General features: G+C 44.9%; 49 protein-coding genes and 1 pseudogene (1 of these 50 running past the window's edge). 18 read left to right on the plus strand and 32 right to left on the minus strand.

Going from position 1 to position 57,671, the window contains the following annotated elements:
* Positions 1-193 precede the first annotated feature (193 nt).
* The 5 genes from FHQ30_RS06020 to FHQ30_RS06040 all read right to left on the minus strand — a co-directional run bounded on the left by FHQ30_RS06020 (position 194) and on the right by FHQ30_RS06040 (position 6,834).
* Positions 194-1,222: an ABC transporter permease gene (locus FHQ30_RS06020; protein ID WP_139610485.1), complete on the minus strand. Its 1,029-nt coding sequence runs from the start codon at positions 1,220-1,222 to the stop codon at positions 194-196.
* Positions 1,223-1,249: 27 nt separating this feature from the next.
* The gene (locus tag FHQ30_RS06025; RefSeq protein ID WP_139609759.1) at positions 1,250-2,788 is read right to left on the minus strand and encodes a sugar ABC transporter ATP-binding protein; all 1,539 of its coding nucleotides are present in this window, start codon (positions 2,786-2,788) and stop codon (positions 1,250-1,252) included.
* A gap of 54 nt (positions 2,789-2,842) precedes the next feature.
* Positions 2,843-3,772, minus strand: coding sequence for a substrate-binding domain-containing protein (locus tag FHQ30_RS06030; RefSeq protein WP_139610484.1), 930 nt, complete (start codon positions 3,770-3,772; stop codon positions 2,843-2,845).
* A gap of 324 nt (positions 3,773-4,096) precedes the next feature.
* A complete protein-coding gene (locus tag FHQ30_RS06035; RefSeq protein ID WP_139610483.1) occupies positions 4,097-5,230 on the minus strand; it encodes a Gfo/Idh/MocA family protein in 1,134 nt (377 codons plus the stop codon).
* An 89-nt stretch (positions 5,231-5,319) separates the two neighbouring features.
* Positions 5,320-6,834, minus strand: a complete 1,515-nt coding sequence (locus FHQ30_RS06040; RefSeq protein ID WP_139610482.1) for a CoA-acylating methylmalonate-semialdehyde dehydrogenase — start codon at positions 6,832-6,834, stop codon at positions 5,320-5,322.
* Between the two features lie 222 nt (positions 6,835-7,056).
* Between FHQ30_RS06040 and iolB the strand changes: the two genes are divergently transcribed.
* Positions 7,057-7,878 carry a 5-deoxy-glucuronate isomerase gene (gene iolB, locus FHQ30_RS06045; protein WP_139610481.1) on the plus strand — a complete coding sequence of 274 codons (822 nt, stop codon included), beginning with the start codon at positions 7,057-7,059 and terminating at the stop codon, positions 7,876-7,878.
* Between the two features lie 63 nt (positions 7,879-7,941).
* On the opposite strand, the gene melR is transcribed toward iolB, so the two are convergent.
* Complete coding sequence (melR, locus tag FHQ30_RS06050; RefSeq protein ID WP_139610480.1) at positions 7,942-8,943, minus strand: transcriptional regulator MelR; 1,002 nt, start codon at positions 8,941-8,943, stop codon at positions 7,942-7,944.
* A gap of 235 nt (positions 8,944-9,178) precedes the next feature.
* Here melR and FHQ30_RS06055 point away from each other — a divergent pair, with 235 nt between their 5' ends.
* On the plus strand, positions 9,179-10,531 hold the full coding sequence (locus FHQ30_RS06055) for an alpha-glucosidase/alpha-galactosidase (protein WP_139610479.1): 1,353 nt from the start codon (positions 9,179-9,181) through the stop codon (positions 10,529-10,531).
* 63 nt (positions 10,532-10,594) lie between these two features.
* Positions 10,595-11,968 (plus strand): melibiose:sodium transporter MelB, encoded by a 1,374-nt coding sequence (gene melB, locus FHQ30_RS06060; RefSeq protein WP_139610478.1) that lies wholly within the window; start codon positions 10,595-10,597, stop codon positions 11,966-11,968.
* A gap of 100 nt (positions 11,969-12,068) precedes the next feature.
* Here the strand turns inward: melB and FHQ30_RS06065 are convergent, their stop codons facing one another.
* From FHQ30_RS06065 to lptM, 3 genes are all read right to left on the minus strand, one after another.
* Positions 12,069-12,896 (minus strand): MurR/RpiR family transcriptional regulator, encoded by an 828-nt coding sequence (locus FHQ30_RS06065; protein WP_139610477.1) that lies wholly within the window; start codon positions 12,894-12,896, stop codon positions 12,069-12,071.
* Positions 12,897-13,076: 180 nt separating this feature from the next.
* Entirely contained in the window at positions 13,077-14,339 is a 1,263-nt protein-coding gene (lysA, locus tag FHQ30_RS06070) for a diaminopimelate decarboxylase (protein WP_139610476.1), read from the minus strand.
* Positions 14,340-14,363: 24 nt separating this feature from the next.
* Complete coding sequence (lptM, locus tag FHQ30_RS06075; protein ID WP_139610475.1) at positions 14,364-14,489, minus strand: LPS translocon maturation chaperone LptM; 126 nt, start codon at positions 14,487-14,489, stop codon at positions 14,364-14,366.
* Positions 14,490-14,621: 132 nt separating this feature from the next.
* Between lptM and cyaY the strand changes: the two genes are divergently transcribed.
* The 3 genes from cyaY to FHQ30_RS06090 all read left to right on the plus strand — a co-directional run bounded on the left by cyaY (position 14,622) and on the right by FHQ30_RS06090 (position 17,820).
* A complete protein-coding gene (gene cyaY / locus FHQ30_RS06080) occupies positions 14,622-14,933 on the plus strand; it encodes an iron donor protein CyaY (protein ID WP_132967858.1) in 312 nt (103 codons plus the stop codon).
* The gene (gene recQ, locus FHQ30_RS06085) at positions 14,933-16,789 is read left to right on the plus strand and encodes a DNA helicase RecQ (RefSeq protein WP_139610474.1); all 1,857 of its coding nucleotides are present in this window, start codon (positions 14,933-14,935) and stop codon (positions 16,787-16,789) included. Before cyaY ends, recQ begins: the two co-directional genes overlap by 1 nt.
* A 137-nt stretch (positions 16,790-16,926) precedes the next feature.
* Complete coding sequence (locus FHQ30_RS06090) at positions 16,927-17,820, plus strand: aldo/keto reductase (RefSeq protein ID WP_139610473.1); 894 nt, start codon at positions 16,927-16,929, stop codon at positions 17,818-17,820.
* 84 nt (positions 17,821-17,904) lie between these two features.
* Here FHQ30_RS06090 and FHQ30_RS06095 read toward each other — a convergent pair whose 3' ends face one another.
* The 3 genes from FHQ30_RS06095 to yqfB form a co-directional block, all read right to left on the minus strand.
* Positions 17,905-19,197 carry a PTS sugar transporter subunit IIC gene (locus FHQ30_RS06095; protein ID WP_442805638.1) on the minus strand — a complete coding sequence of 431 codons (1,293 nt, stop codon included), beginning with the start codon at positions 19,195-19,197 and terminating at the stop codon, positions 17,905-17,907.
* A gap of 31 nt (positions 19,198-19,228) precedes the next feature.
* Complete coding sequence (locus FHQ30_RS06100; RefSeq protein ID WP_139610471.1) at positions 19,229-20,551, minus strand: alpha-L-fucosidase; 1,323 nt, start codon at positions 20,549-20,551, stop codon at positions 19,229-19,231.
* A gap of 290 nt (positions 20,552-20,841) precedes the next feature.
* On the minus strand, positions 20,842-21,159 hold the full coding sequence (yqfB, locus tag FHQ30_RS06105; protein WP_139610470.1) for a N(4)-acetylcytidine aminohydrolase: 318 nt from the start codon (positions 21,157-21,159) through the stop codon (positions 20,842-20,844).
* A 107-nt stretch (positions 21,160-21,266) separates the two neighbouring features.
* Between yqfB and FHQ30_RS06110 the strand changes: the two genes are divergently transcribed.
* From FHQ30_RS06110 to pdxA, 4 genes are all read left to right on the plus strand, one after another.
* Positions 21,267-21,977 carry a GntR family transcriptional regulator gene (locus tag FHQ30_RS06110; RefSeq protein ID WP_139610469.1) on the plus strand — a complete coding sequence of 237 codons (711 nt, stop codon included), beginning with the start codon at positions 21,267-21,269 and terminating at the stop codon, positions 21,975-21,977.
* Positions 21,978-22,119: 142 nt separating this feature from the next.
* The gene (locus FHQ30_RS06115) at positions 22,120-23,067 is read left to right on the plus strand and encodes a 2-keto-3-deoxygluconate permease (protein WP_139610486.1); all 948 of its coding nucleotides are present in this window, start codon (positions 22,120-22,122) and stop codon (positions 23,065-23,067) included.
* A gap of 1 nt (position 23,068) precedes the next feature.
* The gene (locus tag FHQ30_RS06120; RefSeq protein WP_139610468.1) at positions 23,069-24,307 is read left to right on the plus strand and encodes a four-carbon acid sugar kinase family protein; all 1,239 of its coding nucleotides are present in this window, start codon (positions 23,069-23,071) and stop codon (positions 24,305-24,307) included.
* A 12-nt stretch (positions 24,308-24,319) separates the two neighbouring features.
* Positions 24,320-25,342 (plus strand): 4-hydroxythreonine-4-phosphate dehydrogenase PdxA, encoded by a 1,023-nt coding sequence (gene pdxA / locus FHQ30_RS06125; protein ID WP_139610467.1) that lies wholly within the window; start codon positions 24,320-24,322, stop codon positions 25,340-25,342.
* A 131-nt stretch (positions 25,343-25,473) separates the two neighbouring features.
* Here the strand turns inward: pdxA and FHQ30_RS06130 are convergent, their stop codons facing one another.
* The 19 genes from FHQ30_RS06130 to FHQ30_RS06220 all read right to left on the minus strand — a co-directional run bounded on the left by FHQ30_RS06130 (position 25,474) and on the right by FHQ30_RS06220 (position 47,362).
* Entirely contained in the window at positions 25,474-26,427 is a 954-nt protein-coding gene (locus FHQ30_RS06130; protein WP_139610466.1) for an ABC transporter substrate-binding protein, read from the minus strand.
* Between the two features lie 70 nt (positions 26,428-26,497).
* A complete protein-coding gene (locus tag FHQ30_RS06135; RefSeq protein ID WP_139610465.1) occupies positions 26,498-27,487 on the minus strand; it encodes an ABC transporter permease in 990 nt (329 codons plus the stop codon).
* Between the two features lie 16 nt (positions 27,488-27,503).
* Positions 27,504-29,054, minus strand: a complete 1,551-nt coding sequence (locus FHQ30_RS06140; protein WP_139610464.1) for a sugar ABC transporter ATP-binding protein — start codon at positions 29,052-29,054, stop codon at positions 27,504-27,506.
* 23 nt (positions 29,055-29,077) lie between these two features.
* Positions 29,078-29,725 carry an L-fuculose-phosphate aldolase gene (locus FHQ30_RS06145; protein ID WP_139610463.1) on the minus strand — a complete coding sequence of 216 codons (648 nt, stop codon included), beginning with the start codon at positions 29,723-29,725 and terminating at the stop codon, positions 29,078-29,080.
* 22 nt (positions 29,726-29,747) lie between these two features.
* The gene (gene fucU / locus FHQ30_RS06150) at positions 29,748-30,185 is read right to left on the minus strand and encodes an L-fucose mutarotase (RefSeq protein WP_139610462.1); all 438 of its coding nucleotides are present in this window, start codon (positions 30,183-30,185) and stop codon (positions 29,748-29,750) included.
* Positions 30,179-31,666, minus strand: coding sequence for an L-fuculokinase (gene fucK / locus FHQ30_RS06155; protein WP_139610461.1), 1,488 nt, complete (start codon positions 31,664-31,666; stop codon positions 30,179-30,181). The genes fucU and fucK overlap by 7 nt, the downstream gene beginning before the upstream one ends.
* A 98-nt stretch (positions 31,667-31,764) precedes the next feature.
* Complete coding sequence (fucI, locus tag FHQ30_RS06160) at positions 31,765-33,531, minus strand: L-fucose isomerase (RefSeq protein WP_139610460.1); 1,767 nt, start codon at positions 33,529-33,531, stop codon at positions 31,765-31,767.
* Between the two features lie 227 nt (positions 33,532-33,758).
* The gene (locus tag FHQ30_RS06165) at positions 33,759-34,511 is read right to left on the minus strand and encodes a DeoR/GlpR family DNA-binding transcription regulator (RefSeq protein ID WP_139610459.1); all 753 of its coding nucleotides are present in this window, start codon (positions 34,509-34,511) and stop codon (positions 33,759-33,761) included.
* Between the two features lie 149 nt (positions 34,512-34,660).
* Complete coding sequence (locus FHQ30_RS06170) at positions 34,661-36,343, minus strand: ribulokinase (protein ID WP_139610458.1); 1,683 nt, start codon at positions 36,341-36,343, stop codon at positions 34,661-34,663.
* A gap of 18 nt (positions 36,344-36,361) precedes the next feature.
* The gene (locus FHQ30_RS06175) at positions 36,362-37,312 is read right to left on the minus strand and encodes an ABC transporter permease (RefSeq protein WP_139610457.1); all 951 of its coding nucleotides are present in this window, start codon (positions 37,310-37,312) and stop codon (positions 36,362-36,364) included.
* 5 nt (positions 37,313-37,317) lie between these two features.
* The gene (locus FHQ30_RS06180) at positions 37,318-38,286 is read right to left on the minus strand and encodes an ABC transporter permease (RefSeq protein ID WP_139610456.1); all 969 of its coding nucleotides are present in this window, start codon (positions 38,284-38,286) and stop codon (positions 37,318-37,320) included.
* Entirely contained in the window at positions 38,276-39,754 is a 1,479-nt protein-coding gene (locus tag FHQ30_RS06185; protein WP_139610455.1) for a sugar ABC transporter ATP-binding protein, read from the minus strand. The genes FHQ30_RS06180 and FHQ30_RS06185 overlap by 11 nt, the downstream gene beginning before the upstream one ends.
* 87 nt (positions 39,755-39,841) lie before the next feature.
* Entirely contained in the window at positions 39,842-40,825 is a 984-nt protein-coding gene (locus FHQ30_RS06190; RefSeq protein WP_139608650.1) for an autoinducer 2 ABC transporter substrate-binding protein, read from the minus strand.
* Positions 40,826-41,073: 248 nt separating this feature from the next.
* The gene (araC, locus tag FHQ30_RS06195; protein ID WP_139610454.1) at positions 41,074-41,937 is read right to left on the minus strand and encodes an arabinose operon transcriptional regulator AraC; all 864 of its coding nucleotides are present in this window, start codon (positions 41,935-41,937) and stop codon (positions 41,074-41,076) included.
* Between the two features lie 46 nt (positions 41,938-41,983).
* Entirely contained in the window at positions 41,984-43,012 is a 1,029-nt protein-coding gene (locus FHQ30_RS06200) for a LacI family DNA-binding transcriptional regulator (protein WP_139610453.1), read from the minus strand.
* A gap of 15 nt (positions 43,013-43,027) precedes the next feature.
* Positions 43,028-43,957, minus strand: a complete 930-nt coding sequence (locus FHQ30_RS06205; RefSeq protein WP_139610452.1) for a tagatose kinase — start codon at positions 43,955-43,957, stop codon at positions 43,028-43,030.
* Positions 43,957-44,913: an ABC transporter permease gene (locus FHQ30_RS06210; RefSeq protein ID WP_139610451.1), complete on the minus strand. Its 957-nt coding sequence runs from the start codon at positions 44,911-44,913 to the stop codon at positions 43,957-43,959. The genes FHQ30_RS06205 and FHQ30_RS06210 overlap by 1 nt, the downstream gene beginning before the upstream one ends.
* The gene (locus FHQ30_RS06215) at positions 44,910-46,421 is read right to left on the minus strand and encodes a sugar ABC transporter ATP-binding protein (RefSeq protein ID WP_139610450.1); all 1,512 of its coding nucleotides are present in this window, start codon (positions 46,419-46,421) and stop codon (positions 44,910-44,912) included. Before FHQ30_RS06215 ends, FHQ30_RS06210 begins: the two co-directional genes overlap by 4 nt.
* 56 nt (positions 46,422-46,477) lie before the next feature.
* A complete protein-coding gene (locus FHQ30_RS06220) occupies positions 46,478-47,362 on the minus strand; it encodes a substrate-binding domain-containing protein (protein WP_139610449.1) in 885 nt (294 codons plus the stop codon).
* Positions 47,363-47,624: 262 nt separating this feature from the next.
* Between FHQ30_RS06220 and rpe the strand changes: the two genes are divergently transcribed.
* From rpe to clpB, 7 genes are all read left to right on the plus strand, one after another.
* Positions 47,625-48,308 (plus strand): ribulose-phosphate 3-epimerase, encoded by a 684-nt coding sequence (gene rpe, locus FHQ30_RS06225; protein WP_139610448.1) that lies wholly within the window; start codon positions 47,625-47,627, stop codon positions 48,306-48,308.
* A gap of 9 nt (positions 48,309-48,317) precedes the next feature.
* Positions 48,318-48,980 (plus strand): phosphoglycolate phosphatase, encoded by a 663-nt coding sequence (locus FHQ30_RS06230; protein ID WP_139610447.1) that lies wholly within the window; start codon positions 48,318-48,320, stop codon positions 48,978-48,980.
* Between the two features lie 48 nt (positions 48,981-49,028).
* Complete coding sequence (gene trpS, locus FHQ30_RS06235) at positions 49,029-50,036, plus strand: tryptophan--tRNA ligase (protein ID WP_139610446.1); 1,008 nt, start codon at positions 49,029-49,031, stop codon at positions 50,034-50,036.
* Between the two features lie 20 nt (positions 50,037-50,056).
* Entirely contained in the window at positions 50,057-50,797 is a 741-nt protein-coding gene (locus tag FHQ30_RS06240; protein ID WP_139610445.1) for a phosphatase, read from the plus strand.
* A gap of 105 nt (positions 50,798-50,902) precedes the next feature.
* Positions 50,903-51,595: an ATP-dependent Clp protease proteolytic subunit gene (locus tag FHQ30_RS06245; RefSeq protein ID WP_139610444.1), complete on the plus strand. Its 693-nt coding sequence runs from the start codon at positions 50,903-50,905 to the stop codon at positions 51,593-51,595.
* Between the two features lie 153 nt (positions 51,596-51,748).
* Positions 51,749-52,591, plus strand: a complete 843-nt coding sequence (gene rpoH / locus FHQ30_RS06250) for an RNA polymerase sigma factor RpoH (RefSeq protein WP_139610443.1) — start codon at positions 51,749-51,751, stop codon at positions 52,589-52,591.
* Between the two features lie 197 nt (positions 52,592-52,788).
* A complete protein-coding gene (gene clpB, locus FHQ30_RS06255; RefSeq protein ID WP_139610442.1) occupies positions 52,789-55,362 on the plus strand; it encodes an ATP-dependent chaperone ClpB in 2,574 nt (857 codons plus the stop codon).
* A 59-nt stretch (positions 55,363-55,421) separates the two neighbouring features.
* Here the strand turns inward: clpB and FHQ30_RS06260 are convergent, their stop codons facing one another.
* The gene (locus FHQ30_RS06260) at positions 55,422-56,348 is read right to left on the minus strand and encodes a LysR family transcriptional regulator (protein ID WP_139610441.1); all 927 of its coding nucleotides are present in this window, start codon (positions 56,346-56,348) and stop codon (positions 55,422-55,424) included.
* 143 nt (positions 56,349-56,491) lie between these two features.
* Between FHQ30_RS06260 and FHQ30_RS06265 the strand changes: the two are divergent.
* A pseudogene (locus FHQ30_RS06265) lies at positions 56,492-57,671 on the plus strand (anion permease) (it continues 221 nt past the right edge of the window).

A 57,671-nucleotide genomic window follows, 5' to 3' on the forward strand; every position in this document is an offset into this window, starting at 1 on the left:
ATCAACTTTAATTGATTTTGTGAGCATGATCGAAGAATAGGTGTGTGAAGATACAAGGGGTAAGTGTAAAACTACGGTGAGATTGTTAAACGGCTATAAGATGAAATAAAAATAAGAAAAAGCCGAATAGAAATATTGATTCCGATTCGGCTTTTCTAACGCTTTAGATCAACAGACCCTAAACTCAGGCTAACTAAACCGCCCCTCTCCGGCTTTTTGCATAAGTATCAAACGATACTGCGAGGATAATAATAGCCCCCATGATGATTTGTTGGTAGTAGGCGGAGACGTCCATTAGCACTAATCCGTTGATCAGGACACCCATGATAATTGAGCCGAAGATGGTGCCGGTGATGCGGCCATAACCGCCCATCAGGGAGGTGCCGCCGATGACCACGGAAGCGATAACCCGTAGTTCAAATGCCACTCCGGCAACAGATTCGGCGCTGCCTAAGCGGGCGCTTAAGATAAAACCAGCCAGACCTGCCAGTGCGCCGATGACCACATAGACGCTGATCAAAGTACGGTTGATGTTGACACCAGCCAAGCGAGCGGCTTCTGGGTTGCCGCCGACGGAATAGACATAGCGTCCCCAGCGGGTTTTGTGTAGTGCGATATAGCCGAGAATGGCGACAATGGCAAAGATCACCACCGGAACCGGCACTCCTAGCAGATCACCACGCCCCCACCAGCGGTAGCCTTGGTCAAAACCGGCGATCGGCGCACCGTCGTTAATCACCAAGGTCAGACCACGCCAAATAGTCATGCCGCCTAAGGTGACGATAAACGGTGGAATTTTCAATTTGGTTACGCCCAAACCATGCAGCCAGCCGATGAAAGTTCCCATCGCCAAACAGATTCCCAAGCCGACTAACCAACTCATGCCGCCCCAAGCACCGGGTTCGACAGTGACGGTGTTGTCACCTTTAATCACGTGGGCGGCAAAAATTGCACACACCGCCAGCACGGAGCCGACGGAAAGGTCAATTCCTGCAGTTAAAATCACGAAAGTCATGCCGACCGCCATGATGCCGAAAATAGAGACTTCGGTCAGGATGTTAAAGATATTGCGTTCAGATAAAAACGCACTGTTTTGGAATTGGAAAAAGATAATCAAAAATACCAGAAAAACCAGCACCCCAAATCGCTCGAAAAAGGCAATCGGGTCTTTTTTACCATTTTCGTCCACAATTCCTAAATTTTTTAGCATGTTCTCAAACATAATACTTTCCTTATCTTACAAGGCTGCTTAATGCCGGTTTACACCGATCGCCATCATTGACATCAATTTTTCTTCGGTGGCATCATCACCGTGGATCTCACCGGTCACTTTTCCTTCCGAAAGGGTGATAATCCGGTCGGAAATCGCCATGATTTCCGGCAAGTCGGAGGAGATCACCAGCACGGCAACCCCTTTTTTCGCCATATCGAACAGCACTTGATGCACTTCGGATTTTGCGCCGACATCAATGCCGCGCGTCGGTTCGTCAACAATTAATACTTTTGGGTTTAATGACATACAGCGGGCAAGAATAATTTTCTGTTGATTTCCGCCGGATAGTTTGCGCGCTTCCAAGGAGGCGCTTGCCATTTTGATACTGAGTGCTTGACGGTAGGATTCGATCAAATCCGTTTCACGGTTCTCATTCACAAACCATTTCATGGTGAGCAGATTTTTTAAATTGGAAAGCGTCATATTGGTGCGAATCGGTAAGCCGAGTACCAGTCCCTCTTTTTTACGGTCTTCCGGCACCAGCGCAACGCCCAGATCCAATGCTTCCAATGGGGAGTTGGCATGATAAGATTTGCCGTTGAGGGTGATTTCGCCTGATTGGTAGTGATCGGCGCCAAACAGGCAACGCGCAATTTCGGTTCGTCCTGCACCGACCAAGCCGGCGATCCCCAACACTTCGCCTTGATGAATATCGAAACTGACATCGTGCAGTGCAATACCGTGTGGATCCATTTGTGGTTTTTCTTTTTTTAGATGACGGACGGATAGCACCACCGGTTTATCTTTATGTTGGGTTTCACTTGATGGGCGGCGGTTGAAGATGACATTACGTCCGACCATCATACGGATAATTTCATCTACATTGGTTTCGGCAACGTTGCCTTCACCGGTATATTTGCCGTCTTGGAAAACGGTGAAACGATCGCATAGCGCAAATACTTCGTTGAGGCGGTGGGTGACATAAATAATGCTGACCCCGCGGGATTTTAGATCACGCACAATTTGATGCAGGGTTTCCACCTCTTTATCGCTCAATGCCGCAGAGGGTTCGTCCATGATAATTAGCTTGGCATTCAAGGTTAAAGCACGGGCAATTTCAACCATTTGTTGTTGTGCGACGCTCAATTGCGCCACCTGTGCATTGGGTGAGATATTGAGTTTGAGATTATCCAGCACCATTTTGGCTTCTTGTTCGAGATTTTTGCGATCAACAAAGATGCCTTTGGTTAATGGTTCACGCCCAAGGAAAAAATTCTCCGCTACCGTCATATTCGGCAACAGATTGAACTCTTGATAAATAGTGACGATGCCTTGCAGCTGTCTGGCGTGCGGGCTGTCGTTGATATCCAAGGTTTTACCATTGAAAATGATCTCGCCACTGGTTTGCGGCTGTGCGCCGGACAAGGCTTTCAGCAAAGTGGATTTTCCGGCACCGTTTTCACCCAACAAGGCATGAACTTCCCCGGCAGCAACCTGTAATTGCACACCGTTCAGTGCCAAGATGCCGGAAAAACTTTTGGTAAGATTCTGGACTTTTAATAAAGGGGCTGACATATAGACCTCTCAGATCCGGCTGCAATATGCTGGATAGTGCAGCCGGAAATTGATTTATTTCACTTCTCCGATTCGTTCTGCGTCATTTAAGTTACTTTGCGTGATCACCGTCGGGGCGAAATCCAGTCCTTTAACCTCTGCACCACCACGCGCTTTGGCGACGACTTGCTCAAGTGCGGTTTTGACCGCATAACTTGGGCGTTGATCGGCAGTAGCGTATAACCAACCCTCTTTAATACGAGACAAAGCTTCCGGGCCGGCATCAAATCCGGTGACCAAAATATCACCGGCTTTATAGCCCAGTCCGTTCAGCGCTTCAATCGCCCCTAAAGCCATATCGTCGTTAGCGGCTAAAATAACATCCGGTTTTTGTTTCAGGGTTGGTAGCACACTTTCAATAATCCGCAATCCTTCGGAACGTAACCAGTTGCCGGTTTGATCGACCAAAATGTTGTATTTGCCATCTTTTAGCCCATCACGAATGCCGTTCATCCGTTCGATATTGGAGCTGGATCCTGGTTGTCCGGTTAGCAAAATGATATTGGCACCGTCCGGGAATTTTCCTTTCACGACGTTGGCGATTTCTTGTCCGCCGGTGTAGTTATTGGCGCCAAAGTGCGGTATCGGCTCGCTGCTTTGTACTTTACGATCCAACGTTGCGGTTGGAATTTTTTCGTCGATAATCTCTTCCACCGCGGCGGCAATCGCATTGACATCGTTAGGGGCGATGATAATCCCTTTTGCGCCTTTGGTAATTGCATTTTCTAAGTCGGCGGCTTGCTTGGTGGAGCTGCTTTGCCCGTCGAGAACTTGTAAATTGACTTGTAATTCTTTCGCGGTATTCATCGCGGATTTGGAGAGTTGCACTTCAAATGGACTGGATAAGTTCGGCAGGCTGAAAACTACCAATTCATCTTTTGCATAAACATTAAACGCTAAGCCAAGCGTTAACAAAGAAAGGGCTAATTTACGACTTGTTTTCATATATTCACCTCATAATATTTGGACGTGACATAATACGATTAGAAACATCAATCATAGCTACGTCATGGTATTTAAAACTGAAACTGCCTGACTTTGACTAAACAGTGGTGAAAAGACAGGTGGTTTCGGATACGACGTTAAAGGGCGATTTATTTAATTTAGAATAAAAAATCAATAATTTCTAATGTTTGAAATGTTTAGTTCATTTCGAAATGAAGAATAGCATTACCTGAAATGCTGTCAATAATATTGGAAAATTTGTTTCAATTTTGTTAAGCAGATCATAAAAATTGTCTATGATCTGCTGAAATTTGCTAGTTGTTTTTATTCGGAATAGACATCAACCCAGGCTTTGCTTGCGGCAGATTTGGCAATGGCTTCTAAAACACGCGACACTTTATAGCCTTCTTCAAAGTCAGGCCACATTGGCTTGTCTTCGGTTAAACCAAGGATTAAATCACGGATTTCAACGGTTTTTTGATCATTAAAACCAATGCCATGACCGGCACTGACGCAAAACGGTTTGTAGTCCGGATGCAGAGGGCCGGTGAGCAGTGTTTTGAAGCCTTGGCGTGCCGGGCTATCGTCATGTAGATAGAGCTTCAATTCCGCCATTCGTTCTTGAGTATAGCTAATGGTGCCCTTAGTACCGGTCACTACATAGGTTAAGCCCATTTTGCGTCCACAGGCAATTCTTGAGGTTTCAATCGTGCCCATCACCCCATTGGCAAAACGCAGCAGGCTACTTGCCTGATCTTCATTTTCAACCTGAATCAGCTTGCTTGGGTCTTGCGGATCCGGGCGCTGTTTGATCACAGTTTGCAGATCGCCACTGACACTGACAATATCTTCGCCCAGTAAATATTGCGCCATATTGACAATATGTGCGCCAATATCACCCAACGCCCCTAAGCCGGCCTTTGCCCGATAACAGTGCCAGTCAATCGGGGTGTTCGGGCTGGCTAAATAGTCTTCATTGTGGGTGCCGTAAAAGTGAATGACTTCACCGATTTCACCGTTGCGAATAATCTCTCTTGCCAGTTGGCTGGTGGGATTTTTCATATAGTTAAATCCGACCAACGTTTTAATCCCGGCTTGGGTGGCGGCATCATACATCTCTTTGGCTTCAAGTGCGGTTAGCGCCAACGGTTTTTCTGAGTACACGTGTTTGCCGTGTTTAATCGCTTCCAGTGCAATCTCGCGGTGCAAAAAATTGGGCGTACAAATATCCACTACATCCACATTCGGGTCACGCACCACATCACGCCAATCGCCAGAGGAGCGTTTGAAGCCAAACTCCTGTGCTTTTTGTGCTGCTAGCTCCGGGGTGATTTCTGCCAGATATTCCAGCACTAATTTGCCCTGTAAATTAAAAACAGTGGGAGCCTGTGCGTAGGCAATTGCGTGGCAGCGTCCGATATAACCGGTGCCGATCAGTCCGATTCTGACGGTATTCATTGTGTTCTCCTTACATTTATCGCTTTAAAAAAGGCGGATATTCAATCCGCCCTCTTATGTTGTATCTTCGTTGTACTCACCATAAATGGTTACAATGTCGGCATACTAAATGCCGCGCCTTGTTCCCGCACATTGTGATTCGGCCAGCGGCTGGTGATGGTTTTCATACGAGTATAGAAACGCACACCATCAGGGCCGTATACATTCAATGCGCCGAAAATCGAGGCTTTCCAACCGCCAAAGCAATGGTAGGCAATCGGCACCGGAATCGGCACATTAATCCCGACCATGCCGGCTTGCACGTCTTGGCTGTATTGTCTGGCGGCGTCGCCGTCACTGGTGAAAATCGCACTGCCGTTGCCGTATTGGTGATCGTTGATCAGCTTGATTGCACTGGCATAATCTTTGGCTCTGACCACACATAATACCGGTCCAAAAATCTCTTCTTGATAGATGCTCATCTCGGTTGTGACGTGATCGAATAGACTGCCACCGATAAAATAGCCGTTTTCATGCCCGGCAACTTTGTAATTGCGTCCGTCTACGACGAGCGTTGCCCCAGCGGCTACACCTTGATCAACATAGCTTGACACTTTTTCCAAGTGCGGTTTTGAGATCAACGGTCCCATATCGTTTTCTTTCTGTCCTTCCGGCAACACGCCCGGACCGATACGCAACGCTTCTACTTTTGGTTTCAGATTATTGACAATCGCATCGGCTACGGCATCGTCAATGGTGACCGCAACCGACAGCGCCATGCAACGTTCGCCGGCAGCACCGAAAGCCGCACCCAGCAACGCATTCGCTGTCATTTCAATATCCGCATCCGGCATGATCAAGGCGTGGTTTTTGGCGCCGCCCAATGCCTGTACTCGTTTACCGTGCGCCGAACCGACTTCGTAGATATATTGGGCAATCGGAGTTGAACCGACAAAACTGACGGCTTGAATGCGTGGGTCACGCAACAGAATATCCACCGCTTCTTTATCGCCCTGCACCACGTTGAACACACCGTCAGGTAAACCGGCTTGTTGCAGCAACTCTGCCAAACGAATCGACAGCGACGGATCTTTTTCTGATGGTTTCAACACGAAAGTATTACCGCACGCCAGCGCAATCGGGAACATCCACATCGGCACCATCGCCGGGAAGTTAAACGGAGTGATCCCAGCGACCACACCCAACGGCTGCATCACTGAATGGGTGTCGATGCCGCGCCCGACATTGGCGGAGAACTCGCCTTTCAACAAGTGCGGTATGCCGGTGGCGAATTCTACCACCTCCAAGCCACGGGTTAATTCACCGATTGAATCGGAATAGATTTTGCCGTGTTCACTGGTGATCAATTTGGCGAGCTCATCAAAATTGGCTTCCAATAATTCTTTAAATTTAAATAAAATTCGAGCACGGCGTAGCGGAGATTGTTTCGACCAATCTGCATAAGCGGCTTGGGCGGCGGCAATTGCGGAATCCACCTCAGCGGCGGTACTCAATTTAACTTGTTTGGTTTGTTCACCGGTCGCCGGATTGAACACTGGTGTTAAACGGGCGCTTTGACTTTCAACGGTTTTACCATTGATAAAATTTGGAATAAACTGGCTCATATTTCTCCTCGATACAAATCGGCTGATGACAATTAAGGCATATTTCAGGGATACAATACCCCTATGAAATATTTTTTTCAATCGAAAACCGTAAAAAATGAAATTTTTGTTTCATTTTTTGTGATCCAAGTAGAATCTTGCAAAAGATCTGATTCAGCAAAAGCCGATTGTCGCTTATACTTTTGCTTAAAAGAACCACAGACGCTAAAACAGAGGTTAGTCATGAGCCCATTACTGTCCAAATCCAATGCTATTAATAACGGCTTTCGCCAACAAATCACCCCGCAAAACGCCAATTGGGAATACGTCGGTTTCGAACTGCTGCATCTGTCCGCCGGTCAGTCGCAGGAAATCAACACTGAAAATACGGAAGTTTGTTTTGTGGTGGTGTCCGGTTACGCTTCATTTGCGGTCGATGGAAAAATTTTCGAACATCTAGGCAACCGCACTTCGCCTTTTGAGCGGATTCCACCGTATTCACTGTATGTGCCGCATCATAAACAGGTGAGAGTGATAGCTGATACCGAGGTGGAGCTGGCCATTTGTCGTGCGCCTAGCAATGGCAACTTACCGATTCGGGTGATTAAACCGCAAGATGTCGGCGTGGAAAAACGTGGTTTCGGCAATAATCAGCGCTTGGTGCACAATATCTTGCCGGAAACTGAAGCCGCCGACAGTTTATTGGTGGTCGAAGTGTTTACTGACGAAGGCAATACCAGCTCGTTCCCGAGCCATAAACATGATCAGAAAAATTCAGAAACCGAAACTTATTTGGAAGAAACTTACTACCACCGTTTCGAGCCGCAACAGGGCTTCTGCCTGCAACGGGTTTATACCGACGACCGCACGTTGGACGAATGTATGGCGGTTTACGATGGCGATGTGGTCAAAGTGCCGAAAGGCTACCATCCGGTGTCAACCATTGCGGGTTATAACAACTATTACTTAAATGTGATGGCAGGTCCGCTACGCAAATGGCGTTTCAGCTGGGAGCAGGATCATCAATGGATCAACAGTGAAGAATATGCGCGGAAGTTTAGGTAATTACGCTTCTCTTTTCATTGCAGCTGAGCGGCTAACTTTTTAGCCGCTCACTGTTTTTTAAAACTAAACCCTCGCAATTAAAGCCTCCCCATTACTAGCCCCTTTTTTCGGTTGCTCGGTCGGGTTAAACCCCTGCGCTAACCATTTATCATTAGAGCGAATCATTTTGCGATAGTGGGTTGGCGAGAAGCCGGTGTATTTTTGAAAATTATCATAAAACCGGCTGATGGAGTTGAATCCGGCGGTCAGCGAAATATCTAGCATGGTTTTGTCGGTGTCGCTCAACAGGGCTTTGGTGTGGTTAATTCGCATCATGGTGATGTATTGCTTAATTGTCAGCTGCATCACGCTTTGGAATAGTCCCATTGCATAATTGGTATTTAATCCGACCGCACTTGCCACATCGTTCACGGTTAAAGACTTGCTGTAATGGCTGGCAATGTGGTCGAGCATTAAGCTGACATAATGCTGAGTGTGTTTGGACGATTTTTGTTGACCGTTCGGCTCATACACTTTTTCCAACAGCAATTGCCAACCGTCCAAGGCGATCCGTTTTATCATCAATTCGATTTCATCATAAACCAACTGCTGGCGGCTCAAGGCGGGCATTTTTAACTCTTTTTCCCAACGCGCCACTTCAAATTGGCTGACGAGATCCGGATTCAACGATTGGATAATCATGCCGTGAGTAATATGATTGATTAAATCTTGCGGCAGCGGCCAAGACAGAAACAGATGCACCGGCACATCCAGTACCGCCATTGCCTTGCATTGTCGGCAATCAACCACACGATGCGGAACCGAAGCCCAAAATAGGGTGATATGGTTTGCCTTTATCGTCACGTTGTGACCGTTAAAAATATAGTCCACATCGTCATCAAACGGAATATTGATCTCCATATGACCGTGCCAGTGATAGCCCGGCATGGCTGCCGGTGGATATTGCAGATTCACTCTTAACGGCTGGTTATCAGAATACAGTGCCAACGGGCTAATGCTTTCGCTGCCAAAGGTATCGCCTTCGACCGCTTTAAAGCGTGCGGTTTGTAACATCGTTTTTTTCATTGGTTATCACTCCAAAATCTCTCTTTATTGCGATTAAGGCTAACATTTTTATCATGTGCAAAATAGTATTTTTCCGTTAAATAATCCTGAAACTTCAGATTATGTCGTGATGATCCATAAAAATGAGCTTTCAGGAATTTTATCGGATAATTCGAAGCGACTTCCTTAAATGAGTAGTGCCATGATGAAGGTAGAATTCAAATGACAACTCACCACTGTAAAGGAGTAAATCCGTATGAATGCACCTAAAATTACCTTTATCGGCGCCGGCTCAACCATTTTTGTGAAAAATATTCTGAGTGATGTTTTCCATAAACCGACATTGAAACAGGCGAAAATCGCACTGATGGATATCGACCAAACACGTTTGCAGGAATCACAGTTTGTGATCGATAAATTGATGCGATCCGCCGGGGCAAATGGCAGTATCGAATGCTATACCAATCAAAAAGAAGCACTGCGTGATGCGGATTTTGTGGTGGTGGCATTTCAAATTGGCGGCTATGAGCCTTGTACCGTCACCGATTTTGAGATCTGTAAAAAATATGGATTGGAACAAACCATTGCCGATACGCTCGGCGTTGGCGGCATTATGCGGGCGCTGCGCACCATACCGCACTTATGGCAAATCTGTGAAGATATGACTGAAGTTTGCCCAAATGCCACCATGCTGAACTATGTTAACCCGATGGCGATGAACACCTGGGCGATGTATGAAAAATACCCACACATCAAACAGGTCGGGCTGTGCCATTCGGTGCAGGGAACTGCTGAAGAATTGGCGCACGATTTGGAACTGAACCCGGACGATTTGCGCTACACCTGTGCCGGCATCAACCATATGGCATTTTACTTAAATCTGGAAAAACGCTTAGCGGACGGCAGCTACGCCAGTATTTATCCTGATCTGTTAAACGCATTTGAACAAGGCACCGCACCAAAACCGCGAATCGATCACAACCCGCGCTGTAATAACCTTGTCCGCTACGAAATGCTGAAAAAATTAGGTTATTTCGTTACTGAATCTTCCGAGCACTTTGCCGAATACACGCCATATTTCATTAAGCCAAATCGTCCTGACTTAATCGAGCGCTACAAAGTGCCATTGGATGAATATCCGAAACGTTGTGTTGAACAAATTGCTGCTTGGAAAAGTGATCTGGAAAAATATAAAAAAGCGGACAGTATTCAAATGCCGGAGTCGAGAGAGTATGCCAGCACGATTATCAATGCTATTTGGACGGGCGTGCCAAGCGTGATTTATGGCAATGTGCAAAATACCGCATTGATTGATAATTTGCCGCAAGGGTGTTGTGTTGAAGTGGCTTGCTTGGTTGATGCCAACGGTATTCAACCCACTAAAGTCGGTTTATTACCGAACCATTTAGCCGCACTCATGCAAACCAACATCAATGTACAACGGCTCACCACTGAAGCCATTTTGAGCGAAAATCGTGATCGTATTTATCACGCAGCCATGCTCGATCCGCACACCGCCGCCGCATTAGGCTTGGATGAGATTTACAGTTTGGTCGATGAGTTGTTGGTGGCGCATAAAGACTGGATGCCGCAATGGATCTACCGTTAATCACCTGACATTAATCGGAAATGCCGGAATGCCCGACATTTCGTCAAAATAAAAGGACGTGTTATGAGCTTATCAATGAAAACCAAAATCAGCTTTGGACTCGGTGCCTACGGTAAAGATTTTGCTATCGGTATCGTGTATATGTACTTGATGTATTACTACACCGATGTGCTGGGTGTCAGTGCGGCAATTGTCGGCACCATCTTTATGGTGGCACGGGTTTGGGATGCATTAAATGACCCGATTATGGGCTGGATTGTTAATAGCACCCGCTCCCGTTGGGGAAAATTCAAACCTTGGATTCTAATCGGCACGATTGTCAATTCCCTTGCGCTTTTCGCCCTCTTCTGTGCCGATTTTTTTAGCGGCACGGCACAACTTGTTTATATTGCAGTCACTTATATTCTTTGGGGTATGACTTATACCCTCATGGATATTCCGTTTTGGTCATTAACCCCGACCTTAACACTGGAGCAGCGCGAACGTGAAGAACTCGTGCCTTACCCACGCTTTTTTGCCAGCCTGGCGGGTTTTGTCACCGCCGGAATATGTATGCCGTTTGTCGATTATGTCGGCGGAGCGGATAAAGGCTATGGTTTCCGCATGTTTACCCTTGTCATCATCGCTTTCTTCATTGCTTCGACCATTATCACCCTGGCCAATGTCAAAGAGAAATATTCATCGGATCAATTTGAAGATAGCGATCAGCCGGCTAAGAAAATCCCGTTGAAAACCTTAGTCTCATTGATTCCGAAAAATGACCAACTGTCCAGCCTGCTAGTGATGGCGCTGTGCTATAACATTGCCGGTAATATTATCTCAGGCTTTGCGGTGTACTACTTTACTTATGTTGTCGGCGATAAAGAGTTATTCCCGTACTATATGTCGTATGCCGGTATCGCTAATCTTACCGTAATCATCTTGTTTGCCCGTTTAGCCAAACTGTTTTCACGCAAAACGTTATGGACGAGTATTTCAATCTTCTCCATTTTAAGCTGCGCCATTTTGGCATATACCGGTTTGGTCGATCACGGCAACATCTTTTTAATCATCACAGCCGGCGTCTTTATGCAAATTGGTAGTGCTTTATTCTGGACACTACAAGTGATCATGGTGGCGGATACGGTAGATTATGGTGAATATAAACTGGGCATCCGTTCCGAAAGTATCGCCTATGCGGTACAAACCATGGTGGTCAAAGCCGGTTCTGCGGTATCGGCCTTTTTGATCGGGGTGCTACTGACGGCAATTCATTACGTCCCGAATGTCGCCCAAACCCCGGAAACCATTTTCTGGATGGAAATGATTATGATCGCCTTACCGATTTTGTTCTATGTGATTAAATTATGTGTCTATTTCCGTTATTACAAATTACACGGCGATCTATTGGCGAAAGTCAATATCCGATTATTGGATAAATACCGTGTCGCCGACTAACGGATTATCTTAAAAAGTAAAAAACCTGTAGCGACAAACTACAGGTTTCAGGCTTCGATAGAGCGGTTTATGAGGGGCAACCGTGCACGGAAAAACGCTTTTATTCTTTGCGTTTAAACGCCAGTGAGATTGCCAGCGTTTGCACCAAGGTCATGGTGGCACATTGTGAGCGGAAGCCGCTGACTTGCGCTTCTTTGACCACGAAAGCCACATCACTGAAGCCGACGAGCGGACTGATTTGGCTGTCGGTGATGGCAATTTGCTTCACGCCGCTTTTGGCAACGGCATTCATAATATTAATGGTTTCTTTAGCGTAAGGCGAAAAGCTGATTGCGACCACCACATCGCCCGGCTTAATCAGATTCAACTGTTCTTCAAACATACCGCCCAAGCCGTCGATAATATACGAGTGGCAATCCAGATGATGCAACGCATAATTTAAATAACTGGCGACACTGAAAGAACGTTTTAGCCCAATAATAAAAATATTGTTGGCAGAATGCAGCAGCTCGACCGCACTTTCAAGCTGCTCAGGGCTGATTTGATTGACCAATTGCAATAAAGCCTGATTATTCGCTTGAGCAAATACATTCAGGATCTCGTTCGGCGCTCCTTGTGTGGCATTGTCGGGATCAATTTTATCGAACAAAACCGCTCTTTCACTGTAATTAACCGTCTCTTCCATCAGGTTTTCGCGAAATATCTGTTTCATTTCGTTAAAACCGCTGTAACCAAACGCATTGGCAAAGCGAATCAAGGTGGACGGCGGCACGTCTGCTCGTTCGGCGATCACCGCTACGGTGTCGAATACGATACTATTTGAGTTATCCAGAATGTATTTAGCCACTTGCTTCAAGCGTTTACTCAGATTGTCATAGCGATCTCGAATTTGGCTTTCTAGTTGTTCAAGTTCTAATGATTTATTCATTTTATGTATCTCTGGAAGAAACGGACCTAAACATTATAAGGGCTTTTAAAATTAATTATAGTTTTTATGATTTAATAAACCGAATAAAATTATCTCTATTTTTTTGCAATGTTTTTTAAATTTAGTGACTTAATTTAACATAACGCCACTGAACGAATCAGTGGCGTTACCACAAAGCGATTAAGGCAACAATTTTTCATCGCGCCATAAATCTGCATAACTTTCACGACGTTTGATCAAATGAGCTTGGTCGCCATCGACCATCACTTCGGCGGTGCGTGGGCGAGAATTGTAGTTGGAAGACATACTGGCACCGTAAGCACCGGCAGAGCGTTGTGCGATTAAATCGCCTTCGGCGATTGTCAGCTGGCGCTGCTTGCCGAGAAAATCGGAAGTTTCGCAAATCGGGCCGACGATATCGTAAACCGCACTTTGGCGTTGTTCGGTTTGTGCTAAAGTGCGGTCAACCTCGATAATTTCCATATAGGCTTGATACAGCGCAGGGCGGATCATATCGTTCATTCCGGCATCGACAATCGCAAAATGGCGTGATTCATTGCTTTTCAGATATTCGACTTTGCTGACTAAAATCCCAGCGTTGGCAGTGATCGCACGTCCCGGCTCAAGGATAATTTCCAGTTGCGGATAGGCGCTTAATTTGGCTAAAAGTGCGGTGGTGTATTCACTTGGATGTGGCGGTTGTTCGCCGTGATACGGCACGCCCAAGCCACCGCCCAGATCAAGGTGGCGTAGTTCGATGCCGTCTTCGTTAAGTTGCTGCATCAGCACCAATAAACGGTCGGTTGCGTCCAAAAACGGTTGTAATTCAGTCAATTGCGAACCAATGTGGCAGTCCATGCCACTGATGTTGATGTGAGGCAATGATTGTGCCAAACGGTAAACCGCTCTGGCTTGATCAACGCTGACACCAAATTTGTTTTCTTTTAAACCGGTGGAGATGTAAGGGTGGGTTTTGGCATCGACATCCGGGTTGACCCGTAGCGAAATCGGCGCAATTTTGCCCATTTTCCCTGCAACCTGGTTAATTCGTTTCAATTCGGAAATGGATTCAACATTGAAACAGCGAATGCTGACTTCCAGCGCTCTGGCGATCTCTTGCTCTGTTTTTGCCACACCGGAAAATACGATTTTACTGGCATCACCGCCTGCTGCCAACACGCGTTCCAACTCTCCTTGTGACACAATATCAAACCCCGAACCGAGTTTTGCCATCACATTCAACAGGGCAATATTCGAATTGGATTTAACGGCATAACAGATTAAATGCGGGTGATCGCCGAAAGCGTTATCAAAAGCGTGCCAGTGGCGTTCGAGAGTGGCGCGGGAATAGATATACAGTGGGGTGCCGAACTGTGCGACAATGTCGCTGACTGCGACGTTTTCCGCCATAAGGCGGTTGTGTTGATACTGAAAAAAATCCATATTATTTCACTCTGTTGTTATATTTTATTTTGAGGTTTGGCTTGCTGTTGGCTGTTCGGTCTGTGGAAAATAGAGTGGACCTTTCACGCCACAAGCGGTGATACCCAACAACATTGAAGCCGCCAACAGACAGCGCCAGCATTTTTTCATTCTGATTTCCTCATCTTTTTCAATTCTATTGATAACGGCTATTTTTACCATTAATTGTGGCTTTGTGCTATCACAATTGTGTTAAAGCCACTATAATTTGTCACCACTGATTCAGTAAAGAACCGATATTTTATGAACGTAGCAGAATTTCATCAACAGGTTGAACAAACCTGGTCTTACATTGAAGAACAACTTGATGAGCAAGAAGTGGACGTTGATTGTGACACGCACGGCTCAGTTTTTTCTATCACTTTTGAAAACGGGCAGCAGATTGTGATCAACAAACAAGAACCGTTGCTCGAGCTGTGGTTGGCAAGCAAACTGGGCGGCTACCATTTCAAATTTCACGACGGGCAATGGCTGACCGCTGATCAGCAAGCGTTTTTTCCGTTATTGAGCGAAGCGCTCAGTGCGTATTACGGTGAAACGGTGACCGTGGCTTAATGTCTGCTGAACCGTCCAATGCCCCGACCCTGCAAACCGCACTTGCTGTGTTACAGCAAGTGTTTGGTTATCATGCCTTTCGTCAAGGGCAGCAGCAAGTTATTGAAGCGTCGTTAAGCGGGCAGGACAGCTTGGTGGTGATGGCGACCGGCAGTGGTAAATCGCTGTGTTATCAAGTGCCGGCGCTGTGTTTTGACGGTTTGACGTTAGTGATTTCGCCGTTGATTTCACTGATGAAAGATCAGGTCGATCAACTGTTAAGCAACGGGGTTGAAGCCGCTTATCTGAACTCGACCCAATCGTTTGCCGAACAGCAACAAGTGCAAAACAAAGCGATTAACGGCGAATTAAAACTGTTGTACATTTCGCCGGAAAAAGTGATGACCACCACATTTTTTCAGTTTATCTGCCAGTGTCGAGTCAGTTTTATTGCAATTGATGAAGCGCACTGTATCTCACAGTGGGGACACGATTTTCGTCCGGAATACACCGCACTTGGTGGCTTGAAAAAGAGTTTCCTCAATGTGCCGGTGATGGCGCTGACTGCTACTGCCGACAGTGCCACGCGTAAAGATATTCTACAACACCTCGATCTAAGCCAACCTTATCACTATATCGGCAGTTTTGATCGCGCCAATATCCGTTACACCTTGGTTGAAAAATACAAAGGCGTAGAGCAGATGTGCCGTTTTGTGCTGGCGCAAAAAGGCAAGAGCGGTATTGTGTATTGCAACAGCCGCAAAAAAACCGAGCAACTGTGTGAAAGCCTGCAACGGCGTAAGGTCAGCTGTGCGCCGTACCATGCCGGCATGACGATTGAGCAGCGTGAAGCCACGCAACTGGCGTTTCAGCGCGATAATATTCAAGTGGTGGTAGCGACGGTGGCATTCGGTATGGGCATCAACAAATCCAATGTACGCTTTGTGCTGCACTTTGATTTGCCGCGCAGCATTGAAGCCTATTACCAAGAAACCGGGCGTGCCGGGCGTGACGATCTGCCGGCAGAAGCGGTGTTGTTATATGATCCGTCCGATTACGCTTGGTTGAATAAAATATTATTGGAAAAACCGGAAAGCCCGCAGCGCCAAATTGAACAACATAAATTGCAGGCGATGGGAGCCTTTGCTGAATCGCAAATTTGCCGCCGTTTGGTGCTGCTGAACTATTTTGGTGAACACCGTAGCACACCGTGCAAAAACTGCGATGTCTGCCTCGATCCGCCCAAATCTTACGACGGCTTGCTGGACGCGCAAAAAGTGATGTCGGTGATTTACCGTATCGGGCAAAATTTCGGCACACATTATGTAGTAGCAATCTTGCGCGGTTTACAGAATCAGCGGATTAAAGAGCATGGGCACGACACACTGTCGGTGTTCGCCATCGGTAAAGATCAGAGCCAAGAGTATTGGATGAATGTGATCCGCCAGCTGATTCATCTGGGCTATATCGAACAGAATATCATGCAGTTTTCCGCGCTGCGCCTGACTGAAGCTGCCCGCCCGATTCTACGCGGCGAAACCGCACTTTCATTGGCAACCCCACGTCTGTCAATGTCGGTGATTCAGCGCACGCAAAGTTCCAGCTTGAAAGATTATGACAAAGATCTGTTTGCTCGTCTGCGTTTTCTACGCAAGCAGATTGCCGACAAAGAGAGCATCCCGCCGTATATCGTGTTTAATGATGCTACCTTGCAGGAAATGGCGCAGCTGATGCCGACCTCCAATAATGAAATGTTACAAATCAACGGCGTCGGGCTGCGCAAGTTGGATCGCTTTGCGCAACCGTTTATAACGTTGATTAAAGAACATCAGAAAAACCTGAAAAACGCTCAAACGTCGCCTTCTGTTTTTGATTAGGGTCTATAACTCAAATTATAAACAAAGATCAACAGACCCTCATTATTGCATAAAAAAACAGCTATATTGCTATAGCTAGCTACCGTTTTACGGTATGATTCAAGCTATAAATCACAGCATAAATAAAAGGAGAAGCTATGCAAACCCCAACGGAAATGCAATTGGATCGTCTGGTTCACGGCTATTGGCGCTTGAAACAATGGAATTTAACCCCGCAGCAATTATTGCAATTGACCGAGCAGGTTATCGAGCTGGGGATTCGCACTTTTGACCATGCCGCCTGCTATGGCTCGTTTACCAACGAGGAAGCGTTCGGTCAAGCGCTGAAATTAAAACCATCTTTGCGCCAAGAGATCACACTGATCACCAAGTGCGGTATCTTGTTCCCAAGTCAGGAATTTCCGACCATTGACAGCCATTACTACGACAACAGCTACGAACACATCGTTGCTTCGGCGGAGCGCTCTATCGCCAAAATGCAGTGCGGCTATCTCGATTTGCTTTTGATTCACCGCCTCTCTCCTTGTGTTGATCCGGAACAGGTTGCCAAAGCCTTCGAACATCTGCACAGTAGCGGCAAAGTGCGGTATTTCGGCGTATCCAACTACACCCCGTCGAAGTTCAGCATGCTACAATCCTACCTCGACCAACCGCTGCTGACCAACCAGATTGAAATCTCGCCGTTGCATTTAGCCCCATTTGACGACGGTACGCTCGATTATTTAATGGAAAAACGGATTCGCCCAATGGCATGGTCGCCACTGGCTGGCGGCGAACTATTCAACAAAGACAATCCTGCCGGGGTGCGGGTACGCAAAGCCTTGCTAGACATTGGACAACGCTTTAACCAAACCCATCTCGATACCCTCGCTTATGCCTGGCTGCTCAGCCACCCGGCAAAAATCACCCCAGTGATCGGCTCCGGCGAACTGCGCCGGATTCAAAGAGCGGTCGACGCCCTCTCAATCCGGTTCACCGAACAAGATTGGATCGAAGTCTATAAAGCCGCACAAGGGCATGATATTCCTTAATTATTCTTAACCACTTAGAAAGCCGCTGGTGTACAGTTCAGATATTCAGCGGCTTTTTGTTTGACAGCAGATAAAGAAGTACGGTTAGGCTTGTTGCACGGCTAACTCACGATCTTTTTCCTGCTCACGTTTAACACACTGGCGTTCATAGGCTTTAAAGAACGGATAATAGATAAAAATATCCAAAATAATCAATCCGATACTTAAAACAGGTGCCCAAATATCGCCGCCGGAGACTAAATAAGCGCCGATTGGTGCAGGTGTTGTCCACGGTGCCATCAGATAGACCCGGTGAATCAAGTCAAAATCTAAGATCAAATAGGCGATTATTGCATTTGCCATCGGTGCAAAAATTAACGGGATAAAGAAGAGCGGATTGACCACCATCGGTACGCCGTAAACAATCGGTTCGCCGATAGAGAAGAAAGACGGTACCAACCCGATTTTGCCGATTGAACGTAAATGCACCGAGCGGCTGCGAACCAGTAAAAATGCCAGCGCAATCACCCCGCCGGAAGCGCCGTGTACGATATAAAAATCCCAAAAGGAGTTGGTAACAATAAAAGGAAGTGGTTCACCCGCTTGTAACGCCGCCAAATTGGCCGCCATATTTTGCAGTAAGAACGGGGTCCAAAGCTGCATTAATACGAGGGAGCCGTTAATGCCCAAGAACCACAGTAAGTGGGTAGCAAATACAAACAACATAATCGCCCCAAGCGAATCGCTGACTTTGATCAACGGCGCCATATAGTCCATGATTAGCTGCGGAATGGTGACACCCATCGCATGTTCAACATAAATCGAAAACGGGAAAATAGTGACCAACATGGCTAAAATCGGGATCACGATATTCAGCGATTCGGCGACCGCACTTGGCACTTCTTTTGGCAGACGGATGCGGATATTCAAATATTCCAGCAAACGGGTGACTTCTACGGTGTAAATCGCAACGAAAATCGCAGAAAACAGCCCGATACCGCCGAAAAATTTAATGTCCATTGCACCGTCTTTCACCGGTGCGGCGATCAGTAAAAACGTCATCACTGATAGAAACGCTGCTGGCAGCGGCTCCCGTTTATAAGCCTTGGCGAGGTTATAGGCTATACTGGCGGAGGTAAATAACGAAATCGCATTGAACGACATTTGGAAAAATGTCCAGCCGTAATCGCTTGCCCAAGTGGCAAAACGCCACCAAGCGATGCCGAAACTATTAGTGGTGTTTTGATCAAAAGGAGGAATCAGTAAAATCATGATAAAACTGCCGACAATCAAGAACGGCAGAACCACGATAAAGCCATCACGGATAGCGGAAATGTGCGGCTGTTTTTCTAACTTAAGTGCGGTCGGGGTGACGTATTTATCCATATAACGGATCATTTTTTGGCTAAACTGGCTCATCACGCCCCTCCTATTCGCCGTTGACAGCTTTGAAGCATAACACTTGCCAAGCCGATTGATAGTTGTGCACGGTAATTTCCACGTTATCGCCTTGCCGTTGTTGCGAGAATTCTACTGCCGGATTCAAAGCGCTGACAGTCGTGTTGCAAGGTAGCGAAAAACGGGTCTCACCGGTGTGGAGCCCGCTGACGAAGCAGTACAGGTCGGTCTCTTTTTTGGTGAAATGGAAATCCAAATCGGCTTGGCGATAAGATTCGCGGTGGCTGCAACGGCTAGCATAAATTCCTTCGCCGTTCACTTCCAACCAATTGCCAAGTGCGGTTAGGCGCTCAACTTGTCCGTTTGGAATCGTGCCGTCGGCTTTCGGCCCGACGTTCAGCAATAAATTGCCATTGTTGGCGACCACTTCCACCAACAGCGCCACCAATTTCTCCACCGAAATCAAATCGTCATCGCTTTCGTTTTGGTTATACCCGAATGACAGCCCCAAGCCACGACACATTTCCCATTTCCGCTCACGGGAGGCTTCGCCGTGTTTATACTCTTTCGAAGTGAAATCGCACCACAAGCCGTTCCAACGATCATCGACCACGCCGTCTTCCACCTGATTATAGTAGTGAGAAAACAGGCTCGGTAGCATATGCTCGCCCTGTTTCGGCCAGCCGATATCGTTCCATAGTACTGCCGGCTGATAGTCGTCGATTAGCTCTAAGACCTGATTGAAAGCATAATCGGCGTAAGCATAAGTTGGGCTGGCATTTGACATATTTTGGCTTTCGGTGAAAATCGGCGCACAGGAAAATGTCCAATCGATAACGCCGGAATAATAGGTTCCCATTTTTAAGCCGACCGCTTCGACCGCACTTTTCAAATCGCCCAAAATATCACGCTTCGGTCCGTGATTCAGGCAGTGATAATCGGTGTAACGGCTTGGGAAAAGACAGAAACCGTCATGGTGTTTGGTGGTCAATACCACATATTTTGCCCCTGCTTGTTTAAATAATTGCGCCCATTCCGCCGGCTGCCACTTTTCGGCTTTCCAAAGCGGCAGAAAATCACGATAGCTGAAATCTTTGCCGTAAGTTTGGAGGTGGTGCTGATAAGTCGGACCTTGCTTGACGTTAATCGAATTAAAATACCATTCTGCGTAAGGATTATTGCAAAACCACTGTTCATCAATTTCAATTTCTCCCAGCTCCCAAGTCAAGGGCGCAAACGCTGGTACGGAATAAATTCCCCAATGAATAAAAATACCGAATTTATAATCATCATACCAATCGGGTAGAGGGTGGGTTTTAACAGATTCCCAAGTTGCAGAATAGAATTTTTTCATAATAATTCCTCACGGTAATATTATTTAATAGTGAATTCATATGGATATACAGCTTTTAAATATTCATATCAATATGCTCAATTGCTTGCTCCCATTCAATCAAGTCATAATTAATATGAAATCAAGATTTCAAAATATGATCAAATAGAAACAGTATTTTATTTAATTGGCGTGGTTTTTTGTGACAGCTATCACTGAAATGCATAGAAAAAGAGTGTGAGTATTAGATTTTAGATGCCCGAATCGCCGTCTGATTTGGAAAAAACAGGCATCGAAATTGACCGAGTATGCTATTTGATTAACTCATACTGAATCACAAAAAGTGCGGTTTCGTTCGGATAAATTTCCCGAATAACGGTTTGCAGCTGGGGCAGTGTCATATTTTCTTGTGCAGCATGTTGTGAATTTAGTTGTTCAAAAGTGATCGGCGTGACCGATAAGATCCGGATTTGGGCAAACCAACGCTGTGTTTCATTGGTGAAAACATCGACAATACTTTGTGGTTGATAGTCGCTTTCGCTTTGATCTCGAATCGTAATGGTTTTGCTGCCGTTGAGAATATCTTGTTCAAAGCGTTGGAAAAAGGTGATTTGGGTTGGGGCAACCATGTTGGTAGATTCCTGAAGTGAATGATCATTGGTGTAAATTATAGGAAGAATGAGAAAGAGTTGCTATACTCAAATGCAATCTATATTTAAATATAAATGCTATCCCGATGACTATAATTACCAAAAAAACGCCGTTATATATCAATATAATTGAAAAATTGAAACATGAGATCCTATCCGAAACGATTCATGGTTTTCTCCCGTCGGAAGCGGAATTGCAAAAAATGTTTGGTGTTTCACGTTCGGTGATACGTCAAGCGCTGGCTAAATTAGAGGTGGAAGGTTTAATCAGCAAAGCGCAGGGAAAAGGCAGCTTCGTGTTGCCGGTTAATCGGATTCATCGGGTAGTGCAGTCGTTAAACGGTTTGGGTATGCAAATCGAGAAAATGGGAACGATGGTTAATACAAAAATCATCTCTTTTGAATTAGTGGATTATGATAAAGCCAATCAATTTTGGAATGAGAAGCAAGCATTGTATTTAGCACGAATCCGCTCCGATATTACCCAGCCAATTGCTTATATCGAAACTTATTTGCCGACAAAGTATCTAAGTTGGCTTAGCCCTGAGAAGTTAGTGAATACCTCTTTACATAAGATTTTAAAGCAAGATGCCGATGTTGAACTAGAACGTTCGACCCGCCATATTTATGCCATTGCGGCGCCGTCACATATTGCGGAACACTTGAATATTCCTATCGGTAGCCCTCTTTTACTGCTAAAAGGCACGACCTTTGATAAAAATAATAACATCGTCGAAGTTTTTTCGACTTATCATCGTGGCGATAAAATTATGTTTGATCTAGAAACCACAATTTAATTTTACTGATTGACAATCTAAATCTTCTGCTACATTATAACTTGTACGTACAAGTTGTGCGTAATTATATTCTAAGGAGATGGTTATGTCAGTTAATCAGATAGACTCAAAGACTCAAACGTTAGTTCCTTTATATGATTGGATGAACAAGATTCCGGGTGGAACGATGGTTGTGCCTCTTATATTGGGATCAATTATCGGTACTTTTTTTCCGGAGTTTTTGGGTATAGGTTCATTCACTACCGCACTTTTCAAATCCTCAGCCGGACCTTTGATTGCATTATTAATTTTTGCAACGGGTATGCAGATTACCGTTCGTAGTTCCGGACCGGTCTTGGCGCACACAGGAGTAGTCCTGCTATTTAAAACCATTATTCCAGCAGGATTAATTACGCTGATCGGTTTGGTTGTCGGTTCAGACGGCATTATGGGAATTTCGCTTTTAGCAATATTAACTGTAGTCGCTAACTCAAACGGTGGTATCTGGCTGGCATTTACTGGTAAGTATGGCGATTATCGCGATAGAGGGGCTTATGTCGCATCGGCGGTTAATGACGGACCTTTTTTTGTTTTACTGTTTCTTGGGGTTTCCGGATTGGCGGATATTCCATTTTCGCTCATGTTAGCGGCGGTTATTCCGTTATTGGTCGGTATGGTTATTGGGAATCTTGATCCTAAATGGACCAATATTATGAAGCCGACCGGGGCGATTGTTATTCCGTTTTTTGCATTTGCGCTTGGTACCGGAATCAATTTGCATTCTATTGTCACCGGTGGCGCAACGGGAATTATTTTAGGTGTCGTCGCTTCTTTGTTGACCGGTGCTTTTGTTTATTTTGGCTATAAAGTGATTCTTAAAAGAGGAACACAATCAGGGATAGGATTTGCTGCCGGAACCACTGCCGGTAACGCGATTATTACACCGGAAATTGTTGCGCAGGCTGATCCGAATATGGCGCAGTACGTTCAAACGGCAACTGCGCAAATAGCCGCAGCAGTGTTGGTGTCTGCGATTTTGGCTCCGTTGGTTGCGGCTTGGGTGTTGAAACGTCAGGGCGGCTTGGAAGATCATTTTAAAGAGGGTAATTGATATGAAAAATAATATTCTTGTGATTGCCGATGATTTAACCGGCGCTAATGATACTGGCGTAATGTTTGCCGAGAACGGATTTTCGACTATCTTACAGGTCAATTCCGATTATTTACATCAGACGGATTTCTCACAAGCTGAAGTATTTACGGTTTCTACTGATGCACGTCCGGTCGGTGAAAAAGCAGTTCAATTGACTAAAAGTGCGGTTGAGGCTGGTTTACAAAACGGCATTGAGCAGATTTATTTAAAAATTGACTCGACGATGCGAGGTTCGGTTGCTTATCAGATAGAAGGTGCGCTGCAGGCTTGGCGTTTGCGTTATCCCGATGCGAAAGCTGTGATTTGTCCTGCCTATCCTGAAATGGGCAGGACAATCGAACAGGGGCATTTATATGTCAATGGCATTCCTGTGCATGAAACGGCATCAGGCAGAGATCCGATTTGTCCCGTGCCGTCTGCTTCAATGGATAAGCTGTTACCTCAAGCCGAGATTATCAGCGGATTTACATCTGAGCAAGAATTGCAGCATATCATTACGACATCAGCGGCAACGCAATTGGTGGTTGATGCCAAAACTGCACAGGATCTTAGTCTGATTGCCAATGTCATTGCGCAGTTAGGCAATCAGATTATTCCTATTGGTTCGGCCGGTCTGGCGCAGGTTCTGAAGAAATCGGCAAACAAGCCCGCTTCTCCTCACTCTTTTGCACTGTCACGTGCCCTTATTTTAGTGACCTCAGTGCATGAAATCAGTCAGGCTCAAGTCGATGAATATATCGCGACAACAGGCGGTAAAACCATTGTTTTCAGTCCGCATCCCTCACAATTAATTAACGCAACTATTTCGGAACCGGCCTTGAAACAGCAATTAAAAGCGCTGATCAACTGTAGCAAGGAGAACGTTATTATCCGTGCTAATCCGGCGAAAATTAATGCCGCAGGAAATATCAATGAAATTGCCCGCACTATTTCGGGATATCTGGCGGATTTAGGCAAATATTGTCTGGATAATGCGGATTTTGATACTTTAATTTTGTTTGGCGGAGATGGTGCAGCCGCACTTTTAGCGCGTTTACCGGTATATGAAATGAAGATTTTACATGCGGTTGTCGCAGGCGTTCCGCTGTGTCGTATTGCCGGCGGTACTTATCAAGGATTGAAAGTGATGACCAAATCCGGAGGATTCGGAGATAAGCAACTTTTAAGCAATATTATGCAGCAACATTCAAACAAGTAGGAGTGTAGGATTATGTCATTACCAATACTAGCGGTGACAATGGGGGATATTGCCGGAATCGGCCCTGAAATTACCGTAAAAACGTTATTAGCACACGCCGATTTAAGACGCAAAGCTAAATTATTTGTTATCGGCGATTATACTGCGTTAGCGAACGCTTGCGTGTTATCAGGATTTTCGGCAAGCCAAATTAAATTAGTGACGGATTTAAGCTGCTTAAACAACGATTCCAATGAAATAGAGTTGCTACAGATTGCTGATCCGTTGCCTGCGGTTCAAGCCGGTAAGATTTCCGCCGTAGCGGGTGATTCGGCATATCGTTTTGTTGTCGAAGCCTGTAAATTGGGGCGTGAAGGTAAAATTGACGGGATTGTGACCGCACCGCTCAATAAAGAAGCCATGCATGCCGGCGGTCATCATTGGCCGGGGCATACCGAAATCCTTGCGCATGAATTTGGTGTCAAAGATTATTCCATGATACTCTCTTCCGGTGATTTTTATCTGTTTCATTTGACAACCCACCAATCGTTGCATTCTGCAATTGATGCTTGTACCACAACACGCACTACTACCGTGATTAATTTAGCATTTGCATTGGCAAAATCATTAAATAAACCGAGTGCGAAAATAGGGGTCTGCGGGATTAATCCGCATGCCGGTGAAAACCGATTGTTTGGCGATGAAGATCTGGATCAACTTGCGCCTGCAATTCAACTTGCGCAGCGGCAAGGCATTAATATTCAAGGCCCGCTTCCTGCGGATGCTTTAATTCCGCAGGCGGTTCGAGGGAAATGGGATATAGTAATTGCCTGTTATCACGATCAGGGACACGCACCTTTTAAAGCGGTATATGGTGATGACGGTGTTAATATTACCGCAGGATTACCGATCGTTAGGGTGTCGGTTGATCATGGAACCGCCTTTGATATCGCTGGAAAAGGGATTGCTAGAGAAAACTCATTAGTCTTGGCTTGTGAACGAGCGGCAGAGTTGGCGCCCGGTTGGCATTTGGTGTGGAATTCGCTTTCATCTTAGTCCGATTTACTATTGTATTAAACTAAAACGAATACCGATCAGTCTAGGGCGGATATATAATCCGCCCCTGCAATTATCTATCAAATTCCTCGATAATATAAAGAGTACTGAAGCAGGATTTATGATAGAAATTAGTACAATACGCCTTTGGCTTCGTCGGAATCAATGTTGTCTTTGGTGACGAAAACCACACCGGTGTCGATGAATTTTTCAATAGTCTTGCCGTCGATGACGTCTTTAATGGCGGTTACGCCTTTGTAACCCATTTGATAGGAGGATTGCACCACGATGCCTTCTAAGGTACCGTCACGCACAAAGTTTTGCAGATCTTGGTTGCCGTCAAAGCCGACTGCTACCAATTTTCCGGCGTAGCCACGTTCTTTAATTGCGCGCGCCATGCCGACGGCGGTCGGTTCATTGGCACCGAAGATTGCAGTTAAATCCGGGTGGGAGGTCAATACGTCGATGGTTTGGTTAAGTGCGGTCACCATATCGGATTGAGAGTAGAAAGGACCGACCATGGTGATATCTGCATTTTGTTTAATTCTGTCCACAAAACCACCGGTACGTTCAATCGCACTGGCTGCGCCTGGTGTGAACGACATCACCGCCACTTTGCCTTTAGTGCCGTTTTTCTCCAGCAGTTTTTCCGCAGCCAATTTTCCGGCGGCACGATTATCGGTCGCCAAGAAGGATTGGTAATATTTGCCGTCGCTGTTGATGCCAGAATCGATCATCACCACCGGAATGCCTCTTTCAAAAGCGCCTTTAACCGCCGGAACCAATGCGTCTGGATCCGAAGCTGCCAACACAATGCCCGCAACGCCGCGATTGACGGCATTGTTGACCATATTGACTTGTTCATCAATGGCGGTTTCGGCTTGTGGGCCTTGGAATGAGATGTTGTATTGGCCACCGATGTCTTTGCCGGCTTCGACAGCGCCTTTATTCACATTTTGCCAGAAATTGGCATTGGCGGTTTTCACGATAACCGCGATTTCGTTTGATTTTGCCATCACCGGTGAGCTGATCAAAGCCGAAAAGCCAACGAGTGTTGCGATTGCTGCGAGTGCGTATTTTTTCATAGTTGTGCTCCTTGTTTTAGGATAGGTTTTGAGGGTTAATTGTGTGTTACAACATTAAATCTTAGACCGCTTATTTCTTTTTACTCTGTCTTAACTGATCGATTGATACCGTGACAATGATCACCAGACCGATAATGATCTGTTGGATAAAGGCTGAAACACCGTTCATGTTCAAACCGTTACGCAACACCCCGATAATAAAGGAACCGATTAATGTGCCGGGAATGGTGCCGACCCCGCCCATTAATGAGGTTCCACCGACAACCGCACTGGCGATTGCGTCTAACTCATAAGCCACACCGCCGTTTGGCTGTGCCGTCACCAAACGAGAGGCCAAAATCACGCCCGCCAAACCGGACAGCAGTCCACTGGCGATATAAGCGTAGTTTTTCACTTGATTGGTTTTGATGCCGGAAAGGCGAGCGGCTTCTTCGTTGGAGCCGATGGCATAAATATAGCGTCCGACCCGCAGTTTGTTTAAGGCGAAGGTAAACATCAACGCAATGACAATCATGATAATCACCGGATACGGAATGCCGGGAAATTTGACTAGTGGCAAGCCGTTTGCGCCTTCTTCAACGATGCGGAACAGTGCACCGTTGCCGAGGTAAGAGAATGATTCTGGCATACCGGACACCGGAGCAGCATTGGTGACATACAGTGCGACGCCACGCGCCACCATCATCATACCCAAGGTGGCGATAAATGGTGGTAATTTCATTTTGGTGACCATAATGCCATTGGCATAACCGCAGATACCGCCAACCAAAATACCAGCGATCATGCCGATCGGCACCGGCAATCCACCGTTGACGAACATCGCTGCTGCCACGCCGGAAAGGGCGACCACCGAGCCGGTGCTTAAATCAATTCCTCCGGTCAGGATCACACAGGTGGCCCCAATCCCGATTAGCGCAATAGTGGAGGTTTGCAAGCCAATGGTCATTATGTTGTTGAGCGTAAAAAAGTAGTCGTTGCTGATGGTAAAGGCGAGGATCAACAGCAATAATCCTGCCAAAGACGCTAATTTTCTCAACATATCTTTTTGTTTGTCATTCATCACATTACCTCTTGTTTTAGGAAGCATAGTTGTAGGCTGCATATTCTCTTGCAAACATATTTTTCACGCCGGTAGCGTATTGCATAATCTCTTCTTGATTGGTCGATTTGGTTTCCAACATGCCAGTCATCTGTCCTTCACGCATGATGATGATGCGGTCTGATACGCCAAGCACTTCCGGCAATTCGGAGGAGATCACAATAATGCCGACTCCGTTGGCTGCCAACTCATCCAGTAGTTGATAAATGGCATATTTGGCACCAACGTCGATGCCGCGGGTCGGCTCATCAAAAATCATCACGGTGGCATCACGGAACAGCCATTTACCGATCACCACTTTTTGCTGATTGCCGCCACTCAGGTTGTTGACCAGCTGCTCGACGGTCGGGGTTTTGATCTCCATTTTATCGACGAAGGTTTTCGAGGCTTTGACTTCGGCATCGGTGGAGATGATCCCCAAGTTGCTGCTGACTTTATCCATCGATGCCATCGTGATGTTTTCACGAATGCACATTCGCACTGCAACCCCGTTTAACTTACGGTCTTCGGACAGGTAAGCGATGCCAGCTTTAATTGAATCTGATGGATTTTTGATCGAGACTTTTTTGTGGTGCACATAAATCTCACCTTTATCCAGCGGATCGGCACCGAAAATCGAGCGAGCCAGTTCGGTGCGTTTGGCACCGACCAGTCCGGTGATCCCTAAAATCTCGCCACGGCGCAAATCGAAATTCAGCGGTTTGAACACCCCGACACGTTCGGCATTCATCACCGACAAAATAATCTCATCTTCGACAACCGCCGTTTTGGGCGGAAAGTGGTTATCTAGTGAGCGTCCGACCATTTTGGTGATGATCTGATCCATCGTGATATCGCTAAAACGGTGGTTGGAGACATAAGTGCCGTCACGGAAAATCGTAATATGGTCGCAAATCCGTTTTAGTTCCTCCATGCGATGCGAAATATAGACAATGCAAACCCCTTTGGCTTTCAAGCGGTGCACTAGCTCAAACAGTTTGTCGATCTCTTTTTCAGTCAGGGCGGAGGTTGGCTCGTCCATGATCAACACTTCCACATCAAAGGAGAGTGCTTTGGCGATTTCCACCATTTGCTGCTTGGCAACCGATAGCGTGTGGACGATATCGGTCGGGGCGACATCAATGTCAAACATCGACAGCAGCTGCGCTGCATCCACATTCATTTTGCGTTGATCAATTAAACCGTGTTTCAGCGGTTCTCGCGCAAAGAAGATATTTTCGGCAACGGTCAAGTGCGGTATCAGATTCAGCTCTTGAAAGATCATGCTGATACCGTTTTTTTGCGCTTCTAACACCGAGGAATACCGCACTTTTTCGCCTTTATACACAATATCGCCGACTTCGGGGTGATACACCCCGATCAGGCATTTCATCAAGGTCGATTTGCCGGCACCATTTTCACCCATCAAGGCGTGTACTTCGCCTTTGCGCAGCTCTAAATGTACGTCTTTTAAGGCATGCACCGTGCCAAATGATTTACTGATATTGGTCATGGAAAGCAGCGGCACTGCTTGAGATTGAGTCGCCATGTCACACTCCTGCTAACAAGTTATTAATCCTCGATTCTTAAACCATAGGTGCTGAATTTGCCCAGAACCACTTGGATCTCTTGCGGCGATAGCACCGGCACATCGTCGGTGATGGCCAATAGCTGAATGTACCAGGTTGCCAACACTTCCACTTCATGCGCCAGCCATAGTGCTTTTCGCAGATTTTTTTCGGCAGCGATCAAGCCATGGTGCTGTAATAAAATCGCTTTGCTCTGCTGAATGCCTTGCTGTACATATTCCGCCAGTTTTGAGGTGCCGAAAGTGGCATAGGGGACGCACGGAATATGGTCGGTGCCGCCGACGGCGACCATGTAGTGAATCGCCGGAATTGCTTTGCCCAAAATCGAGACCGCTGAGCAGTGGATCGCATGGTTATGTACTACAGCATCTAAATCTGGGCGGGCTTGATACACCGCATGGTGAAAACGCCATTCGCTGGACGGCAATTTGCCGGCTTCATAGTGACCGTCACCATCAACAAACACGATGCAGTCTTCATTCATCTGCTCATAAGGCATGCCGCTGGGTGTGATCAGCATGCCGCCGTTATAACGTGCGCTGACATTGCCGGCTGTGCCTTGGTTTAACCCTAAGTGGGTCATTTCCAGGCAGGTATCAATAATTTCTCGGGAAAGTGCTTGTCTGTTCATGTTGCTGTCCTTTAAACAATGTTTAGGCTACGACTGGCGTAACCCCTTTTTTCAAAATAATATTGCCGTATTTTGCCAATTCACCGCTGACGACAACCGCATAGGCTTGTTGCGCACGTTGGTAAAAGGCAAAACGATCAATCTGTTCAATGCTGGGCAATGGTGTGATATTGGGTTGAATTGCGGCTAAATAGCGGGCAGCAACCGTGGGGTCGAGACTGTCGCCTTCGACGGCAGCCATCATAATCAATGGGCTGGCAACGTATTGATCTAATTCGAATAGTGGCGTAATCGCACTTAGCAGTACGTCAATCTTGATACCGTCGGCGCGTACCACTTGTGAGTGCAGTTGGTGCGCCGGAAAATGGGCATCGGCAAACACGATTTCATCGCCGTGCCCCATTTCAGCTAAAATTTTTAACAGTGTCGGCGAAATTGCCGGATGAATTCCTTTTAACATGGGTTTGCTCCGTGTTGAATGTAGTTGGCCAACCATTGTTGATAAGCTGGGCTGTCGGCAGAGGGCTGAATCGTCTTGCGCTGCAGCTGCATTTGCTGTTGAGCAACGTCGGCATTTTGGTAATATTGTGCGCCGGCAAAGGTGAACATCGCTGCGCCTAAGACCGTGGCTTCAGCCACATCCACAATTTCGATCGGTATGCCCAAGACATCGGCACGGATCTGGTTCCACAAACGGTTTTTCGAGCCGCCGCCAACGCAAATCAGACGTTCGGCCTGAAAGTGGCTGACTTGTTCCAATGTGGCTAAGCCGTGTTTTAGTTGATAGGCCATATATTCCAAGGCAGCACGATAAATTTCGGCTCGCTGCGAATGCAATGAAAGCCCTGCGATTTTGCCGTGTTGAACAAATGTTTCGGCATTGTTGAAATTGCCGTGCCATTCTACGCCGTTTGCGCCTAGCGGCACGGCTTCGGCGTCGCTGATCATGGTTGGGTAGTAATGTGGCGTCTCATACACCTCGCGGTAGAACAATTTGCCGACCCATTCCAATACACCAGAACCGAGCCATTGCACACCGGGAGTGTAGTAGCCGGTTTTGGCATCAAATTCGGTGGTTAAACCGTGATGAATTAAGTCAAAGTGCGGTTCGACTTTAGCAGTGCGTGCCATCAAAATTTCCCAAGTACCGGAGCTTAACACCGGCTGATTTGGCTTAGCGCCGGAACCGAAAATCGCAAATTGGGTATCATGGCCGCAGGAGATCACCGGAATGCCGGCAGGCAAGCCCATTTGATGGGCGACATCGGCTTGCAATTCACCGATTGGTGTGCCGGCTTCGACGATGGGCGGAAAATGGTGCTCGGTTAAATCCAATACCGACAAAATACTGGGATCCCAAGTGCCACTTTGTAAATTGGTTAACATAGAGGTGCCGGCCATGGTTTTGTCGGTGCTGAAAACGCCGGTTAACCAGTGGGTCAACATCGAGGAGATAAACACAAATTTGTCCATTTGTTGATAAATTTTCGTTTGGTTCTCTTTCAGCCACAGCAGTTTGAACAGGGTGTTGAAGCTGTACAAACCGATGCCGTTGCAGGTATAAAGTTTTTCAACCTCAAAATAGTTACTGATATTTTGCATAATTGGCAGGGTGCGTGGGCATTTCCACGAAATGATCGGATAAATCTGCTTGCCGTCACGGTCAAACGGCGCCCCGTCCACGCCAAAAGTGGTGACGGAAATGCCGATAATCTCTTGAATATCATGATGTTTATGGGTTAGTTGCACCACCACATGGCGAGCACACTCAGATAACTTATCGCAAATTTCAGCAAAATCCCAAATATGGTAATCGGTCGACTCGGCGCCGACTTTGGTATTGCTGGCGATGTGGTGTGCGGCTAAAATCTGCCCTTTTTCATTTAGCGCAATCGTGCGGGTATTGGTCGCACCACAGTCGAAAATCAGTACAATAGGCATAAAGTTTCCCCAAGTGCGGTCAGGGCAGAATAGGTTTTCTACTGTGACCGCACTTTGTGTTATGGCATAGTTTTATTGCATGCTATTTGGTGAATCTTTTAACGATAGAGTGGTCCGAAATTCTCGCAAGCTCGGTAATCTTGACCTTCTTTATCCATACCAAAGGCATTCCAAGTGCTTGGGCGGAAAATATGTTTCTCTTCCACATTATGCATACACACCGGAATCCGCAGCATAGAAGCCAAGGTGATAAAGTCGGCGCCGACATGACCAAAGGTAGCCACACAGTGGTTGGCGCCCCAATTTGCCATCACCGAATACACATCGCTGAATGCGCCTTTGCCGGTCAGGCGCGGCACAAACCAGGTGGTTGGCCAGGTTTCGTTGGTGCGTTTGTTCAGAATATCGTGTACTTCCGGCGGCAGATCAATCGACCAGCCTTCAGCGATTTGCAATACCGGTCCGATTCCTTTGATAATATTGATACGGGTCATGGTGAACGGCATGCCGCCACGAGTTAAATATTGTGAAGAGTAACCGCCGCCACGGAAATATTCATGTACTGCCGGACACCAACGGGTGTTTTCCAGACAACGTTTGCCGTCAGCTTCGGTGACTTGCCACACCGGTTTAATCACCGGTTGACCGTTTTGATCTTGATGCTGTCCGGTGCCGTCCAACGCCGCGGAGCCGGAATTGATCAAGTGGATAAAACCGCTCTCCGGACGGAAACCGGTGACACGTTCCACCGCATCTTCGCTCCAATATGTCCGCACATCGGCAAATACCTGCGCCTGTCCGGTCAATTGATTGCCAAACAACATACAAACGGCATTGAGTGAGTCATTTTCCGTTGCCAAAATATAGGGTGGGCGCACGCCGCTCCAATCGTAGGTAGAATTGAGAATGGCTTCCATAAAATCGCCGTTCGGCAGGTGATCGGTCCATTGGCGTTGCCCTTGGAAACCGGCCGCAATCGCATTGTGTCCCAACGCCTCTTCCCCGTAATTCAGCTCAGCCAATTTTGGATTACCTACCATCAGATCACGGGTGATAATCGCCATTTTCACTACATTTTCCCAAAGCTCAGCACGTTGCTCCGCCGTTTTTTGGTTTTCCGGTGCATTCACATCGATGCCTTCCTTGCAATATTCTTTCACCCAAGTCAGCGCCAGATCGACTTCCGCTTGATCATAAATATAGCGATCTAAGCGACGTTTAATCTCGGTCATATCAACATATTCGTTACGCATACCCAAATATTCTTGGAAGAAGGTTTGATTGACGATTGAACCGGCAATGCCCATGGAAACCGAACCAATTGAAAGATAAGATTTGCCACGGATATTGGCAACAGTTAAACCGGCACGGGCAAAGCGCAACAGTTTTTCTTGTACATCCGGCGGAATAGAGGTATCACTGGATTCCTGCACTTCGGTGCCATAAATTGAAAATGCTGGCAGACCCAATTGCGAATGACCAGCCAATGCGGCAGCCAGATAGACCGCACCCGGACGTTCAGTGCCGTTAAAGCCCCAAATCGCTTTTGGCATATGCGGATCCATATCAATGGTTTCCGAACCGTAGCACCAGCAAGGTGTCACCGTGAGCACCACGCCGACATTATTCAGCTTGAATTTTTCCGTACAGGCAGCCGCTTCAGCAACACCGCCAATGCAACTGTCAGCAATCACACATTCGACAAAATCGCCATTCGGATGGCGAATTTCAGCCGTTAATAATTTCGCAACGGATTGCGCCATTGCCATGGTTTGATCTTCCAGTGACTCACGCACGCCTAAACGACGTCCGTCAATTGTCGGGCGAATACCAATTCTGATCGGTTGGGATTTTGCTATGCTCATTGTATTGTTCCTCTTTTAATCCATCACTAATGAAGTAAATTTCAGTTTGAAAATGGCTTTCTGAAAACTATCTTCGAGCTAGCGATTGATCGAGAAAAGGATTTTGTTTAAACAAGGTGCATTGTTGTGAGCTCAATCACGAAAACAGCATAAAAAAGAGAGAAAAGTGCGGTTTTGATTGCCCGAACAATTTTAATTAAAATAAATTCGGGCAAATCGGGCATTTTTTAAGTGGTGATGATTAATAAATTTTGCTGATCGCAATAACGTTTCAATTCACCATTCGGCAGTTGATCGCAAAACAAAATATCGATTTGCGACAGATCGCAAATCTTCATTAGGCTCTTACGCCCCAGTTTACTGTTATCAACCAGCAAAAATTTTTGTTCGGACGCTGCCATAATTTTACGTTTGATTGAGGCATTTAACTCATTTGATTCCCATACCGAACCGCCTTCATCGACACCGATACAAGAAAAAATCCCGATGTCGATGTGCAAACGCTGCAATAATTGTTCCGATAACGGCCCGTAAAACGCATCGTATTTCGCAGAGTAAACGCCGCCGGTAGCAATGGTTTTGATGTTGGATTTGCCAGATAACGCATTGATATTATGCATGGCGTTAGTCACCACGGTGCACGGTATATCGGGCATTGCCTGTGCGAAAAACCAACTGGTGGTGCTGGCGTCTAAGCCAATTACCGCTCCCTCGAACACATACTCGACCGCACTTTCAGCAATCAGACGTTTGGCATCCGAATTGTTTTTTTGCCGAGCTTGAAACGAATGCCCCACATCTTTGGCTTTCAACCCGACCGCACCGCCATGAGTGCGGTGCAACAACCCTTTGCGATCCAGCTTGGTCAAATCGCGCCGAATGGTTTCCAGCGACACCGCCAAATCCAGTGCCAAGATATTCACATCGACTTTCCCCAGCTTGTTAATCTGTTCCAGAATAAAGCGTTCTCTCTCTTTCATGATGAATTTCTCATTGTCAAAACGGTCAAATCGGGCATGTTTGATTATAGGGGGAATTGAGGGGGATTGGTATGTTTTTGTCTAAATGAAAGAAAAGGATATGTCATTTAGACTATCCTTTTCTAAGCTTGATACCGTCCTATAAGTAGTCAGAAATGATTAGGAAAAAATTTGTTATATAATGGCTCTGCGGCTTCTGCCCATTCTCTATACTGTTGGTATAGTGCATTATACTGCTGACTTCTGTTTTCATTAGGATAATAGGTTTTTTCCATTTTGCTTGCCATAGCCCCTTGTGCTAATTCAACTGTGGCGAAAACCTCTGCTGCAACCGCCGCAAAAATAGCGGCACCTAATGCACAACATTGATCGGATTTTACAATTTGAATAGGTTTTTCCATTACATCGGCACAAGTTTGCATCACGACCGATGATTTTCTTGCGATTCCGCCCAATGCAATAATTTTTTCTACCGGTACTTGCTGTGAACTGAGGCATTCCATAATCATTCTGGAACCGCAGGCTGTCGCAACAATCAATGAGCCGAAAATTGAACTGGCATCGGTTCCTAAGCTGATGCCGGAAATAACGCCTTTTAATTTTTGATTGGCAAACGGCGTCCTTCTGCCGTTAAACCAGTCGAGTGTTAACGGTAAATGTTCCAATCGAGGATTTTTATCCCACTCCTCTGCAAGGGTGACTAATAATTTTTGCCTGAAATCCTCAATTTCTGATTGTAACTGTGGTTGTTGCTGTTTTAAATGTTCTAAAGGCCAGCTTAGTACCCTTGCAAACCAAGCATAAATATCGCCAAAAGCTGATTGTCCCGCTTCTAATCCTATGGCATTTGGAATCACGCTACCATCAACTTGTCCGCATATTCCCTCAATAGAGCGTTTATTTACCGTTTCATAGTCTGTGATTAGCACATCACAGGTTGATGTACCAATAACTTTAACTAAGGTATTTTTAGAAGCTCCAGCGCCGACAGTACCCATATGGCAATCCAATGCGCCACCAGAAATAATCACATTTCTAGGTAAGTTTAACTTTTTCGCCCATTCGGAAGTAATAGTTCCGACAGCCACGTCAGCGGTTTGGGTTTCAGTAAATAGTGGAGTTTGTAAATTTTCTGTGATTGATGGATGAAGTGCGGTTAAAAATGCTTTTGAGGGTAAACCGTTCCAGTCTGGATGCCACAAGCTTTTATGTCCGGCAGTGCAACGTCCTCTTTTTAGTAAGCCTGGATGAGTAGTACCGGATAAAAGTGCGGGCACCCAATCGCATAATTCAACCCAATTCACGGCATGTTGTCTTACTGCTTCATCAGTAGATTGTATATGGGTAATTTTTGCCCAGAACCATTCAGCAGAGTAAGTGCCGCCGATATATTTAGTATAATCGGGATATTTTCCACTATGGCACAGCTCGGTAATATATTCTGCTTCTTTGGTGGCAGTATGATCTTTCCATAAAATAAACATTGCGTTTGGGTTATCTTTAAACGACTCATTTAATGCCAAAATGTTTCCTTCCGCATCGATTGGTGCCGGAGTTGAGCCCGTTGCGTCAATCCCAATTCCAACGATATTTTGCCGGATCTTTTCATCAATATTTTGTGTGATTTGACAAATAGCTTCTGTCATTGATTCAATATAATCTAAAGGATGATGGCGGAATTGGTTATTGTCCGAATCACAATAAAGTTCTTTCTTCCATCGAGGATAGTTACTGACATACGTTGCAACTTCCTCTCCACTTTGACAGTTGACTAACAACGAACGCACAGAATCACTGCCAAAGTCTAAACCAATAACAAATTGTTCTGACATAATAATGCCCCTCTATAACTATTTTCTTTTGGTAAAAAAGTTAAATTGATATTTCTGTAAGAAAATAAATACAATTAATAATGCACCCCAGAGTGCCATTGTAATGTAACTACTTAATCCAATAATATTTAAACCGCTTTCTAATGTTTGTAACAAAATTAGAGCAGCCAAAATACCTATTAATTTTCCTTTACCACCATCAGGATTTACACCTCCCAATACGGCTGCCAGAATAGCTGTCAATAAATAAGAATCGCCGTAAGATGCTTTGGCAGAGTTAAGTTTTGACATCATTAAGAGTGCAGCAGCAACACAAAGTATAGAAGAAATAATATAAACTAGCACAATAACTTTTTGTGTGTTGATGCCTGAGAAATAGGTTGCACGTTCATTATTTCCGATAAAATAGATCGATTTCCCCAACGTGGTTTTATCAAAAATAATCCATAACATGATAGATAAAAAGAGAAAAATAATTAGTGGAATTGGAATGCTAAACCAAACACCGCTATTTAGAATTAAAATATGATCGGAAAAGTTAGAAACTGCAGAACCTTTGGATAGTAATACATTTAAACCATTCAGTAATGTCATTGTTCCCAGTGTTGCAAGAATTGGTGATACCCTGACGATAGCGATTAATAATCCGTTTACTAATCCGATTATGATTGCTGTAATTAAGCCTAATAAAATAGCGATAAAAACAGATGTAGGATAATGTATAAGGTAAAATGCCATAACTAGTGAGCAGGAATTCATTGTGGCAATAATGGATAAATTGATTCCACCTGTCAGCATGGTGATCGCCATTGCCAGTGTTAGAACACCAAGAATAGGGATTTGTGATGCTATTGATTGGAAATTATTGAGTGACCAAAAAATATCAGGAATAAAAAAGCTAAATGAAAGTATTATTATAATTAATAATATCATCAAATATCTAAAAGAACTGTCATTAAATTTATTCATAACGGCTATACTCCTATTTTCTTCCGTTGGCTCCATGCAGTCATACTGACACTGAAGACAATAATTAAGCCTGTTACTACGGTTTGCCAGTATGATGAGATACCTAAAAGATTCAATCCATTTTGAATTATGGCAAGTAAAATAACTCCCATTATGGTGCCTAACAGAGTTCCTTTACCACCAATTAAACTGGTTCCGCCCAGTACAACTGCCGCCAGTACTGTTAATTCATAACCTAATAGTGAATCGGGTGCGACCGTTTGTACGGTATATGACTGTACGATACCAGCAATACCGGCAACAAATCCCATATAACCATATACAAAAAGATGTAACTTTAATAAACTGAATCCAATCCGTGATGCCGCTTCTGCATTACCCCCCAAGGCATAAATTTTTCTTCCAACACTGGTTTTATTCATTATCAATCCGGTTAGCAAAATCACAGCCAGTAATAAAATAAATTGAAATGAAAGTCCATATTCGAAACCGTCTGCTGTTGTTGCTTTAAAGATAATAATTTCTTGTTGAAACCATGCGGGGTAGTCGTATAACCAAGTTCCTTTAGTGATGTAAAGTAACAAACCATAAAATATATTCAATGTTGAAATAGTGATAATGATAGAAGGTACTTTCAGTTTATTCACGATTACTGCATTAATTAATCCTAAGGAAACTCCAGAAGTAATTGAAATCAGAAAAACAACTAAATAATTTGCATCATGTTTCATGATAAATGAAACCATAATATATTGCGAAATGATTGTAATTGCCGGAAACGAAATATCAATCCCACCTGAAATGAGTACGATAAATAACCCACAAGCTAAAATAGCCAGCATGGAATAACTATTGACTACATCATAAAGATTTTCTATCGTCAGAAAGTCATCTGTTTTGAGTGATAAATAAATAGATATTGTTAAGATCGTTACAATCAAAAAGAAATTCTGTGAAATAGATTTATTTTTCATTGATTGCCTCCAAGATTTCGCTCTCACTTGTTTCTTTGGCGATAAACTCATGACTTATTTTTCCGGATTTCATCACAAAAATTCGGTGACTATTATAGTAAGCCTCTTCAACTTCATCCGTAATAAAAATAACTGAAATACCTTGTATGGAAAGGGATTTTATAATATTGAATATTCCTTCTTTATTGGCAATATCAACGCCAATTGTCGGTTCATCTAAAATCAATAAATCCGGTTTGATTGCTAGCCATTTAGCGATTGACACCCGTTGTGCGTTACCGCCCGACAGTGTATTTACCGGAAGATCTGAATTGGATGATTTTATTTTTAACTGCTGAATCAAATGATTACTATAAGATAAAACATGTTTTTCATTAATCAAACCGAATTTGGAGGTGATTTTATTGAAGATCGTCGAAATAATATTGTCTTTGATTGACGAGTTCATTACCAGGCCAGTTGCCATTCTATCCTCTGATACATACCCGATACCGGCAGAAATTGCATCACGATTACTTTTAAATATCACTTTTCGGTTGTTTAAAATAATATCCCCACTATCTGGTGAACTTACTCCAAATAAGCTTAAACAGAGTTCTGTTCTACCGGAGCCTAACAAGCCGATTATTGAAATCACTTCTCCTTTTTGTAGAGAAAAAGAAATATCCTGATATTGGTTTTCCTTAGATAATTTATTAACTGTCAGAAGAGGTTTCGAATCAGCAACAGGTAATAATCTTTCGTAATGAAACTCTATACCGGTCATTAAGTAAGCTAGCCTTTTTTCATTAATTTCAGAGATCGGATAGCTACCGACTAAATTTCCGTCTTTGAGCACCAGTACCTGATCTGAAACCTTAATAACTTCGTTTAGTTTATGACTAACGAAAATGATGCTAATTCCCGTATTTTTAAGTTGTTGAACAATTTTGAGTAATGATTGAACTTCTTGTACGGTTAAAGAAGCGGTTGGTTCATCCATAATAATCAAGCGTGCGTCTTGAGCTAGGGCACGACATATAGCAACTAATTGTTGTTGGGCAACCGAAAGTGTTTCTACCAAAGCATCTAACGTTAAGTTGGCGTTGATATTTTTTAATGTATTATCTGCAATAGCATAAATATTTTTTTTACTTGATAAAAAGTGATCATGATGTAAATTAATTGCAATATTTTCAGCCACAGTTAGATTAGGAAATAGCGAAAGATCTTGATAAATTACCTGAATGCCTTTTTTGATCGACTCTTTGGGTGTTAGCTTGTCATATTGATCAGAGTCTATTGTTATTCTTGCATTTTTATCCGGTTGATAAACGCCGGATAAGATCTTAATTAATGTTGATTTGCCACAGCCGTTTTGCCCGGCTAAGCAAAGTACTTCACCTTGATTCAAGGTTAATGCGACATTATTCAATGCTTTCACACCATAAAAGGTTTTGGAAATATTTTCCATGGTAATAAAAGTCATAATAACCACCTTTACTATGAAGATTGATCAGCAGGATATGATGGATTCCCTTTTTATATAGCGGGAATCCATACATTTTTAGAAGAATTAATAAAGGCTATCAATATTTTCTTTTGTGACTTTTAAAACTTTATGGAACTGAATCAGACGATTCTCTTTATTTACGTTTGCTTTTCCTACATTTGGAATTTCAAACCCCTGAGTAATGTCTTCACCTTTTAATAATTTGGCAGCAACTGCGGCTAAAGCATAACCGCCTGAAGCTGGATCATAAGTAATTCCCATCGTGATATTGCCACTTTTAATCAGAGAGGCGGCTTGCGAAGGAATCATCATACCAAAGACAAAGAATTTATCTTTCATACGTTTTTCTCTGACTGCCAGCCCTGCTCCGATCGGACCTTGTGAACCAAAAGAAACCACTGTTTTCAAATCAGGGTGCGCTTTCATTAAATCCAGTGTAGTACGGCGCGCATCATCAATATTTTCCGCTACCGGCATACGAGTTGTTACTTCAAACATCTCTGGATAATGTTCTTTTTGGTATTTTACAAAGAGATCGGCCCAAAGGTTATGCTGTGGTACGGTCAAGCCTCCGACATAAATTACATATCCGCCTTTACCTCCCATCACTTTTGCTACCTCTTCTACGTTGTCAGCTGCAAATTGTGCATTATCAATGATTTCAATATCCCAATCCGCACTTGGTTGCCCGACGGATTCATGCGTTAGTACAACGATTCCTTGCTCTTTGGCTTTTTTGAGTACCGGTTCTAGAACGTTGGCATCATTCGGTACAATGGAAATTGAATCGACTTTTTTAGCAATCAAGTCTTCGATTAATTTTACCTGCTGTGGTGCATCTGTACTGGAGGGGCCTACTTGATAAGCATTTACGCCAAAATCTTTTCCTGCTTGTTCAACGCCTTCAGCCATACGATTGAACCACGGCATACCCGCTATTTTGGAAATATTGACTATTTCAACCTCTTTTGCCATTACATTAGGTGCAAGAACCGTCATGCTTAACAGCCCTGTTAAGAATAGATTTTTCATGGTCAGCTTTTTCATTATTCACCTCGTTATATTATGAATATGGGTATTTTTGCTAATGGTATATTACATCTCTATCAATGCACATGACTAAAAAATAGGATAACATATTGATTTTAATCTGATAAAATCATTGCAATATGTTGTATTTTTAGTCTGTAGGAATAATAGGCTAGAATTAGAGGGATTTATATGTAAAATTTGGCTATTTATATAGATTATTTGGCAGAAAGATTTTTTTTGTGATGTAGGTCACTTGCCGGTGATTATCTGGAGTGGCGAAAGCGCGAAGGGCTAGTGCCACAGTATTTTTTAAATACTTTTGAAAAATAAAATTGGTCATCAAATCCTAATTGTTTGGCGATACTCATAATCGAGATATCTGAGGTATAGAGTAATTTCTTGGCATTTTCCATTCTTTGATTATCACGCCATTGCGTAAGGCTCATGCCTAATTGTTCCGAAAATAAATGTGTTAGTCTTGAGGTTGATAGATTAACTTTCTTGGCAAAATAGTCAATTTTATGGTTTTGTTGTAAATCGTTTAAAATCAAATTGCATACCGTATCAATTCTGAGATCCAACGAATTATGTGATTTATGCTCTAAATTTTTTGGATCAAATTTGGCACATTTAATCAATAATAATTCTAGAAAACACATTGTTGTATCTTTGGCAAAAATATCGTTTGCTTTGGATAGATTTTCAATTTTAACGAATAAGTCCAAAATAGCTTGATATTCTTCTTTGTCTTGAATACTCAAACGCCCAATCCCATTTTCCGTTGACGACCACCGGAGCCAGTCTATCCAAAATGTTCTAGGTCTAAAATAAATCCATTGGTGATACCACGAATAATACGCAGGTTCTCGGCAGTAATGATGTATTGTCTGTGGAGAAAACAGCAGCAAATCGCCCTTGTCTGCCAAAAAGGTTTTTTCTCCATCAAATATAGCCCCTCGGCCTCTAGTAGTTAAATTGATAATGTAGCCTTTCATACCCTGTGGACGATTGATAATGTAATCAAGGTAATTATCTTTTTCAATCAATGTACGCCCAGCGACTAAGTCCATATCAAAGGGATAGTCGGATAATAGTGGAATATTTTCTTTTGGGGTATTCGGATTCATTTCGAAGACTACCTTGGTTTACACAATACGTTATAATTAAATTTTATTATGCGGATTGCCTGATTACTAATGTCATTGGAATCAATTGCGGATTTGTAGTTGTGTTGCCTTTTGTCATATGATTTATCAACATGGTGATTGCCGATTCTGCAAGCATATCGTAATTTTGGGCTGCCGTCGTCAACGGTGGACAAGTATAAGCTGCAAGGGGGTGATCATCATGTCCTGCTATACGCAGTTCTTCTTCATTGATTCCAACCGGTATTTTGGCTTCCCAGGCGGCTAAAAAAGCACCGTAGGCAAGCCGGTCATTGGCACACAACAGCGCATTATGTTTTGGCTTATGTTCCAGCCAAGAAGCTGTTTGTTGGTAGCCGTAGGTTTCAAATTGCCAATCTACTCTGCCGTCCGATTGCAGAATTAGCGGTATTTCTCGGTTTTTTGCCATCGCATCTTGATAGGCATTGAGACGGGTTTTGGAATTTTGGTTAATTTCTGGCATTGCTAAAAACGCAGGTGGTGTTCCTTTTTGGCAAAGGTAATCGACTAATAATGTGATCCCTTGTTTATTATCGGTACCTATAAAAGGGGCAGGGTGTGACGGTGGTGAATCAAGATATATCATTGGTAGATTTTCTTCGATTCGACGCAATTTAGGTTGTACAGCATCTTTACCTAATGGAACCACTAGAACACCGGCAACATTCATCGATTGCAAGCGTGCAACCGCATCAGCCTCAAGCGTTAATTTACCGTTGGAAGGTAGTGTAAAAGTGAAATATCCTAATTTTTCTGCTATTTCCGATATACGTGATACTAACAGCATGTAAAAAGGATCCGTAATACTTGGAACAATAATACCAATCACTCTGCTTTTATTTCGTTTAAGATTGCTGGCAAATAAATTGGGGCGAAATCCGGTTTCTTCGACGGCAAGTTGAATGTGATTACGGGTTTTTTCACCAATTTGTTGCGGATCATTAAAATATTTAGACAATGTTTGACGAGAAAGTCCAACATAATCAGCAAGTTGTTGCATAGTTTGCACGCTTGGGATCATCTTTTTTTTATCCATTAATCTTCTCGCTGTTTATTGGGCTAAAAACTGGTCTAGCTCTAATTGTGTTGATGTTCCTTCCATCGGTCCAAGCTGTGTTACCGCTCTTGCGCCAGCAGCATTTGCATAACGAAGCGCTTCAGCTGCAGAATAACCGTTAATCCAAAAACTGACAAATGCACCGCCAAAACTATCGCCGGCACCGGTTGGATCCAACTCATCAACATGATGCGGTCGTATATTTATTTGTTGCTCTTTCGTAAAATATGTTGCTCCCTGATTGCCACGTTTTAAAACGATCTCTTGAATTCCCAATGCAAATAATTCATTAATTGCCGCTTGTTCTTCTTTGGCTTCGGTAAATAAAAACAGTTCGTCACCGGAGGGCAAAAAAAGATCAGTTTGTCGTAAAATCATTTTTAGGTCGGAACATAGCTCCGGTGTCATGATTTCAGCTCTTAAATTAGGATCGAATGATAGCGTGCCACCGCGAGCTTTAATTACCTGAACAGCACGTAATGCCATGTTTTTTAAACCCGGAGAGGAAAGAGCGGTTCCCATCAAGTGTAAATGATCACATTGGGTTAATAATACCTCAATATTGGGATTATCTTCTAATTTCCCGCATGCACTGTGTGCAATATTAAAAACGAATTTACGATCGCCATTTGTCTGATAACGCACAAAGGCACTGCCGGTCGCTTCACCTTCAGCAATCGAGATGCCGGAAATATCAACTTGATCAGCCATTAACCTATTCAGATTTAGCTGACCAAAATCATCATTCCCGACACGAGAAATAATTGCGCAGGGCGTTTTGAGTTTCCCGACTTGATCAATAAAAATAGCGGGTGCGCCTGAAGGAAAAGGTCCGATAAGAGGCTGAGCTTCTAAAAAACCATTGCCTTTGGTTGTTGCGACAATCTCGACTAAGATTTCACCAATTGTTAATATTTTTCGCATTATGCTTTACTCCTTTTCTTTTTTGCACGCACATCTAGCCAAACTGCAACTAAAATAACAATACCTTTCACAATCAATTGGTAAAAATATGGGACTGACATCATATTCATTCCGTTATTCAATATACCGATGATTAAAGCGCCAACCAATGTTCCAATCATCGTTCCGACACCACCGGTTAAACTGGTTCCGCCTAATACCGCTGCGGCAATCGCATCTAATTCATATCCCATTCCGGCATTGGTTTGTGCTGAATACAGCCTTGACGACAATAATATTCCGGCAATAGCTGCCATGATGCCGGATAAAGTGAAAATCCAAATTTTAACTCTTGCGGTTTGAATGCCGGAATATTGTGCTGCCTCGATATTACCACCAGTAAGATAAGCCTTTCTGCCAAATACCGTTTTTGACAACACTATATGGTTAATTAAAAAGAGTAGTACCAACACCCAAATAACCACTGGAATTCCAAATAGCGCAGAATTTCCGATTGCTGTCCAATCGCTATTTGTGATCATTTGTGGTGCGCCGTTGGTGGGCAAGCTGACCATGCCGCGATAAATTCCCATAGTTGCGACTGTGACAATAAACGAGGGCAAGGCTAATTTTGCGGTTAAAGCGCCGTTGATAAATCCCATCACAGCTCCGGCAAATAGGGTAACGAAAAGTGCGGTAAACAAACCGTAATCGAGAGCCAACACTTGGGCTGCCACCATACCGCTGACCGCAATAATAGAACCAATAGACAGATCAATTTCACCAAGTAGGATAACCCAAGTCATACCAAAAGCCGCAATGGCAACAACAGAAACCTGTTGCAAGATATTCATAAAATTAGCAACAGACATAAAGCGGTTATTGGCTAAGGAGAAGAAAACGCACAAAATGATTAACGCAAGGAAAATACCGCCCAGTTGGCGTAAATATTGAGTAAGCCGATTGTTTTTTATCATGATAATTGCCCCGTTGCTGCCGCCATAATTCGTTGCGGATTAAGTTCTGTTGTGTTGGCTGTAGCCTGTATGCTTTTTCCTGCCATTACAATGATGCGATCTGATAGTCCTAAAAGCTCCGGTAGTTCGGAAGAAACTAGTAGTATCGCTGTACCATTGGCAGCTAGTTCACGAATAATGCTGTATATCTCAAATTTAGCACCAACATCAACACCACGAGTAGGTTCATCTAAAATTAGAATTTTGGGTTTGGTTGCTAGCCATTTTGCTAGAACCACTTTTTGTTGATTGCCACCAGATAAAGTATTGGCAGCAATTTCCCCAGAATAAGCTCGAATAGCCAGCTGTTCAATCGCTTTATCTGTTTGTTCTTTCTCTTTAGACGTATTCATCAAGCCGCCTATGGCGGTAAAGTGCGGTAGTGCAGCCATGGTGATGTTATGACGCAATGAGGCGAGTAGGACTAATCCCTCTTCTTTTCTGTTTTCAGTAACAAAACCAATTCCATGGTTAATGGCAATACTGGCATTTTTAATTGGTATTGATTTATTGTGCAGTTTAATTTCTCCAGAATGGGGTAACATTCCAAATAATGCTTTCATCACATCAGATCTTCCAGCCCCCACTAAACCAAAGAATCCCAGAATTTCGCCGGCTTTTACCTGAAAATTGACGTCATTAACTTTACCGGCAACATTTAAATGGCTAACTTCTAAAATATTTTCATTTGTTGGTATAAATTTCACTGCTAATTTGGGTGGGTAAATTTGATCCATCCGTCTTCCTACCATTAGGGCGATTAATTGATCGATTGTTGTTTCTGTTTTTGCTAGCGTCTGAATATATTCTCCGTCACGCATTATGGTAATGTCATCCGACAATCGCATAATTTCTTCCATGCGATGAGAAATATAGATAATTGCTTTGCCGTCAGTAGTCAATTTTTCAATGATAGAAAATAAAATTTCAGCTTCAGAATCGGATAATGAGGAGGTCGGTTCATCAAGAATGATAATGTCGGCATTACGGCTAAGGCCTTTAGTGATTTCAACCAATTGCCTCTGAGCAATGGAAAGATCGCCCACTTTTGTGGCAGCATTAATTGGTAAACCTAGAGAACGAATCAAGGTTGTGGCTTGTTCCTCAATTTTACGATCATTAATAAATCCAAAGCGAGAAGGCTCATGATTGGCATAAATATTTTGTGCGACGGTTAAATTATTGACCAAACTAAGCTCTTGGAAAACGATAGATAAACCGGCAGCCACTGCGTCTTGGGGGGAGGACGGACTATATTTTTCTCCGTTTAGCAACATTTCGCCTGAGTCTGCTGAATATACGCCGGTTAATATCTTCATTAATGTTGATTTACCCGCTCCATTTTCTCCTAATAAAGTATGAACTCGCCCACGCATGATCATTAAACGCATATCTTTTAATGCCTTGACGGCACCAAATGATTTATTGATCCCATTTAATGTCAAAATAACATTGTTTTTCTGTACCATGTTTACCCTCCAATTAGGAAAATAGCGGAAGATACTATTCCGCTATTTTGAGAGTGTTATTTGGTATAAACACCGGGTTCAATTGGCTGCTCTAATGGAACATTTTCTCCGGCTAATACTTTCACTGCAGTATCCACGGCTTCTTTTCCCATTTTGTCAGGATATTGACGGATAACACCAACCATTACTGGGTCTGAATCAACGGCATCTCTAGCTTCTTTCATGCCGTCAAAACCGATAACTTTAACCTGTTGTTGTAATCCGGCTGATTTCACTGCAACTGCAGCAGCTAATGCGGCATCATCACCGAAACCAAAGATACCTTGGATATCTGGATTCGCCTGTAACATATTTTGTGCTGCCGCTAAAGCTTCAGCACGTGTAATACCTGTTTGCTGAGCAACAATTTTTACTTCCGGATAATCGGTTAGTGCTTTTTTAAATCCATCGATCCGCAAAACAACAGATTGGACAGTTGGATAATCAATAATAGCAATGTTGCCTTTATTACCTAACTCTTTTGCCATTAATTCACCGGCTTTTACACCACCAATATAGTTATCAGTACCAATATAAGAAGTCACCTCTACGCCTTTGGCAGGAACATCTACAGTAATAACTTTAATTCCGGCGTTTTGCGCTTTTTTAATTGCCGGTAAAACCCCTTGACTGTCAACTGGCGAAATAATAATAGCTTTAGCGCCTTTAACAATAAAATCTTCGACATCGGCAAGCTGCTTACCCAAATCTTGATTTGCAATAGAAAGCTCTAAATTAACACCTTTTTCTTTTGCTTCTAGTTTCATTGCGTCAGCTAGTTCAATATAAAACGGATGTTGCTGAGTTAATAGCGATGCTCCAATAAGATCTGCTGCCCAAGCGCTACTGCAGGCTACCGCAATTGCACTACCATACATCAGTTGTTTGAAAATTTTTTTCATCACATTTCTCCAATATCATTATTAAATGGAAATCCCTGTGTACTTTAAACGGCATCAAGTAATCTAAGTACAAGTATGGTTATAACAGCCAAGGTTACACGTGTAAACCATTAAGTGTCTAAAATTTGATCTGGCTAACATTTTGATTAGGCAAAAGCTTAATATCCATCAATAGCCAATTTATTTCACTCCCTCCCGATTAAGTAGTAAACTACCCCCTCTTACCGCTCTTTTATGGCTTTTAAACGACAAAAGGTGATTTATGCAACCCTATTTAATTGCTCCTTCGATTCTCTCTGCCGATTTGGCGCGTTTGGGCGACGATGTCAAAACGGTGTTGGACGCCGGTGCCGATGTGATTCATTTTGATGTGATGGACAACCATTATGTGCCGAATTTGACCTTTGGGCCGGCGGTGTGCAAGGCGTTGCGCGATTACGGCATTACCGCACCGATTGATGTGCATTTGATGGTGAAGCCGGTCGATCGGATTATTCCGGATTTCGCTAAAGCCGGGGCAGATTATATTACTTTCCACCCGGAAGCCAGTGAGCATATTGACCGCACTTTGCAGTTGATTCGCAGTTGCGGCTGTAAAGCGGGTTTGGTGTTTAATCCGGCGACACCGTTATCTTATCTGGATTATGTGATGGATAAAATTGATGTGATTCTGCTGATGTCGGTCAATCCGGGGTTTGGTGGGCAGTCATTTATTCCGGCGACGTTGGACAAATTGCGCCAAGTGCGGTCACGGATTGATGCCAGCGGTTTTGATATTCGTTTGGAAGTGGATGGTGGCGTAAAAGTGAATAATATCGCTGAAATTGCCGCCGCAGGGGCAGATATGTTTGTGGCGGGTTCGGCCATTTTTGATCAATCGGATTATGCTGAAGTGATCAACGCTATGCGGCAACAATTGGCGAACCTTACTTCAGATGTCGTATAAGGAAAGCGTATGAGTCAATTTAAAGTGATCGGTTTCGATCTGGACGGTACCTTGGTCGACAGTTTGCCGGATTTGGCGTTGTCGATTAACCAAGCCTTTGCAGAGGTTGGGTTGCCGCAGGCACCAGAAGCGCTGGTGTTGACGTGGATCGGCAATGGCGCCGATGTGCTGCTTGCCCGTGCGCTTGAGTGGAGCGGGGCAACGCTGGATCCTGAAGCGATTAAGCAGTTGAAAAGACGTTTTGGCTTTTATTACGGCGAAAATATCTGCAATAAAAGCCGCCTGTTCCCGAATGTGAAAGCGACGCTGGAAACCTTGAAAACACAGGGTTATACGTTGGCGGTGGTTACCAATAAACCAAGCAAACATGTACAGCCGGTGTTGGCGGCATTCGGTATCGATCACCTGTTTTCCGAGCTGTTGGGCGGGCAATCGCTGCCGGCGATTAAACCGCACCCTGCGCCGCTATATTATCTATGTGGTAAATTTGGGATTTATCCGAAACAGTTGTTGTTTGTCGGCGATTCGAAAAATGATATTTTGGCAGCACATAAGGCAGGTTGCCCAGTCATCGGGCTGACTTACGGTTATAATTACAACATTCCGATCAGCGAGGCAAATCCGGATTGGGTGTTTGATGATTTTGCCGATATTTTGACGGTGATTAATTAACTTTAGCGACAAATTAGTGATAGAAACAGAAATAAATAAGGGAAAAAAATGAGTAAAAAACCTGTGGTATTCAGCGGTGTGCAGCCGTCGGGTGAATTGACAATCGGTAATTATTTGGGGGCGTTGCGCCAATGGGCGAAGATGCAGGATGAGTTTGATTGCTTGTTTTGTATCGTCGATTTGCATGCCATTACGGTGCGCCAAGATCCACAAGCCTTGCGTAATGCCACTTTGGATACGTTGGCGATTTATCTGGCGGCGGGAATCGACCCGGAAAAAAGCACCATTTTTGTGCAATCGCATGTGCCGCAGCATACCCAGCTGGCGTGGGTGTTGAATTGCTACTCCTATTTTGGCGAAATGAGCCGTATGACCCAGTTTAAAGATAAATCGGCACGCTATGAAGAAAACGTCAATGTCGGTTTATTCACCTATCCGGTATTAATGGCGGCGGATATTTTGTTGTACCAAGCTAATCAAGTGCCGGTGGGGGATGATCAACGTCAACATTTGGAAATCACGCGTGATATTGCCCAGCGTTTTAATGCGTTGTATGACAATCCGTTTACCGTGCCGGAAGTCTTTATTCCTAAAGCCGGGGCGCGGGTGATGTCGCTGTTAGAGCCGACTAAGAAAATGTCGAAATCTGATGATAACCGCAACAACGTGATCGGTTTGTTGGAAGATCCGAAAGCGGTGGCGAAAAAAATCAAAAGAGCGGTCACCGATTCCGACGAGCCGCCGATGGTGCGTTACGATCTGCAAAATAAAGCCGGGGTCTCGAATTTATTGGATATTTTATCCGGTGTCAGCGGCAAAACCATTGCCGAGTTGGAAGCGGAATTTGACGGCAAAATGTATGGACACCTGAAAAGTGCGGTTGCCGATGAAGTATCGGCGATGTTGATCGAGTTACAGCAACGGTTCCACCATTTCCGCAATAATGAAGCTCTGTTAAATCAGATTATTCGTGATGGGGCTGAAAAAGCACAAGCCCGTGCTGCCGAAACCTTAGACAAAGTTTATCGAGCGGTCGGCTTTGTCACAAAACCTTAAGTTTGATGATTGAGGACAATATGAGTTATCCGGTTGATCTGCATACACATACCATTGCCAGCAGCCACGCTTACAGTACGCTATATGAATATGTTACGGTCGCCAAACAGCGTGGTATTCGCTTGTTTGCCAATACCGATCATGGTCCGGCACTGGGCGACGCACCGCACGAATGGCATTTTTCTAACTTAGCGATTTTGCCACGTTTTATTGATGGCGTCGGTATTTTACGCGGCATCGAAGCCAATATTCTAAATGTTGACGGCGAAACGGATTGCAATGATCGCATGCGTCGTTCGCTAGATTTGGTGTTGGCAGGCTTTCACCCGCCGTCGATTCAGCCGACAAGCCGTGAAGCACATACCGAGGCGCTGATCAACTGTATCAAGAGCAGAAAGGTGGATATTATCACCCACCCCGGCAATCCGAAATTTCCGATTGATGCGGTGGCGGTGGCACAAGCAGCAGCGAAATATCATGTGGCATTGGAGATCAACAACTCTTCGTTTTTGCATTCGCGTGTCGGCAGTTATGACAACTGCCTGACCATTGCCACCGCAGTGCGTGATGCCGGTGGCTGGGTCAGCATCGGTTCGGATTCGCACTATGCCGGATATTTGGGCAATTTTGAGAAAAGTTTGGCGTTACTCGAAGCTGTCGATTTTCCGAGTGAACGGATATTAAACCAAAGTCCACGAGTCTTACTGGATTTTCTGGAAAGTCGTGGTTGGGCGAAAATTGTCGAATTTGCTGATTTATAGCGGGACTCGGCTAAGCAAAACAGATTAAAACTACGTAATTCAAGTTCTTATTTTTAGCCGCTTAGTGAATAATGAGCGGCATTTTCACCTTTGCGAGATATTTCAATGACAAAAACGCTCATCAAAACCGCACTTGCTCTTGTTTCCGGGCTAGTGATTTGCGCCACTGCTCAAGCAGAAATCAAAAAAATTCCGGCTGACTATCTTGAAAACGATCAAGCGGAAACGGCTAAAATTTTTTACACCGCAGCGGTTGAACCGCACTTGATTTCCGAGCTGGTGTATGCGCTGGATGATCTGAATATCAATTATCCGCGATTGAAAAAAATCTACTTGTACCTCAACAGTGATGGCGGCGATATGGACAGCGGACAAATTGCCTATTGGGCAGTGAAAAGCTCGAAAATCCCAGTGACTACAGTCAATCTGTCGATGGTTGGTTCTTCTGCCACGTTGATATTCTGCGCGGCAAAAGAGCGGTTGTCATTGCCGAACGGTAAGTTTTTGCTGCACGCCTCTAGCCTGACCGGTTCAGAAGGTCTGTTGCGTCCGGATGATATTGACAATTTGAAAAAAGAATCCATGATGTACAACCAAGTTTTTGCCGACACTTATCAGCAATGCAGTGACTATAACGAAGCAGAAATCAGCAAATTTTTGCACAGTGAAGGCAATCGTTTATTGATCGACAGCCGCGAAGCCAGCAGCAAAAAATTGGTTTCAGGTTTGGCAGACGGCATTGTACAAGCACCGATTGCTTACCATATTGTTGAAAATAGTGACGCGCAGAATCCATAAAAAAGTTGAACTATTCAAAGAAAGTTAAGTCTAACTAGCTGTGACAGAGTGTTCTTCCAAGCCTCATAGAAGGGGCGTATCAAATTTTGAACTCGTTCGAATTTGTGGTATAAGTAGCACTCGCCGATTTAATTAAGATAAAGAAGGAAGACGATGACTAAAGAAATGCAAATGATGTTGGTTCCTCAAGGCAGCTTGGAAGGTTATATCCGTGCCGCCAATCAATACCCGATGCTGACCGCTGAGGAAGAGAAGGAATTGGCGGAACGTTTGTATTACCAACAGGATTTGGACGCAGCTAAAGCGTTGATTTTGTCGCACTTGCGTTTTGTGATCCATGTTGCACGTGGTTATTCCGGTTATGGCTTGCCACAGGCAGATCTGATTCAAGAAGGCAATATCGGCTTGATGAAAGCGGTGCGTCGCTTCAATCCGGAAGTGGGTGTCCGTTTGGTGTCTTTTGCGGTGCACTGGGTTAAAGCCGAGATTCACGAATATGTACTGCGCAATTGGCGGATTGTTAAAGTGGCAACCACTAAAGCACAGCGTAAGCTATTCTTTAACCTGCGTAAAACCAAACAACGTTTTGGTTGGTTCAATGAAAATGAAGTGGCGATGGTTGCTGATGAGTTGGGTGTGTCGGTTGATGACGTGAAAGAGATGGAATCACGCATGACCGGACAAGATATGGCGTTCGATTTGCCGACTGACGATGCAGAAGAGAGCTACAGCCCGGCGCTATATTTAGAAGACAAAAGTTCTGATTTTGCCATAGAATTGGAAGCCGAAAACTATGAAAATCAGGCAAACGAGCAATTAAACGAGGCTTTATCCGGTTTGGATGAGCGCAGTTTGGATATTATCCGTTCCCGTTGGTTGGACGATGATAAAGCCACTTTGCAGGATCTGGCAGCAAAATATAATATTTCAGCCGAACGTGTGCGTCAGTTGGAAAATAACGCCTTGAAAAAATTGAAAAGTGCGGTAGCGTTTTAATTTCCGCCTATAACTTAACTGCTAGAAACCCATCCACTGTGATGGGTTTTCTTTTTGGCTAGAAAAGCAACAAACGGTTTCAAATGCAAATTTATTTTTAAAATTTCCTTGACTTTTGAAAAACGACCCTCATTTAATCCTCGTGAATAGACGTTATGGTTAGCGTCAGACAAGATATGATTCAGGAGGATTTTTTTATGAATATCGAAAAATTTACTACCAAATTCCAACAAGCGCTTGCCGAAGCGCAATCGCTGGCGTTGGGCAAGGAACAACAATATATTGAGCCGCTGCATTTGATGTCGGCATTACTCAATCAACAAGGCGGTTCAATACAGCCGCTATTGCTCAGTTGCGGCGTCAATGTCACACAATTGAAGAACCAAATTAACGCTGAAATCGATCGTTTGGCAAAAGTGGAAGGCAACGCCGGCGATGTGCAACTGTCGCAAAGTTTGGTGCGTTTGCTCAACCGTTGCGATCAATTGGCGCAAAAACGGCAAGATAAATTTATTTCGTCCGAGCTGTTTGTGTTGGCAGCGTTGGAAGACAAAGGCGCATTGGGTAATGCGCTGCGTCAAAGTGGTTTGAAAGCTGAAACGGTAGAAGCAGCGATTCAAAAAATGCGTGGAGGAGAGAACGTGAACGATCAAAATGCGGAAGAGTCGCGCCAAGCATTGGATAAATTTACCATTGATTTAACCGCCAGAGCGGAGAGTGGTAAGCTTGATCCGGTGATTGGACGTGATGAGGAGATCCGGCGTGCGATTCAGGTATTGCAACGCCGCACCAAAAACAACCCGGTGCTGATTGGCGAGCCTGGGGTGGGTAAAACCGCAATTGTCGAAGGCTTGGCACAGCGGATTGTCAACGGCGAAGTGCCGGAAGGTTTGCGCAATAAACGGGTGTTGTCGTTGGATATGGGCGCGCTGATTGCCGGTGCTAAATATCGTGGCGAATTTGAAGAGCGGTTGAAAGGCGTGTTAAACGAGCTGGCGAAAGAAGAAGGGCGGGTGATTTTGTTTATCGACGAAATCCACACCATGGTCGGCGCCGGCAAATCCGACGGCGCAATGGACGCCGGCAATATGCTGAAACCGGCGTTGGCGCGTGGCGAGCTGCATTGTGTCGGTGCCACCACGCTGGACGAATACCGCCAATATATCGAAAAAGATGCCGCCCTTGAGCGCCGTTTCCAAAAAGTGCTGGTGGATGAACCGAGCGTGGAAGACACGATTGCGATTTTGCGCGGCTTAAAAGAGCGCTATGAAATCCACCACCATGTGCAGATCACCGACCCGGCGATTGTGGCGGCGGCAACGCTTTCGCACCGCTATATTTCCGACCGACAGTTGCCGGATAAAGCGATTGATTTGATCGACGAAGCGGCATCCAGCATCCGCATGGAAATCGACTCCAAACCACAACCGTTGGATCGCTTGGAGCGGCGGATTATCCAGCTAAAACTGGAGCAACAAGCGTTGCAAAAAGAAGATGACGATGCCAGCCGTAAACGCTTGCAGATGTTAGAACAAGAGTTAGGCGAAAAAGAGCGTGAATATTCCGAGCTGGAAGAAGTGTGGAAAAGTGAAAAAGCGGCACTGTCCGGCACGCAGCACATCAAAGCGGAATTAGACAATGTGCGCACGCAAATGGAGCAGGCACGGCGTGCCAGTGACTTTGCCAAAATGTCGGAATTGCAGTATGGCGTAATGCCGGAACTGGAAAAACAGCTGGCGCAGGCGGAAGCTTCCGAAGGTAAAGAGATGACTTTATTGCGTTATCGGGTCACTGATGAAGAAATTGCTGAAGTGTTGTCGCGTGCGACCGGCATTCCGGTGGCACGGATGATGGAGGGCGAAAAAGAGAAACTGTTGCGCATGGAAGACGAATTGCATAAACGGGTAATTGGACAAAGCGAAGCGGTGGAAGCGGTCGCCAATGCGATTCGCCGCAGCCGTGCCGGCTTGGCGGATCCGAACCGCCCGATCGGTTCGTTCCTGTTCTTAGGCCCGACCGGGGTTGGTAAAACCGAGCTGTGCAAAACCTTGGCGCAGTTTATGTTCGACAGTGACGATGCGATGGTTCGGATCGATATGTCCGAGTTTATGGAGAAACACAGCGTATCGCGCTTGGTCGGCGCGCCTCCGGGCTATGTCGGCTATGAAGAGGGGGGGTATCTGACCGAAGCGGTACGCCGCCGTCCGTATTCGGTGATTTTGCTCGACGAAGTGGAAAAAGCGCACCATGATGTGTTCAACATTCTGTTGCAAGTGCTGGACGACGGACGCTTGACCGACGGACAAGGCAGAACCGTGGATTTCCGCAACACCGTAGTGATTATGACCTCTAATCTGGGATCCGATCTGATTCAGGAAAACGTCAACGACTTGGATTACGGCTCGGTGAAAGAGCTGGTGATGTCGGTGGTCAGCCGCCATTTCCGTCCGGAATTTATCAACCGGATTGACGAAAGCGTAGTATTCCACCCGTTGGATAAAGCCAATATCGAAGCGATTGCCTCGATTCAGCTGCAGCGCCTGAGCAAACGCATGCAAGCGCACGGCTACCAAATCGAATTCAGTCCGGCAGCGTTGGACTTCATTGCTAAAGTGGGCTACGACCCGATTTACGGCGCACGTCCGCTGAAACGGGCTATCCAACAGGAAATCGAAAACCCATTGGCACAACAAATTCTGTCGGGTAAATTACTGCCGGATACGGCGATTACCGTGGATTTGGAAGACAATAAAGTGATTGCCCGCCAATAAGTAAAATCGTCTGTAAACAGCTTAACCGCACTTTGATCTGAGCGCCAAAGTGCGGTTTTTTAATTCGGATTATCCGTCACATAATCCTTCAACGTTTGGATAAAGGCGCGGGTGGCGTGCGATAAATAGCGGTCTTTGCGATAAACCACCACCACCGTGCGGCTCGGTTTGCTGTCCGGTCGGCAGTAGCACGGTTCTTTCTCGAAATGGTCGGCGTAGACTAAGGTTTCCGGTAATAAAGCCGCACCGATTCCGGCACCGGCAAGCGCTTGGGCGGTGGTCATGCTTTCGGTTTCCAAAACTACATTCGGCGAAAACCCCGCATTTTCACATAGTTTTTGCAGCATATGGTGTAATTTATGCCCTTTGTTCATCTGGATAAACGGCGTGTCTTGCAGTTCGCTGAGCTCAATTGTCGGCGTGTAGGCGTGATCACCGGCTTTCAGCTTTAACTGTGCGGCAATCGGGTGGTTGGGCGGCAGCGCCAGCAACATTCTTTCCTCAAACAGAATATCGTAATCGAACAGTGCTTCGTTAATCGGCAGCAGCGACAGGGATAAATCGGTCAGCCCGTTCAGCACCCGATCTTCCAGATTGTGGGTGTTATCTTCCTGCAAAAATACTTCGATATTCGGGTATTGTCGGCGAAAGTGCGGTAAAACGCGCGAAAGCAGATAAGCGCTGCGAAACGGTGAACTGCCGATCGTAACGCGCCCCTGCCGTACATTCAAGGTGTCATCGACTTTCTGTTCAAATTGGTGCTGCAAATCCATAATCGCTTGTGCGGTTTCAACATATAAGCTACCGATATAGGTTAATTTCAGCGGGGATACGCTGCGATCAAACAGTAGCGCACCCACTTTTTCTTCCACTTTCTGAATAAATTGGCTCAAGGACGGCTGCGAAATATACAACTTTTTCGCTGCCACAGAAAAATTGCGTTCTTCCGCCACTTTTAAGACATATTTGAATTGTCGAAACTCCATATTGATCGCCTTCCATCTATAGGTTTTTGCTTATATCAAGTATATAAAAAATCGTATTGGACTTATTTTAATAAAATTCCGTACCATACACCACATAAATTATAAGGATTTGCCTTTCTATTTTTGTTGTTTGGAGTGTGGATATGACGCGATTAACTCGAGGAATTATCGTTATTTTACTGATGCTCGGTATCTGGTTTTCACCGCTACCGAACGGGCTTTCGTTGCAAGCGTGGCATCTGTTTGCCATTTTTGCCGCCACCATTATCGGCTTTATTTTACAACCGTTGCCGCTGGGGGCGGTGGCGTTGATTGGGGTGATGTTTGCGGCATTAAGCGGCACTATCACGATGTCGGAGGCGCTGTCCGGTTTCAGTAACAGCACCATTTGGCTGATTGTCTCCGCCTTTTTGTTTGCCAAAGGTTTTATCAAAACCGGCTTGGGACGGCGCATTTCCTATCAACTGATCCGCTGTTTCGGCAGTAGTGCGCTGAAATTGGGTTATACCTTGGCGATTAGCGATTTTATTATCAGTCCGGCAACACCGTCCAATACCGCACGCTGCGGCGGCATAATGTATCCGATCGTGCGCAGTCTGGCATCGGCTTTCGGTTCCGAGCCGAATCAAAATCCGCGCAAAATCGGGGCGTATATTCTCTCCACCACCTTTCAGGTTGACGCGCCGATTGCGGCAATGTTCCTGACCGCCTGTGCGCCGAATCTGCTTATCGCCGCTTTTGCGCTGGATACTGCCAACGTTAATATCAGTTGGGGAACTTGGGCGTTGGCAGGGATTGTGCCGGGGCTGTTGTCGATACTGTTGATTCCGTATTTTATCTATAAATTTTATCCGCCGGAAATCAAGGATACGCGCGCGGCGCAAGTCGTGGCAACAGAAGAGTTGGCCAAAATGGGTGCCATGAGCCGTGACGAGTGGATTATCAGCGGTGTGTTTATCGGTGCGCTGTTGCTGTGGAGCACCTCGCAATATACCCAAATTAATTCGACCGTCGTGGCATTGCTCGGCGTGAGTGTGATGTTGATCACTAACGTGTTGGAATGGAATGAAATTCTGGAAGAGAAAGGCGCTTGGGACGGCATGATCTGGATGGGGGGCATCGTCGGTTTGGCAGGCATGTTGAACAAAGTGGGCTTTATTCCTTGGTTTGCCGGTTAGGCGACAGGTTTGATGGCGGGCGTGTCATGGGTGCCGACCTTAATCGTCTTGTTCCTGATTTATATGTACAGCCATTATGTTTTCGCCAGTTTATCTGCCCATGTCACCGCCATGTACGCCGCGTTTTTAGCAGTGGCGGTCGGTG

The sequence above is a fragment of the Testudinibacter sp. 'clade 2' genome, from assembly GCF_006227735.1.
Lineage (GTDB): Bacteria > Pseudomonadota > Gammaproteobacteria > Enterobacterales > Pasteurellaceae > Chelonobacter.

Coding starts and splice junctions, on each gene's coding strand:
- FHQ30_RS06020 (WP_139610485.1), bottom strand. CDS start 1,222: ATGTTTGAGAACATGCTAAAAAATTTAGGAATTGTGGACGAAAATGGT.
- FHQ30_RS06030 (WP_139610484.1), bottom strand. CDS start 3,772: ATGAAAACAAGTCGTAAATTAGCCCTTTCTTTGTTAACGCTTGGCTTA.
- clpB (WP_139610442.1), top strand. CDS start 52,789: ATGAATATCGAAAAATTTACTACCAAATTCCAACAAGCGCTTGCCGAA.
- FHQ30_RS06095 (WP_442805638.1), bottom strand. CDS start 19,197: ATGATCCGTTATATGGATAAATACGTCACCCCGACCGCACTTAAGTTA.
- FHQ30_RS06260 (WP_139610441.1), bottom strand. CDS start 56,348: ATGGAGTTTCGACAATTCAAATATGTCTTAAAAGTGGCGGAAGAACGC.
- melR (WP_139610480.1), bottom strand. CDS start 8,943: ATGAAAAAAACGATGTTACAAACCGCACGCTTTAAAGCGGTCGAAGGC.
- trpS (WP_139610446.1), top strand. CDS start 49,029: ATGAGTAAAAAACCTGTGGTATTCAGCGGTGTGCAGCCGTCGGGTGAA.
- rpe (WP_139610448.1), top strand. CDS start 47,625: ATGCAACCCTATTTAATTGCTCCTTCGATTCTCTCTGCCGATTTGGCG.
- araC (WP_139610454.1), bottom strand. CDS start 41,937: ATGAATCCGAATACCCCAAAAGAAAATATTCCACTATTATCCGACTAT.
- FHQ30_RS06135 (WP_139610465.1), bottom strand. CDS start 27,487: ATGAATGACAAACAAAAAGATATGTTGAGAAAATTAGCGTCTTTGGCA.
- recQ (WP_139610474.1), top strand. CDS start 14,933: ATGTCTGCTGAACCGTCCAATGCCCCGACCCTGCAAACCGCACTTGCT.
- FHQ30_RS06025 (WP_139609759.1), bottom strand. CDS start 2,788: ATGTCAGCCCCTTTATTAAAAGTCCAGAATCTTACCAAAAGTTTTTCC.
- FHQ30_RS06200 (WP_139610453.1), bottom strand. CDS start 43,012: ATGGATAAAAAAAAGATGATCCCAAGCGTGCAAACTATGCAACAACTT.
- FHQ30_RS06230 (WP_139610447.1), top strand. CDS start 48,318: ATGAGTCAATTTAAAGTGATCGGTTTCGATCTGGACGGTACCTTGGTC.
- FHQ30_RS06035 (WP_139610483.1), bottom strand. CDS start 5,230: ATGAATACCGTCAGAATCGGACTGATCGGCACCGGTTATATCGGACGC.
- FHQ30_RS06145 (WP_139610463.1), bottom strand. CDS start 29,725: ATGAACAGACAAGCACTTTCCCGAGAAATTATTGATACCTGCCTGGAA.
- FHQ30_RS06040 (WP_139610482.1), bottom strand. CDS start 6,834: ATGAGCCAGTTTATTCCAAATTTTATCAATGGTAAAACCGTTGAAAGT.
- FHQ30_RS06170 (WP_139610458.1), bottom strand. CDS start 36,343: ATGTCAGAACAATTTGTTATTGGTTTAGACTTTGGCAGTGATTCTGTG.
- fucU (WP_139610462.1), bottom strand. CDS start 30,185: ATGTTAAAAGGAATTCATCCGGCAATTTCGCCGACACTGTTAAAAATT.
- FHQ30_RS06215 (WP_139610450.1), bottom strand. CDS start 46,421: ATGGTACAGAAAAACAATGTTATTTTGACATTAAATGGGATCAATAAA.
- rpoH (WP_139610443.1), top strand. CDS start 51,749: ATGACTAAAGAAATGCAAATGATGTTGGTTCCTCAAGGCAGCTTGGAA.
- FHQ30_RS06090 (WP_139610473.1), top strand. CDS start 16,927: ATGCAAACCCCAACGGAAATGCAATTGGATCGTCTGGTTCACGGCTAT.
- FHQ30_RS06190 (WP_139608650.1), bottom strand. CDS start 40,825: ATGAAAAAGCTGACCATGAAAAATCTATTCTTAACAGGGCTGTTAAGC.
- FHQ30_RS06180 (WP_139610456.1), bottom strand. CDS start 38,286: ATGAAAAATAAATCTATTTCACAGAATTTCTTTTTGATTGTAACGATC.
- FHQ30_RS06220 (WP_139610449.1), bottom strand. CDS start 47,362: ATGAAAAAAATTTTCAAACAACTGATGTATGGTAGTGCAATTGCGGTA.
- pdxA (WP_139610467.1), top strand. CDS start 24,320: ATGTCATTACCAATACTAGCGGTGACAATGGGGGATATTGCCGGAATC.
- FHQ30_RS06100 (WP_139610471.1), bottom strand. CDS start 20,551: ATGAAAAAATTCTATTCTGCAACTTGGGAATCTGTTAAAACCCACCCT.
- lysA (WP_139610476.1), bottom strand. CDS start 14,339: ATGGATTTTTTTCAGTATCAACACAACCGCCTTATGGCGGAAAACGTC.
- cyaY (WP_132967858.1), top strand. CDS start 14,622: ATGAACGTAGCAGAATTTCATCAACAGGTTGAACAAACCTGGTCTTAC.
- FHQ30_RS06065 (WP_139610477.1), bottom strand. CDS start 12,896: ATGAATAAATCATTAGAACTTGAACAACTAGAAAGCCAAATTCGAGAT.
- FHQ30_RS06175 (WP_139610457.1), bottom strand. CDS start 37,312: ATGAATAAATTTAATGACAGTTCTTTTAGATATTTGATGATATTATTA.
- FHQ30_RS06240 (WP_139610445.1), top strand. CDS start 50,057: ATGAGTTATCCGGTTGATCTGCATACACATACCATTGCCAGCAGCCAC.
- fucK (WP_139610461.1), bottom strand. CDS start 31,666: ATGCCTATTGTACTGATTTTCGACTGTGGTGCGACCAATACCCGCACG.
- FHQ30_RS06130 (WP_139610466.1), bottom strand. CDS start 26,427: ATGAAAAAATACGCACTCGCAGCAATCGCAACACTCGTTGGCTTTTCG.
- FHQ30_RS06110 (WP_139610469.1), top strand. CDS start 21,267: ATGACTATAATTACCAAAAAAACGCCGTTATATATCAATATAATTGAA.
- FHQ30_RS06055 (WP_139610479.1), top strand. CDS start 9,179: ATGAATGCACCTAAAATTACCTTTATCGGCGCCGGCTCAACCATTTTT.
- FHQ30_RS06245 (WP_139610444.1), top strand. CDS start 50,903: ATGACAAAAACGCTCATCAAAACCGCACTTGCTCTTGTTTCCGGGCTA.
- melB (WP_139610478.1), top strand. CDS start 10,595: ATGAGCTTATCAATGAAAACCAAAATCAGCTTTGGACTCGGTGCCTAC.
- FHQ30_RS06115 (WP_139610486.1), top strand. CDS start 22,120: ATGAACAAGATTCCGGGTGGAACGATGGTTGTGCCTCTTATATTGGGA.
- FHQ30_RS06185 (WP_139610455.1), bottom strand. CDS start 39,754: ATGACTTTTATTACCATGGAAAATATTTCCAAAACCTTTTATGGTGTG.
- fucI (WP_139610460.1), bottom strand. CDS start 33,531: ATGAGCATAGCAAAATCCCAACCGATCAGAATTGGTATTCGCCCGACA.
- FHQ30_RS06210 (WP_139610451.1), bottom strand. CDS start 44,913: ATGATAAAAAACAATCGGCTTACTCAATATTTACGCCAACTGGGCGGT.
- iolB (WP_139610481.1), top strand. CDS start 7,057: ATGAGCCCATTACTGTCCAAATCCAATGCTATTAATAACGGCTTTCGC.
- FHQ30_RS06140 (WP_139610464.1), bottom strand. CDS start 29,054: ATGGCGACTCAATCTCAAGCAGTGCCGCTGCTTTCCATGACCAATATC.
- lptM (WP_139610475.1), bottom strand. CDS start 14,489: ATGAAAAAATGCTGGCGCTGTCTGTTGGCGGCTTCAATGTTGTTGGGT.
- FHQ30_RS06205 (WP_139610452.1), bottom strand. CDS start 43,957: ATGCGAAAAATATTAACAATTGGTGAAATCTTAGTCGAGATTGTCGCA.
- FHQ30_RS06120 (WP_139610468.1), top strand. CDS start 23,069: ATGAAAAATAATATTCTTGTGATTGCCGATGATTTAACCGGCGCTAAT.
- yqfB (WP_139610470.1), bottom strand. CDS start 21,159: ATGGTTGCCCCAACCCAAATCACCTTTTTCCAACGCTTTGAACAAGAT.
- FHQ30_RS06165 (WP_139610459.1), bottom strand. CDS start 34,511: ATGAAAGAGAGAGAACGCTTTATTCTGGAACAGATTAACAAGCTGGGG.